Origin of the sequence: Sphingomonas yabuuchiae (assembly GCF_001477495.1) — a bacterium.
GTDB classification, from domain to species: Bacteria; Pseudomonadota; Alphaproteobacteria; order Sphingomonadales; family Sphingomonadaceae; genus Sphingomonas; species Sphingomonas yabuuchiae_A.
In genome coordinates this window covers 1-56930 of record NZ_LDTF01000029.1, presented here as the reverse complement: position 1 = coordinate 56930, position 56930 = coordinate 1, and the positions used below count along the sequence as shown (strand labels likewise).

General features: G+C 65.7%; 57 protein-coding genes and 2 tRNA genes. 43 read left to right on the top strand and 16 right to left on the bottom strand.

Features of this window, described 5'->3' with window-relative positions:
- Window positions 1-52 precede the first annotated feature (52 nt).
- The 4 genes from NS355_RS07375 (at window position 53) to NS355_RS07360 (ending at window position 4411) form a co-directional block, all read left to right on the top strand.
- Entirely contained in the window at window positions 53-1141 is a 1089-nt protein-coding gene (locus tag NS355_RS07375; protein WP_084787663.1) for a DUF475 domain-containing protein, read from the top strand.
- 78 nt (window positions 1142-1219) lie between these two features.
- Window positions 1220-2011, top strand: coding sequence for a Crp/Fnr family transcriptional regulator (locus NS355_RS07370; protein WP_084787661.1), 792 nt, complete (start codon window positions 1220-1222; stop codon window positions 2009-2011).
- Entirely contained in the window at window positions 2008-2208 is a 201-nt protein-coding gene (locus NS355_RS07365) for a hypothetical protein (protein ID WP_058745103.1), read from the top strand. Before NS355_RS07370 ends, NS355_RS07365 begins: the two co-directional genes overlap by 4 nt.
- A 139-nt stretch (window positions 2209-2347) precedes the next feature.
- Window positions 2348-4411, top strand: coding sequence for a M3 family metallopeptidase (locus NS355_RS07360; RefSeq protein WP_244489588.1), 2064 nt, complete (start codon window positions 2348-2350; stop codon window positions 4409-4411).
- A gap of 147 nt (window positions 4412-4558) precedes the next feature.
- Here NS355_RS07360 and NS355_RS07355 read toward each other — a convergent pair whose 3' ends face one another.
- From NS355_RS07355 to NS355_RS07335, 5 genes are read right to left on the bottom strand one after another with little or no spacing between them, the layout of a single operon-like run.
- The gene (locus NS355_RS07355; protein WP_058745101.1) at window positions 4559-6637 is read right to left on the bottom strand and encodes a glycoside hydrolase family 97 protein; all 2079 of its coding nucleotides are present in this window, start codon (window positions 6635-6637) and stop codon (window positions 4559-4561) included.
- Window positions 6634-8247 carry an alpha-glucosidase gene (locus NS355_RS07350; protein ID WP_058745100.1) on the bottom strand — a complete coding sequence of 538 codons (1614 nt, stop codon included), beginning with the start codon at window positions 8245-8247 and terminating at the stop codon, window positions 6634-6636. Before NS355_RS07350 ends, NS355_RS07355 begins: the two co-directional genes overlap by 4 nt.
- Window positions 8247-10040 carry an alpha-amylase family glycosyl hydrolase gene (locus NS355_RS07345; protein ID WP_058745099.1) on the bottom strand — a complete coding sequence of 598 codons (1794 nt, stop codon included), beginning with the start codon at window positions 10038-10040 and terminating at the stop codon, window positions 8247-8249. Before NS355_RS07345 ends, NS355_RS07350 begins: the two co-directional genes overlap by 1 nt.
- Entirely contained in the window at window positions 10037-11563 is a 1527-nt protein-coding gene (locus NS355_RS07340) for a tryptophan halogenase family protein (RefSeq protein ID WP_058745098.1), read from the bottom strand. The genes NS355_RS07345 and NS355_RS07340 overlap by 4 nt, the downstream gene beginning before the upstream one ends.
- Before the next feature lie 54 nt (window positions 11564-11617).
- A complete protein-coding gene (locus tag NS355_RS07335; RefSeq protein ID WP_058745097.1) occupies window positions 11618-14365 on the bottom strand; it encodes a TonB-dependent receptor in 2748 nt (915 codons plus the stop codon).
- A 205-nt stretch (window positions 14366-14570) separates the two neighbouring features.
- Between NS355_RS07335 and NS355_RS07330 the strand changes: the two genes are divergently transcribed.
- Complete coding sequence (locus NS355_RS07330) at window positions 14571-15602, top strand: LacI family DNA-binding transcriptional regulator (RefSeq protein ID WP_153008104.1); 1032 nt, start codon at window positions 14571-14573, stop codon at window positions 15600-15602.
- Window positions 15603-15634: 32 nt separating this feature from the next.
- Complete coding sequence (locus NS355_RS07325) at window positions 15635-17116, top strand: MFS transporter (protein ID WP_058745096.1); 1482 nt, start codon at window positions 15635-15637, stop codon at window positions 17114-17116.
- A gap of 20 nt (window positions 17117-17136) precedes the next feature.
- Here NS355_RS07325 and NS355_RS07320 read toward each other — a convergent pair whose 3' ends face one another.
- The 5 genes from NS355_RS07320 to NS355_RS07300 all read right to left on the bottom strand — a co-directional run bounded on the left by NS355_RS07320 (window position 17137) and on the right by NS355_RS07300 (window position 22245).
- A complete protein-coding gene (locus tag NS355_RS07320) occupies window positions 17137-18432 on the bottom strand; it encodes a sensor histidine kinase (protein WP_084787669.1) in 1296 nt (431 codons plus the stop codon).
- Window positions 18433-18482: 50 nt separating this feature from the next.
- The gene (locus tag NS355_RS07315) at window positions 18483-19202 is read right to left on the bottom strand and encodes a response regulator (RefSeq protein ID WP_056438153.1); all 720 of its coding nucleotides are present in this window, start codon (window positions 19200-19202) and stop codon (window positions 18483-18485) included.
- 95 nt (window positions 19203-19297) lie between these two features.
- Window positions 19298-19828 carry a hypothetical protein gene (locus tag NS355_RS07310; RefSeq protein WP_058745095.1) on the bottom strand — a complete coding sequence of 177 codons (531 nt, stop codon included), beginning with the start codon at window positions 19826-19828 and terminating at the stop codon, window positions 19298-19300.
- A gap of 118 nt (window positions 19829-19946) precedes the next feature.
- Complete coding sequence (locus NS355_RS07305) at window positions 19947-21188, bottom strand: TetR/AcrR family transcriptional regulator (protein ID WP_058745132.1); 1242 nt, start codon at window positions 21186-21188, stop codon at window positions 19947-19949.
- A gap of 148 nt (window positions 21189-21336) precedes the next feature.
- On the bottom strand, window positions 21337-22245 hold the full coding sequence (locus tag NS355_RS07300; protein WP_058745094.1) for an acyl-CoA thioesterase: 909 nt from the start codon (window positions 22243-22245) through the stop codon (window positions 21337-21339).
- 129 nt (window positions 22246-22374) lie between these two features.
- Between NS355_RS07300 and NS355_RS18960 the strand changes: the two genes are divergently transcribed.
- The 4 genes from NS355_RS18960 (at window position 22375) to NS355_RS07285 (ending at window position 24154) form a co-directional block, all read left to right on the top strand.
- Window positions 22375-22551, top strand: a complete 177-nt coding sequence (locus NS355_RS18960) for a hypothetical protein (RefSeq protein ID WP_167334663.1) — start codon at window positions 22375-22377, stop codon at window positions 22549-22551.
- 164 nt (window positions 22552-22715) lie between these two features.
- On the top strand, window positions 22716-23861 hold the full coding sequence (locus tag NS355_RS07295) for an AI-2E family transporter (protein WP_244489592.1): 1146 nt from the start codon (window positions 22716-22718) through the stop codon (window positions 23859-23861).
- Between the two features lie 57 nt (window positions 23862-23918).
- Window positions 23919-23995: transfer RNA gene (locus NS355_RS07290), tRNA-Asp, on the top strand.
- Window positions 23996-24077: 82 nt separating this feature from the next.
- Window positions 24078-24154, top strand: a tRNA-Asp gene (locus NS355_RS07285).
- 24 nt (window positions 24155-24178) lie between these two features.
- Here NS355_RS07285 and NS355_RS19400 read toward each other — a convergent pair.
- The 5 genes from NS355_RS19400 to NS355_RS07265 form a co-directional block, all read right to left on the bottom strand.
- Entirely contained in the window at window positions 24179-24313 is a 135-nt protein-coding gene (locus NS355_RS19400) for a hypothetical protein (RefSeq protein ID WP_275934715.1), read from the bottom strand.
- 8 nt (window positions 24314-24321) lie between these two features.
- Complete coding sequence (locus NS355_RS07280) at window positions 24322-24525, bottom strand: DUF2842 domain-containing protein (RefSeq protein WP_058745092.1); 204 nt, start codon at window positions 24523-24525, stop codon at window positions 24322-24324.
- Window positions 24522-25055, bottom strand: a complete 534-nt coding sequence (locus NS355_RS07275) for a 5-formyltetrahydrofolate cyclo-ligase (RefSeq protein WP_058745091.1) — start codon at window positions 25053-25055, stop codon at window positions 24522-24524. The genes NS355_RS07280 and NS355_RS07275 overlap by 4 nt, the downstream gene beginning before the upstream one ends.
- A gap of 205 nt (window positions 25056-25260) precedes the next feature.
- The gene (locus NS355_RS07270; protein ID WP_056438138.1) at window positions 25261-25566 is read right to left on the bottom strand and encodes a cell division protein ZapA; all 306 of its coding nucleotides are present in this window, start codon (window positions 25564-25566) and stop codon (window positions 25261-25263) included.
- Entirely contained in the window at window positions 25566-25763 is a 198-nt protein-coding gene (locus NS355_RS07265) for a hypothetical protein (protein WP_058745090.1), read from the bottom strand. The genes NS355_RS07270 and NS355_RS07265 overlap by 1 nt, the downstream gene beginning before the upstream one ends.
- Window positions 25764-25954: 191 nt before the next feature.
- On the opposite strand from NS355_RS07265, the gene gap reads away from it, so the two are divergent.
- The 31 genes from gap (at window position 25955) to NS355_RS07115 (ending at window position 53015) form a co-directional block, all read left to right on the top strand.
- Window positions 25955-26965, top strand: a complete 1011-nt coding sequence (gene gap / locus NS355_RS07260; protein ID WP_058745089.1) for a type I glyceraldehyde-3-phosphate dehydrogenase — start codon at window positions 25955-25957, stop codon at window positions 26963-26965.
- Window positions 26965-27441 (top strand): MOSC domain-containing protein, encoded by a 477-nt coding sequence (locus NS355_RS07255; protein WP_209445034.1) that lies wholly within the window; start codon window positions 26965-26967, stop codon window positions 27439-27441. Before gap ends, NS355_RS07255 begins: the two co-directional genes overlap by 1 nt.
- Window positions 27438-28637 carry a phosphoglycerate kinase gene (locus NS355_RS07250; protein WP_058745088.1) on the top strand — a complete coding sequence of 400 codons (1200 nt, stop codon included), beginning with the start codon at window positions 27438-27440 and terminating at the stop codon, window positions 28635-28637. Before NS355_RS07255 ends, NS355_RS07250 begins: the two co-directional genes overlap by 4 nt.
- A 145-nt stretch (window positions 28638-28782) precedes the next feature.
- Window positions 28783-29013 (top strand): type II toxin-antitoxin system RelB family antitoxin, encoded by a 231-nt coding sequence (relB, locus tag NS355_RS07245; protein WP_058733351.1) that lies wholly within the window; start codon window positions 28783-28785, stop codon window positions 29011-29013.
- Window positions 29010-29336, top strand: a complete 327-nt coding sequence (locus NS355_RS07240) for a type II toxin-antitoxin system PemK/MazF family toxin (protein ID WP_058716345.1) — start codon at window positions 29010-29012, stop codon at window positions 29334-29336. The genes relB and NS355_RS07240 overlap by 4 nt, the downstream gene beginning before the upstream one ends.
- Before the next feature lie 36 nt (window positions 29337-29372).
- Window positions 29373-30281, top strand: coding sequence for a class I fructose-bisphosphate aldolase (locus NS355_RS07235; protein WP_056438469.1), 909 nt, complete (start codon window positions 29373-29375; stop codon window positions 30279-30281).
- Between the two features lie 102 nt (window positions 30282-30383).
- Window positions 30384-31067: a thiamine phosphate synthase gene (thiE, locus tag NS355_RS07230; protein WP_058745087.1), complete on the top strand. Its 684-nt coding sequence runs from the start codon at window positions 30384-30386 to the stop codon at window positions 31065-31067.
- A gap of 90 nt (window positions 31068-31157) precedes the next feature.
- Window positions 31158-31298, top strand: a complete 141-nt coding sequence (locus tag NS355_RS18955; protein ID WP_167345422.1) for a hypothetical protein — start codon at window positions 31158-31160, stop codon at window positions 31296-31298.
- A gap of 44 nt (window positions 31299-31342) precedes the next feature.
- Window positions 31343-31906: a M23 family metallopeptidase gene (locus NS355_RS07225; protein ID WP_244489587.1), complete on the top strand. Its 564-nt coding sequence runs from the start codon at window positions 31343-31345 to the stop codon at window positions 31904-31906.
- A gap of 74 nt (window positions 31907-31980) precedes the next feature.
- Window positions 31981-32544, top strand: a complete 564-nt coding sequence (gene efp, locus NS355_RS07220) for an elongation factor P (protein WP_058716349.1) — start codon at window positions 31981-31983, stop codon at window positions 32542-32544.
- A 129-nt stretch (window positions 32545-32673) separates the two neighbouring features.
- Window positions 32674-33486, top strand: a complete 813-nt coding sequence (locus tag NS355_RS07215) for an inositol monophosphatase family protein (protein WP_007404243.1) — start codon at window positions 32674-32676, stop codon at window positions 33484-33486.
- Window positions 33487-33680: 194 nt separating this feature from the next.
- The gene (gene ndhC, locus NS355_RS07210; RefSeq protein ID WP_056438114.1) at window positions 33681-34055 is read left to right on the top strand and encodes an NADH-quinone oxidoreductase subunit A; all 375 of its coding nucleotides are present in this window, start codon (window positions 33681-33683) and stop codon (window positions 34053-34055) included.
- Window positions 34046-34630 carry a NuoB/complex I 20 kDa subunit family protein gene (locus NS355_RS07205; RefSeq protein ID WP_206378809.1) on the top strand — a complete coding sequence of 195 codons (585 nt, stop codon included), beginning with the start codon at window positions 34046-34048 and terminating at the stop codon, window positions 34628-34630. The genes ndhC and NS355_RS07205 overlap by 10 nt, the downstream gene beginning before the upstream one ends.
- Window positions 34627-35463, top strand: coding sequence for an NADH-quinone oxidoreductase subunit C (locus NS355_RS07200; protein WP_058745086.1), 837 nt, complete (start codon window positions 34627-34629; stop codon window positions 35461-35463). The genes NS355_RS07205 and NS355_RS07200 overlap by 4 nt, the downstream gene beginning before the upstream one ends.
- Entirely contained in the window at window positions 35460-36695 is a 1236-nt protein-coding gene (locus NS355_RS07195; RefSeq protein WP_058745085.1) for an NADH-quinone oxidoreductase subunit D, read from the top strand. Before NS355_RS07200 ends, NS355_RS07195 begins: the two co-directional genes overlap by 4 nt.
- Window positions 36695-37369 (top strand): complex I 24 kDa subunit family protein, encoded by a 675-nt coding sequence (locus NS355_RS07190; RefSeq protein ID WP_056438103.1) that lies wholly within the window; start codon window positions 36695-36697, stop codon window positions 37367-37369. Before NS355_RS07195 ends, NS355_RS07190 begins: the two co-directional genes overlap by 1 nt.
- Window positions 37369-38679: an NADH-quinone oxidoreductase subunit NuoF gene (nuoF, locus tag NS355_RS07185; protein ID WP_058745084.1), complete on the top strand. Its 1311-nt coding sequence runs from the start codon at window positions 37369-37371 to the stop codon at window positions 38677-38679. The genes NS355_RS07190 and nuoF overlap by 1 nt, the downstream gene beginning before the upstream one ends.
- Complete coding sequence (gene nuoG, locus NS355_RS07180) at window positions 38679-40697, top strand: NADH-quinone oxidoreductase subunit NuoG (RefSeq protein ID WP_058745083.1); 2019 nt, start codon at window positions 38679-38681, stop codon at window positions 40695-40697. Before nuoF ends, nuoG begins: the two co-directional genes overlap by 1 nt.
- Window positions 40694-41749 carry an NADH-quinone oxidoreductase subunit NuoH gene (gene nuoH / locus NS355_RS07175; RefSeq protein ID WP_056438094.1) on the top strand — a complete coding sequence of 352 codons (1056 nt, stop codon included), beginning with the start codon at window positions 40694-40696 and terminating at the stop codon, window positions 41747-41749. Before nuoG ends, nuoH begins: the two co-directional genes overlap by 4 nt.
- On the top strand, window positions 41746-42231 hold the full coding sequence (gene nuoI, locus NS355_RS07170; RefSeq protein WP_042483186.1) for an NADH-quinone oxidoreductase subunit NuoI: 486 nt from the start codon (window positions 41746-41748) through the stop codon (window positions 42229-42231). The genes nuoH and nuoI overlap by 4 nt, the downstream gene beginning before the upstream one ends.
- A 49-nt stretch (window positions 42232-42280) precedes the next feature.
- Entirely contained in the window at window positions 42281-42892 is a 612-nt protein-coding gene (locus NS355_RS07165; protein WP_007404217.1) for an NADH-quinone oxidoreductase subunit J, read from the top strand.
- Window positions 42889-43197, top strand: a complete 309-nt coding sequence (gene nuoK / locus NS355_RS07160) for an NADH-quinone oxidoreductase subunit NuoK (protein ID WP_007404079.1) — start codon at window positions 42889-42891, stop codon at window positions 43195-43197. Before NS355_RS07165 ends, nuoK begins: the two co-directional genes overlap by 4 nt.
- On the top strand, window positions 43197-45311 hold the full coding sequence (gene nuoL / locus NS355_RS07155; protein ID WP_153008102.1) for an NADH-quinone oxidoreductase subunit L: 2115 nt from the start codon (window positions 43197-43199) through the stop codon (window positions 45309-45311). Before nuoK ends, nuoL begins: the two co-directional genes overlap by 1 nt.
- Window positions 45312-45318: 7 nt before the next feature.
- Window positions 45319-46869, top strand: a complete 1551-nt coding sequence (locus tag NS355_RS07150; RefSeq protein ID WP_058745081.1) for an NADH-quinone oxidoreductase subunit M — start codon at window positions 45319-45321, stop codon at window positions 46867-46869.
- Window positions 46869-48332 carry an NADH-quinone oxidoreductase subunit NuoN gene (gene nuoN / locus NS355_RS07145; RefSeq protein ID WP_058745080.1) on the top strand — a complete coding sequence of 488 codons (1464 nt, stop codon included), beginning with the start codon at window positions 46869-46871 and terminating at the stop codon, window positions 48330-48332. The genes NS355_RS07150 and nuoN overlap by 1 nt, the downstream gene beginning before the upstream one ends.
- A 5-nt stretch (window positions 48333-48337) precedes the next feature.
- Window positions 48338-49042 carry a biotin--[acetyl-CoA-carboxylase] ligase gene (locus NS355_RS07140; protein WP_058745079.1) on the top strand — a complete coding sequence of 235 codons (705 nt, stop codon included), beginning with the start codon at window positions 48338-48340 and terminating at the stop codon, window positions 49040-49042.
- 9 nt (window positions 49043-49051) lie between these two features.
- A complete protein-coding gene (locus NS355_RS07135; protein WP_058745078.1) occupies window positions 49052-49834 on the top strand; it encodes a type III pantothenate kinase in 783 nt (260 codons plus the stop codon).
- A 138-nt stretch (window positions 49835-49972) separates the two neighbouring features.
- Window positions 49973-51607 carry a ribonuclease J gene (locus tag NS355_RS07130; RefSeq protein WP_058745077.1) on the top strand — a complete coding sequence of 545 codons (1635 nt, stop codon included), beginning with the start codon at window positions 49973-49975 and terminating at the stop codon, window positions 51605-51607.
- A gap of 4 nt (window positions 51608-51611) precedes the next feature.
- A complete protein-coding gene (locus NS355_RS07125) occupies window positions 51612-51887 on the top strand; it encodes a DUF1467 family protein (protein WP_058745076.1) in 276 nt (91 codons plus the stop codon).
- A 1-nt stretch (window position 51888) separates the two neighbouring features.
- Window positions 51889-52614, top strand: a complete 726-nt coding sequence (locus tag NS355_RS07120; protein ID WP_058745075.1) for a helix-turn-helix transcriptional regulator — start codon at window positions 51889-51891, stop codon at window positions 52612-52614.
- Window positions 52615-52646: 32 nt separating this feature from the next.
- The gene (locus NS355_RS07115; RefSeq protein ID WP_058745074.1) at window positions 52647-53015 is read left to right on the top strand and encodes a VOC family protein; all 369 of its coding nucleotides are present in this window, start codon (window positions 52647-52649) and stop codon (window positions 53013-53015) included.
- Window positions 53016-53124: 109 nt separating this feature from the next.
- Here the strand turns inward: NS355_RS07115 and NS355_RS07110 are convergent, their stop codons facing one another.
- Window positions 53125-55461, bottom strand: a complete 2337-nt coding sequence (locus tag NS355_RS07110) for a hypothetical protein (RefSeq protein ID WP_244489586.1) — start codon at window positions 55459-55461, stop codon at window positions 53125-53127.
- 102 nt (window positions 55462-55563) lie between these two features.
- Between NS355_RS07110 and NS355_RS07105 the strand changes: the two genes are divergently transcribed.
- Complete coding sequence (locus NS355_RS07105; RefSeq protein WP_058745073.1) at window positions 55564-55857, top strand: hypothetical protein; 294 nt, start codon at window positions 55564-55566, stop codon at window positions 55855-55857.
- Between the two features lie 54 nt (window positions 55858-55911).
- On the top strand, window positions 55912-56904 hold the full coding sequence (locus tag NS355_RS07100) for a hypothetical protein (RefSeq protein WP_209445033.1): 993 nt from the start codon (window positions 55912-55914) through the stop codon (window positions 56902-56904).
- The last annotated feature ends 26 nt before the right edge of the window (window positions 56905-56930 follow it).

Sequence of the window (56930 nt, the reverse complement as noted above, 5' to 3'; positions counted from 1 at the left end):
CCGATCGTCGGAGCGCCATGCGTCAAATCGGACAGGGACGGGGGACCAGCAGTTGTTTTTGAAATACTATAAGGGATCGCTTCTGTTCACATTGCTCTGCCTGGCCATCGCCGCCTGGCTGGGCTTTCAGAGCACGGGGACGGTCCCCGGCACGCTGGGCGTCCTGTGGATCGTGCTGGTCCTCGGCGTGCTGGAAGTGTCGCTGTCCTTCGACAATGCCGTCGTCAATGCGACCGTGCTGCGCGACATGGACGACAAATGGCGCCACCGTTTCCTCACCTGGGGCATCATCATCGCCGTGTTCGGGATGCGTATCGTCTTCCCGCTCGCCATCGTCGCCATCGCCGCGCATCTGGGACCGATCGAGGCGGTGAAACTCGCGGCGGGCGATCCGGTGCGTTATGAGCAGATCATCACCTCCGCCCATGTCGGTATTTCCGGTTTCGGCGGCAGCTTCCTGGCCATGGTCGGCCTGAACTTCTTCCTCGACGACGAGAAGGAGGAGCATTGGCTGCCCGTGATCGAACGCCCATTGGCCGCGCTCCGGGACATTTCGGGGCTGGCGACCGGCATTGTCCTGCTGGCGCTATACGCCATTTCGCGGTTCATCCCGGCCGATGACGCAATGACCTTCATCACCTCGGGCATTTTCGGCCTGCTGACCTATATCGCGGTCCACGCCATCGGCGTGCTGTTGGGCAGCGACGGCGATGCGGCGACGGGGGCGGCGGCACGGTCGGGCTTCGCCGCATTCCTGTATCTGGAAGTGCTGGACGCCAGCTTCTCGTTCGACGGGGTGATCGGTGCGTTCGCGCTGTCGAACAACCTGTTCATCATCGCGCTGGGGCTGGGCATCGGGGCGATGTTTGTCCGTTCGATGACGATCATGCTGGTCGATCACGGCACGCTCGCGCAATATCGCTATCTGGAGCATGGTGCCTTCTACGCCATCGTGGCGCTGGCGACGATCATGCTGCTGTCGGTGCGATTCCACATCCCGGAGACGATCACCGGCCTGATCGGCGCGACGCTGATCGGTCTGGCTTTCTGGGCGTCGGTCCGCAGCAACCGCAAGGCGCCGCAGGATCTGTCGCATGGCGGTGATCCGGTGCAGGCGGCGGGTAAGCCGATCGGCGATTGACGCCGCGATCATGTCGCTTGCGGAACACTTTGCCCATGCGGGGGATTTCCTCTCCAAACGCTGGGCGAGGGACAGGTCATGTCGGTTTCCGCAATCGATACGCGACGGGAGCAAAGGCGGGCCGATGACGGGCCGCCGCTGACGGAGTTGTTCCTCAAGGGGCGGGGCCGCGACACCATGACGGCGGAGGATGTCGCGATGCTGGAGGACAGCATCGACGAGGTTCGTACCATTCCCGCCCGCACCATCGTCATCCGCCGGGACGAACGGGTGCGGTACAGCAGTTTGCTGCTGGAAGGCGTGATGTGTCGATATATGGACGACCGACAGGGAAACCGCCAGATCGTCGCCTTTCATGTCCCCGGCGATTTCGTCGATCTGCACGGCTTTGCCATGCGCCACCTGGATCACGACGTCGCCACGCTGACCCCTGTACGGGTCGCGCTGGCGGGGCACGATCGGCTGGAACGGATCGTCGCGGGCTATCCCCGGCTGACCCGGTTGTTATGGTTCTCGACGCTGCTCGACGCGGCGATGCACCGGGAATGGGTGTTCCGGCTGGGTCGGCTGGAGGCCGATGGCCGCGTCGCGCATCTGTTCTGCGAGCTGCACGCGCGCCTCGCCATGGTCGATCTGGTTCGCGACGGCGTGTTCCGCTTCCCGGTGACCCAGATTGATCTGGCCGAGGCAGCGGGGATCACCCCGGTGCACCTCAACCGCGTGCTTCGTTCGCTGCGCGAGCGGGGCCTCATGACCTTCCGCAGTGGGGAGGCGCATATCCTCGACCTCGACATGCTGGCGGCGCTCGCCGATTTCGATCCCGGCTATCTCTATGGTGGCGGCCCGACCCTGGACAAGCCGGGCGCATGACCCCGCTCGACGATCCGGGCAGCCCCTATCATGGCGTCCATCACGATGCGGGCGTGGCGACCGCCGAGTGCGGGATCGTCATGCTCGACGGGCCCAATGGCGTGGCGGTGGCGATGACGCCCGCCGCGGCGCGTGCCACCGGGGAGGGGCTGATGGCGGCGGCCCGGTTGGCGGAGACGCAGGGCGGCACGGAGTAGGGCGGCACGGAGTAGGTCACAAGGCTTTACCCATTGAATCGCGGGCTTATGGTGATGACGCGCGTTTCATGACCGGGAGTTCACATTGCGTCATCTATCCCTCGCCGCCGCTTTGGCGGCTTTGTTGAGCACGTCCGCCATGGCGTCTCCGCCCCAAGCCGTACAGGCGCCCGCCGCGAATCCCCTGATCGCGCCGTGGACCGGCCCCTATGGCGGGGTACCGCCTTGGGACAAGGTGAAGCCCGAACTGTTCCCGGCGGCCTTCGAGGCCGCGCTCGCCGAGCGCAAGCGCGACTATGACCGGATCGCCAACGACCCGGCTAAGCCGACCTTCGCCAACACCTTCGTGCCGATGCAGAATGCCGGGCAGACGCTGAACCGCGTGATGACGCTGTTCGGGGTGATGACGGGCAATATGAACACCCCCGCCTATCAGGCGCTCGACCGCGAATGGTCGCCCAAACTGTCCAAGGCGTCGGACGAGATCACCTTCAACCCCAAGCTGTTCGCCCGGATCGAGACGATCTACAAGGCGCGCGACACGTCCGGTCTGGACGCGCAGCAGAAGCGTCTGGTCACGCGCACCTATGACAGCTTCGTGCGGCAGGGGGCGAAACTGACCCCGGCGCAGAAGGAGGAACTGTCCGCCTTCAACCAGAATCTCGCGATCAACTTCAGCGAGTTTTCGCAACGGCTGCTGGCCGATGAAGGCACCGCGATAATCGTCACCGACGAAGCACGGCTGGCGGGCCTGCCCGACAGCGTGAAGGCGGTGGCGAAAGCGGCCGCCGCCGAACGCGGGCAGCAGGGCTGGGCGATCGTCAACACCCGCTCGGCGGTCGATCCGGTGTTGACCTTCGGCACCGACCGGGCGCTGCGCGAGCAGGTCTGGCGCGCCTTCACCAAGCGCGGCGACAATGGCGACATCAACGACACCAAGGCGACCATCGCCCGCATCGTCCGCCTGCGGGCCAACCGCGCGCATCTGCTGGGCTTCAAGACCCATGCCGATTGGCGGATGCAGGACACGATGGCCAAGACCCCGGCCGCCGCGATGGACCTGATGATGCGCGTCTGGCCCGCCGCCAAGGCGCGCGTCGCCGAGGAGGTCCGCGACATGCAGGCCATCGCCGACAAGGAAGGCGCGAAGATCACGATCGAGCCCTGGGACTATCGCTACTATCAGGAGAAAGTGCGCAAGAGCCGCTACGACCTCGATCAGGCCGAGCTGAAGCCCTATTTCGAGCTGAACAACATCATCCAGGGTTCGCTCTATGCGGCGAACCGGCTTTACGGGCTGGAGTTCAAGGAAATCACCGGCACGGTCCCGGTGTTCGAGCCGAACATGCGCGTCTGGCATGTGACCCGCAACGGCAAGGAAGTCGGCCTGTTCTACCGCGACGATTTCGCGCGGACCGGCAAGCGTTCGGGTGCCTGGGCCAATACCTATCGCGGCCAGCGCAACCTGCCGCCGGTGCAGAATGTCCTGTCGTCGAACAACAACAACTTCGCCAAGGGCGCGAAGGGCGAGCCGGTCCTCATCAGCCTGGACGATGCCGAGACGCTGTTCCACGAATTCGGCCACGCGATCCACGCGATGCTCCAGAACGTTACCTATCCGGGACTGGCGGGCACACCGCGCGACTTCGTGGAATATCCCAGCCAGGTGAACGAGCATTGGCTGCTGACCCGCGACGTGCTGGACAAATATGCCCACCACTACAAGACCGGCCAGCCCATGCCCCAAGCGCTGCTCGACAAGATCAAGGCGTCGGAGACCTTCAACCAGGGTTTCGCGACGACCGAGTATCTGTCCTCGGCGATCGTCGACATGAAGCTGCACACCATCCCCGACGGGATCGTTGATCCGGCGGCGTTCGAGGCGGCGACGCTGAAGGAGATCGGCATGCCGAAGGAACTGGTGATGCGGCACCGCCTGCCGCAGTTCAATCACCTCTTCTCGTCGGACAGCTATTCGGCGGGCTATTACAGCTATCTCTGGTCGGAGACGATGGACGCCGACACCTTCGCGGCGTTCGAGGAAGCGGGGAGCCCGTGGGACAAGGCGACGGCGGATCGCTTCGCGCGCATCCTGTTGTCGACGGGGAACGAGACCGACCGCGCCGAGGCGTATCGTGCGTTCCGCGGTCGCGACCCGGATGTGAACGCGCTGCTCAAGCAACGCGGTTTCCCGACGAAGTAAAATTCCTCCCCTGCAAGGGGAGGTGGCAGGGCGAAGCCCTGACGGAGGGGTGTCCCGATCGGCGAGGGCAAACCAACCTCGCCACCGGCGATACCCCTCCACCATGCTACGCATGGTCCCCCTCCCCCTATGGGGGAGGAATAAGTTTTAACGCGCCTTCAACCGGATCGCCTGGCCCCCACCCGGGGCGAGCGACAGGGTGAGCGTATCACCCTTCTTCACCCGCTTGGTCTCGAACGCGATCGAATGCCGCGCCTCTGTGGCATAGGTCGCGCCGGGGCCGTCCTTGTAGACCTGTGCCTCATAGGTCTTGCCCGGATCGAGGAAATCGAGCGGCACGGTCAACTCGCGCGCATTCTCGTCGGTGATCGAGCCGATATACCAGTCGCGAGACTTGCGATCCCGCCGCGCGAAGGTGACGTAATCGCCGACCTCGCCGTTCAGGACGCGGCTGTCTTCCCAATCCACCGGCACGTCCGCGATGAAGCGGAAGGCTTGCGGGTATTTCGCATAATTTTCCGGCGTATCGGCTGCCATCTGCACCGGCGAATAGAGCACCACGTACAGTGCCAACTGCTTGGCGATGGTCGACTGGATCGGGCTGTTGTCGCTGCCGGTCAGGCTGAGCACGCCCGGCGTGAAGTCCATCGGGCCTTCGAGCATCCGGGTGAAGGCCAAGTTGACCTCATGCTCGGGCGGGTTCTTGCCCGGCCAGGCGTTGTATTCCATCCCGCGCGAGCCCTCGCGCGCCAGCCAGTTGGGATAGGTCCGGCGCAGGCCGGTGTCCTTCACCGGCTCATGGCTGTCGATCGACACCTTGTACTTGGCGGCGGCCTCCAGCACCCGCAGATGGTGGTTCACCATCCACTGGCCCTCATGCCACTCGCGGGCGACCGAGCCGTCCGCATTGACCCGCTCGATCTGCCCGGCATCGGCGACGTAACCCGTCTTGACCACATGCTCGCAGTGATCGGCGGCGAATTTGAAGGCGGGGTCGAACTGGCTCTCATAATGGCTGACCGCGCCGCCGGTCTCGTGATGGCCGATCAGCGAGACGCCCTTGGCCTTGGCGTACTTCGCCAGCGCGTCGGCGTCGAAATCCTCCGCCGGAGTCGCGAACTGCATCGCCGAGCCATTGCCCGCCCAGTCGCCATCCCAGCCGATATTCCACCCCTCGACCAGCACGCCGGGGATGCCGTACTTCGCGGCGAAGTCGATATAGGTCTTTACGTTCGCGGTGGTCGCACCGTGGCGCGGCCCGCGCGCCCAGCTCCATTCGCCCTTGATCATCTTCCACCAGACGCCGACGAACTTGCCCGGCTTCACCCAGGATACGTCACCCAGTTTGTTGGGCTCGTTCAGGTTGAGCATCAGGTGGCTCATATAGAGCCCGCCCGCATCGGGGGCGATCAGGAAGGTGCGCCATGGCGTCGTCCACGCGCCCGTCTTCACGACCTTGGGCGCGCCCGAGCCGGGGGTGAGGGCCGCCTTGAACCCATTCCCCTCGGTCTTCATCAGCCCCATGCTGGCATAGTCGACCAAAGCCGCCTCATGAATGGCGATATGGGTGCCGTCGTCCAGCTTCATGGTGATCGGCGTCGCCGCCGTACCGACCGCGCCGATGGCCGTGCGGTTGTAGAGATATTCCTCGCGGTTCCAGAGGAAGGCCGGCTTCCACCACGCGGTCCCGTTTTGCGCGATGTTGAACTCGGTCAGTTCCTCGGCGATGTTCGCATGGGGAAGCGCCTGCTGCTCGGGAAATTCGTAGCGAAAGCCGACGCCGTCGTCCTGCACCCGGAACACCACGTCATAGCGGCGATGAAGCGCGCTCGATTCCATCAGGCGGACGCGCATCTCGCGGTGATTGTCGCGGATGGTGCGCCACTCGCCCCAGGGCTGGGTCCAGCTGGTGTCGGACTTGGCGTGCGACACGGACTCGATCTTCATCCCGCGCTCGATCTTGGGCGCGTCGGTGAACATCATGCCCAGGCGCGATGGTGCGACGATCGCCTTGCCGTTCCGCGCGATCATATAGACGGCGCGGCCGTCATTGTCGGTCGAGACCTGCACGGTGATCTTGCCGTCGGGCGAGCTTTCCACCGCGTCGGGTTGCCCTGCGGGCCTGGCGAATTTGAACGTCTCGTTGACCGCCGGATCGGCGGGGCCGTTCTGGGCCGAGGCGGCGCTGGCGATCAGGCCGAGCCCGATGGCAATGGTCGTCTTCATGCAGTCATCTCCCGGATCGCCGCCCCGAACGCGCCCAGGCGTTCGTCGGTGGCGCTATTGATCTGGACCAGCACCCGCTGCCCACGCGGCAGGGCAGGGGGCAGGGTCACGGGCGTGTCGCCCAGATTGAACAGGCAGAGTAGGCGCTGGTCGCCCTCGCACCGCTCGAAGGCGAGCAGCTGGTCGTCGGCATGGAGCAGCGTCAGGTCGCCGACCGCCAGTGCCGGCGTCTCGGCGCGCAGGCGGATCAGGCGGCGTGTCAGGTTGAGCAGCGAGTCGGGGTCGCCGTCCTGGCGATTGACCGCCAGCGCGGCATGATCCGGCCCGGTCGGCAACCACGGCTCGGCATCCGAGAAGCCGCCGTTGATGGCATTGCTGCTCCACGGCATCGGCGTGCGCACCCCGTCGCGCGACAGGGTCAGCGGCCAGTTGGCAATGGCCTCGGGGTCGACCAGCCGCTCGAAGGGGACATCGACCTGGGTCAGGCCCAGTTCCTCGCCCTGATAGAGAAAGGCGTTGCCGCGCAAGCTGAGCAGCAACAGCATCTTCATCCGCGCGAAAGGCTCGCGATGCTCCGGCGTTGCCCAGCGCGAGACGGCACGCGGCGCGTCGTGGTTCTCGAACGCCCAGCTTGGCCAGCCCATGCCCGGCTCGGCAGGCCATTTCGCCACCGCCTCGGCGACGATGCGCGGGGTCAGCCGGTGGGCATAGAGAAAGTCGAAGCCGTAAGCGGTGTTCAGCCGGTGGTCACCAGCGGTGAACAGCTTCATCTCGCGATCCGCCTCGTCGCCACCGACCTCGGCCACAGTGAAGCGGTCGCCATACTCGTCCAGCGTGGCGCGGATCCGCTCCAGAAAGGGGACGATATCGGCATGGCTCTGGTTGTAGAGCTTCAACTGGAAGTCGAACGGCCGGGTGCGCGTCTTGCCCGTATCCGGTGCGGGCGGGTTATCGCGCATCGTCGGCTCGTGCATCATGAAGTTGATCGCATCCAGCCGGAAGCCGTCGACGCCCCGGTCCAGCCAGAAGCGCGCGGTCGCCAGCAATTCGGCCTGCACGTCGGGGTGATGGACGTGAAGCTGCGGCTGTTCCTTCAGGAAATTGTGCAGATAATATTGTCCACGTCGCGCGTCCCAGGTCCAGGCGGGCCCGCCGAACACCGACTGCCAGTTGGACGGCGGCGAGCCGTCGGGCTTGGCATCGGCCCAGACATACCAGTCGGCGCGTGCATTGGTGCGGCTGGAGCGGCTTTCGGTGAACCAGGGATGCTCGTCCGAGGTATGGCTGTACACTTGGTCGATGACGACCTTCAGCCCCAGTTCGTGCGCACGGGCGACCAGCGCGTCGAAATCCTTCAGCGTCCCGAAGATCGGGTCGACGTCGCGATAATCCGCCACGTCATAGCCGAAATCCTTCATCGGCGAGGTGAAGAAGGGCGAGAGCCAGATCGCATCGACGCCCAGGCTGGCGACATGGTCCAGCCGCGCGGTGATGCCGGGCAGGTCTCCGATGCCGTCGCCATTGCTGTCGGCGAAGCTGCGCGGGTAGATTTGATAGATTACCGCACCCTTCCACCAGGGGCGCAGGGGATTGGAGTAAGTCTCGGTCATCAACGGCTCTCCGCCGCGCAGACGGCATAACCGAAGGCGGGCAATTCCAACATCAGGCTCCCCGGTGCGGCGGCGCTCGGGGCACAGGTGCCGGCCATGGTCGCGAAACGTTGCGACGCCGTTTCAACCTGCACAGCCTGGACGATAGGCCGGGCCGAGGTGTTGAACGCGATCACATATTCGCGGCCCGTGGTCGGATCGAAGCGGGACACCGCGAACAGGCCCGGCGCTTCGCCGCGTGCGCGGATCACCTGCCGTCCCCGTGTCAGCGCCGGATTGGCGGTGCGCAGCCGGGCGAGCGTCGCGATCTCGCGATAGAGCGGGTGGCGGGGCACGAAGCTGTCGGTCGCGGTCGTCTTCGTCGTGCCGACCAGCCTGTTGTCATTGTAGCTGGCGACCTGGCTGGCGAACATGTCCTCGCGCGCGTCCTGGTCGTTGCCGTCGCCTGCGAACCCCTGTTCGTCACCCGAATAGATGGTCGGTACGCCGCGCAGCGTCAGCAGCATCGCATGGCCGAGTTCGACCCGCTTCAGGATTTCCTCGTCCGAGGCATTGGGGTTGGCGGCCCGGACATCACGCGCGAAGCGGCCGTGATCGTGATTGCCGAGGAAGGTCGGCAAGATGTCCGCCGTCGCCTCGCCCTTCGCATAGAGCACATCGCCCTCGAACAGGTTGGAGAGAACACGCGTCGGCTTGTTCTCGGCGACCGTCTGGATCACCGCGTTCATGAACGCAAAGTCGAGGACCGCCGGATAGTCGGCGATCTTGGTCCAGCGTGCGAGATAGCCCGGGTCCATCCCCGCCGTCACCTCGCCGAAGATATGAAAGTTCGGAATGCCCTTGGCTTTCGCGCGGTCCAGCATGGCGGGGACGAAGCGGCGCCAGAACTCCGGGTTCACATGCTTGGCGGTGTCGATGCGGAAGCCGTCGATCCCGAACCGGTCGATCCAGCTGCCGTAGATGTCGATCATGCCCGCAATGACTCGCGGATTCTCGGTGTAGAGGTCGTCCAGACCGGAGAAATCGCCGGTGGTCGAGCTTTCGTCCTCGAAGCTCGTATTGCCGCGATTGTGGTAGTAGATCGGGTCATTGAGCCAGGCCGGGGTCTTGGCGTTCTTCTCGGCTGCGGGCACATACGGAGTATAGGCGTAGTTCGGGTCGGTCAGCTTCGCGAAATTGGCCGCTGTCTGTACATCGTCGCCCAGAAAGCCCGGATTGATGGCCTTGCCCTTCACGCCACCGCGCCGCTGATAGGGGTAGGTCGCGCGGTCGCGATACGGGCAGGGCGAGCCTTCGGCGCATTCGCGATACTGGATCACGTCCGCCGTATGGTTGACGATGATGTCCATATAGACCTTCATCCCCCGGCCATGCGCCGCCGCGATGAAGGCGCGCAGATCGGCCTCGCTGCCCAGATGCGGATCGACCGTCGTGAAGTCGGTGATCCAGTATCCGTGATAGCCCGCGCTCTCCCGCCCCTTGGCGCCCTGCACGGCCTTGTTCTTGAAGATCGGCCCCAGCCAGATCGCGGTCGCGCCCAGCCCCTGGATATAGTCGAGCCGTTTGGTCAGGCCCTTCAGGTCACCGCCATGATAGAAGCCTTTATGCGTCGGGTCGAAGCCGGTGGTCAGCGGGCCGCCCTTCAGGCCTCCGCGATCATTGGCGGTGTCGCCATTGTCGAACCGGTCGGGCAGGACGAAATAGATCACCTCGTCCTGCGGCAGGCGCTGGCGGTAATCCTGTGCGGCGAGCGGCGTGGCGGTCGCGAGGAGCGCGAGCAGCAGCTTTTTCATGCGAAAACCTTTGGGGCAGGGGCGGCGCAATGCGCGGCGAGGAAGGCGTCGTGCGTCGGCAGCCGGGCGGCCACCTGCGCGGCGTGACGCCGGGTGAGGCTGAGGAAATCGTCAAGCTCGTCCGCCGACAGCGTGTCGGCAAGCGCATGGTGCCCGGCCGGGACGATGCCCTGTCCGATCATCACCTGTACCCAGGCGGGCTCGGCGAACAGCTCCTCGTCCTCACGACGGAACCGGCCGTTCGCACGGAACAGCGCGATCCGGGCGGCGAGGCTGTCGGGCAGGGGCACTGCGCGGCGTTCGGCCCAGAAGGGCTCGGGCCGCGCATTGGCATGGTAATGCAGGATCAGGAAATCGCGGATCGCCAGCCATTCGGCCGCCGTCTCGCGGTTATAGGCGTCCACCTCGATCGGCTGGGGCGTCTGGCCGGGCCAATAGTCGAGCAGTCGCGCGATGCCCGACTGGATCAGATGGATGCTGGTCGACTCCAGTGGTTCCAGAAATCCGGCCGCAAGTCCCAGCGCGACGCAATTGCCGACCCAGGCGCGGCCACGCCGTCCGGTGGTGAAGCGCAACTGGCGCGGCTCGCACATCGCCTCTCCGTTCAGCGCGGACAGCAGGCGATCGGTGGCCTCGTCGTCCGAGAGATGGCGGTTGTCATAGACCAGGCCATTGCCGGTGCGGTGCTGGAGCGGAATGCGCCAGCGCCACCCGGCACCATGCGCAATCGCACGGGTATAGGGGGGCAAGGGGGCGGCGCGCTCGCCCGCCACTGCCAGAGCGCGGTCGCAGGGGAGCAGCTCGGACCAGTCGTCGAAAGGCTCGGCCAGCGTTTCGCCGATCAGCAGCGCGCGAAAACCCGTGCAGTCGATGAACAGGTCGCCCGCATGGACCTCGCCGCCATCGAGCACGACGTGATCGATCCGCCCGCCCGCGTCGCGCGCTACCGAGGCGATGCACCCCTCTACCCGCACCACGCCCGCCGTCTCGGCATGGCGGCGGAGCAGCGTAGCATAGAGGCTGGCATCGAAATGATAGGCCCAGGCCAGACCGCTCGGCAGGTCGGGGCGGCCGGGATCGGGGGCGAAGCGGCCCGCCATCGCGGCTTGTGCGCTTGGGCTATGCCCCCAGAGCGAGGCCGGGTTCGCCGCCCCGCCACTGCGCAGCCAGTAATGGTGGAACGGCACCAGCCCTAGGCCGCGCCCGATGCTGCCGAATGCGTGGAGATAGCTGCTGCCTTCGCCGGACCAACCCTCGAACCGGATGCCCAGCTTGAAGGACCCGTTCGTTGAGCGCAGAAACTCGGCCTCGTCCAACCCCAGCATCTGGTTGAACAGGCGGATACCGGGAATGGTCGCCTCACCCACGCCGACCGTTCCGATCGCGTCGGATTCGATCAGGGTGATGCGGGTGGAAGCGGGTGCGAACCGGGCGAGGGCCGCTGCCGCCATCCAACCGGCCGTGCCGCCGCCGACGATCACGATCCGTTGAGCGATATGGTCTGCGGAAGGGGCGGCGTCCATGCGGCGTCTCACGAAACCCGCGCCGATGGTCAGATCGGCGCGGGGGTAGGGGCATCAGAAGCGATAGGTAAACCCAGCCAGGAACCGGCGGCCATAGCTCTGATAGTCGATCACCTCGTCGCGGCGACCGGCATTGGTGGTGACGAACGGGGTATCGGTCAGGTTCTGGCCCTGCACGAAGATCGACAGCCCCTTGAACGTGCCCTCCTGGAAGTCATAGCCGATCTGGCCGTCGACGATGGTCTCGTCGATCGCGCGGCGCCGGACACGGTTTGCGCCGAAGCCCGACAGCTCTCCCACGAAGGTCGAACGGTAACGGACCGAGCCGCGAATGTTCAGGCCCCACTTCTCGAAGAAGGCGGTGCCGTTGGCCACCCAGCGGGAATAGCCGGGGATATCCTCGGGCTCGCCACCGGGCGTCGGGGTGATCTCGGTCTTGGTGTAGGACCCACCGCCCGTCAGGCCGAAGCCGTCGAGGAAGCCGACCAGCTGACCCAACGGCAGCGTACCCGCCAGCTCGACGCCGTAAATCTTGCCGCCGGTGCCGTTGATCGGCCGGGTTATGCGCCCCTGTGTCGGGATACCGGCGGGCAGCGAGGCGGGCAAAGGCAGCCCGGTATAATCGTAGGGCTGCTCAAGATTGTAAACGAAGCTTTTGAGATCCTTGTAGAAGCCCTGCGCCGCCAGATAGCCGCGCGTGCCGAAATACTTCTCGACGGTGACGTCGAACGAGTTCGACCGGATCGGGCGCAGATAGGGGTTGCCGCCATTGCCGGAGATCAGGCCCTGCTGCGCATCAAAGCCATAGGACAGGGCGACGCGCATGTCGTCGAAGCGCGGCCGCATCATCTGGCGCGCGGCGGCGACGCGGAACACCCAGTCGCTGGGCAGGCGCAGCGACAGGTTCGCACTGGGCAGGATGTCCCAGTAATCCGCTCCTTGCGCGATGTTGGTATAGCCGGTGCCGTTATAGATCAGCCCGCGCGACTTCTGTTCGGTGCCGACCGCCTGCACGCCGACATTGCCGGTCAACTCAGCCGCGCCCAGCTGCGCCTTCAAATCCGCCTGCAGATAGGCGGTCATCAGATGCTCGGTGGTGGTGTACGCCTTGGCGGGCACGTCGGGGCTGGTGTTCGGCGTCAGCACGATGACCCCGCCCGCCAGCAGCGCGCGCGGATCGTAGCTGAGCATCGGCCCCAGACCCAGATAGGTCAGGTCGGTCGGCGTCTGGCGATATTGCTGCGGCAACGGTGCGATGAATGCGCCGTTCGGCAGGGTGACGAAGGATTCGTTGGGCGCCAGCGACTTGGCGTGATCGGTATAGTTCAGGCCGAAGCGCAGCGCGCTGACGATCGGCGTCTCGACCTGGCGCTCGATCTCGACCCGGTATTGCTTGATCTCGTCGCGGATCTTGCGATCGTTGAAATAGCCCGCCTGCCGCGTCGAGCCGCCCCAGCCCAGCGGATCCGTCAGCTGGATCAGGTTGGGGTCGGAATAGTTGAGCGTGGGCTGGAAGACCGTGCCGGTACGGCCGGTGGTGAAGCCGATCGTGTCGGTCGCGCCATTGCCCTGGCCATAGCCGGTGCCGCTATAGGTCTCCAGCGTCACCTCGTCGCGATCGGTCTTCGAATAGCTGAGGTCGATGAAGGCGCTCCAGCCGTCGTCGCCCTTGTACTTGCCGTTGTAGCCGAACGAATAGAGCTTGGCCTTGCGCTGGAACGAGTCGTTGCGCACGACGCCTTCGACCCGGTTGAACGTGCCCGAGGTTACGAGGCCGTTATTGACCACCACGTTGGTCAGCGAAGTGCCCGACCCCCATTGCAGAGGCAGCTCGATCCCGCGCTTGATCTGGTCGTCGTTGAAGTCGGAATAGAAGCCGTCGAGCGTGCTGGTGAAGGTGTCGCTCATCCGCCACTGCACCGTGCCCGACAGGCCCAGCCGCTTCAGCGTGGTCGAGGTGACATAGGATTTCGAGCCGCCGATGACGTCGACCGGCTGGCCGCCCACCGTCGTCTGCGCATAGCCCCAGGCATTGCCTTCCTGAATCTGGTACGGTTCGTTCAGATAGCTGGCCGACAGGGCGACGCCGATCGTATCGTCGGCGAACTGGTCGACATAGGTCGCGCTGGCGCGGTAGCCGAAGTCCTTCGACCCCGCATTCAGCTTGCCGATATCGGCATAGGTGCCGCGTGCGCCGACCGAGATCACGCGCTTGCCGTAATCGAGCGGCCGGATCGTCTTCAGGTCGACCGTGCCCGACAGGCCCTGGCCGATCAGCCCGGCATTGGCGGTCTTGTAGATCAGGACCTGGTTGACGACTTCGGCCGGATACTGGTCATATTCGACGGCGCGGTTGTCGCCGGTCGAGGTCTGCTCGCGGCCGTTGAGCAATGTGGTCGAGAAGTCGGGGGCGAAGCCGCGGATCGAGATGGCGTTGGAGCGGCCATTGACGCGCTGCGACGTGACGCCGGGCAGGCGGGCGATGGACTCGGCGATCGAGGCGTCGGGCAGCTTGCCGATATCCTCGGCCGACACGGACTCGACGACGAGGTCGCGGTTCTTCTTTTCGGCGACGGCATTTTCCAGCGCGGCGCGGAAGCCGGTGACGACGATATCGCCCGGTTCGGAGTCCGCCTGTGCCTGCTGGGCGGCGGTATCGGTCTGGGCATTGGTGGCGGGCGCGGGCACGATCGCGACGCTCTGCGCAAAGACAGGTGCGGCCACGATCATGGCCAGCGTGCTGACCCCGAGCTTCAGGAACGAGCGCGCGGCATCGGCCGGCGCCACAGGGCGAACCGTCATGAAATCCCCTCCAGGAAACCCCGTCTTCATTCAAGGGACGGGTATGGTTGTTGGCCCTCCTGTGAAATCGTTCGCGCCGAAAAGGAATATTGCCGCATACGTATTCAATGCGGCCGGTTCGGCCTGTTGCATTATTACGACAGCACTTCGGCTTAACCCGCGTCATGAAAGCCGGTAAGCGAAGGGGAGAGGAGGAAGCATTGATTTGACCGGTCCGCGTAAGCCCACGTCGTTCGACATCGCGCAAATGGCGGGCGTTTCGCAGCCGACGGTCAGTCGTGCGCTCCGGGGAAGCCCATCGGTCAGCGCGGCCACGCGTGCCCGGATCGAAGCGATCGCGAAGACCCTGAACTATACGGTCGACCGCGCCGCATCGAACCTGCGCAGCGGGCAGACGCGGACGCTGGCGCTCCTCCTGTTCCGCGATCCCTCGCCGGGTCGAACGCTGATCAATCCCTTCTTTCTCGGCATGTTGGGCTCGATCATGGAGAGCTGTGCCGAGGTCGGGTACGATCTGCTCGTCTCGTTCCAGAACCCGACCAGCAACTGGCAGGCCGATTATGAGGATAGCCACCGCGCCGATGGGCTGATCCTGCTGGGCTATGGCGACTATGCCGCCTATCGCGAACAGTTGGAGACGCTGGTCGCGCGCGGCACCCATTTCGTGCGCTGGGGTTCGGTCGCGCCGGGGCAGCCGGGACTGACCATCGGATGCGACAATCATGCGGGCGCGCTGGCGGCGACGCGACACCTGATCGCGCAGGGGCGCAAGCGCATCGCGTTTCTGGGCGATGCGACCGACCATTATCCCGAATTTCACGATCGCTATCGCGGCTATTGCGACGCCCTGTCCGAAGCGGGGCTGGCGTGCGACGCCGCGTTCCAGGTCGGTGCCATTTCCAGCGAAGAGGAAGGCGAGCGCGCCGCGCGCGAGTTGCTGGCGCGGGGCAAGCCCTTTGACGGCATCATGGCGGCGAGCGATTTGATCGCGCTGGCCGCCATGCGCGTGCTGGCCGAGGCGGGTTTGCGCGTGCCCGCCGACGTCTCGCTGGTCGGGTTCGACGATATTCCGGCGGCGAGCTTCGCGCATCCGCCGCTGACGACCGTGGTCCAGGACGCGGCGGCCGCGGGCCGGTTGCTGGTCCGCGCGCTTCTCGCCGAGATTGCCGGTACGGCGCCGCCGCCCAGCCTGCTCCCGGCTAGCCTGGTCGTACGTGGGTCCAGTATTCGGCCATAAATCATAATGATAACAGAATTTTGGGAGAGGTTATGGAGAAGCCGCGTCAGGGCTTTTGGGGGTTGTGGAACACCTCGTTCGGCTTTTTCGGCATCCAGATCGGCTTCGCCCTGCAAAATGCGAATGTCAGCCGCATCTTCCAGTCGCTGGGGACGGCGGAAAAGGACTTGGCGTTCCTGTGGATCGCGGCACCCCTGACCGGACTGCTCGTCCAGCCGGTGATCGGCCATTATAGCGATCGGACCTGGGGCCGGTTCGGGCGGCGGCGACCCTATTTCCTGGCCGGCGCCGTGCTGGCGACGCTGGCGCTGGTGGGCATGCCCAATGCAGGCGGGCTGCTGGCGGCCGCGATGCTGTTGTGGCTGCTCGACGCTTCGCTCAACATCTCGATGGAGCCGTTTCGCGCCTTTGTCGGCGATATGTTACCCAGCCGCCAGCGGACGGCGGGCTATGCGTTCCAGACCGGGTTCATCGGCGCTGGCGCGGTGCTGGGGTCGCTGGCGCCGATGCTGCTGACCGATGTGTTCCATGTTGCGAATGTGGCGGGGCCGGGCGAGGTGCCGCCGTCGGTGCGCTACGGCTTTTACATCGGCGCAGTGGCGCTGTTCGTCGCGGTGCTGTGGACGGTCCTGACCACGCGCGAATATTCGCCGCAGCAACTGGCCGCCTTTGCCGAAAGCGACGAAGGACAGGCGGCGCAAAGCGATGCGGCCCCGAGCGACCGGATCGACGCGGCACCGTTCTGGATCGTCGCGGGTGCGCTGGTCGTGGCGGGCGTCGGCTGGCTGGGGCTGGACAAGCCGGTCTATCTGCTGGGCGGCGGGCTGATCGCCTTCGGCCTTGCCAAGATCGCCAGCGCCGCACTGGTGCGGGGCGGGCGTTGCGGCAATGCGCTCAGCCAGATCCTCGCCGATCTGGCGGCGATGCCGGAAACCATGAAGCGGTTGGCGCTCGTGCAGTTCTTCACCTGGTCGGCGCTGTTCATCATGTGGATCTACACGACGCCCATCGTGGCTGAGCGGGTGTTCCACAGCAGCGATGCGAACAGTGCCGCGTTCAACGAGGGGGCGAACTGGGTCGGCGTGCTGTTCGCGGTCTATAGCGGGGTGGCGACACTCTGGGCCTTTGCGCTGCCGTCGCTCGCCAAGGCGATCGGACGGCGCAACACGCATATCCTGGGGCTGCTCTGCGGCGCGGCCGGCTTTGCTTCGTTTCTGGTGATCCGCGATGCGTGGTGGTTGATGGCATCGATGGTGCTGGTCGGTATCGCCTGGGCGTCGATCCTGACCATGCCCTATGCCATCCTGTCGGCGGCGCTGCCTGCCGAAAAGCTTGGCATTTACATGGGCTTGTTCAACATCTTTATCGTGCTGCCACAGTTGATCGTGTCGTCGATCATGGGCGCGGTGGTCGGGCATTTCTTCCCGGGCAATCTCGTCTGGGCGATGGCGGTCGCCGCCGGGGTGATGACGCTGGCCGCGATGGCGATGCTGCGGGTGGCGCGGGACGCTTGATCCTCCCCGTAAGGGGGAGATCAGCGGGGCAGGGTGATCGTCGCGGCCAATCCTCCTTCGGGCCGGTTGGCGAGGCGAATGTCGCCCCCCGCCTCGCGCACGATCGAGCGGGCGAGCGCCAGACCCAGGCCGACACCGCCGGTTTCGCGATTGCGTGAAGTTTCCAGCCGGGTGAAGGGATCGAACACCGTTTCCAGTTGATCCTCGGCGATGCCGGGCCCCCGGTCGGCGACGGTGATCGCGATATGCTGGGCCTGCGCGTCGATGCGGACATCGGCGGCATGACCATATTTGATCGCATTCTCGATCAGGTTGCGCACCGCGCGCCGCATCAGCGACGGTCGCAGTTTCAGCCGCAGTCGCCCGCCTTCCTCGAAGCTGACATCCTGCCCCAGGTCGTGGAAGTCGGCGACCACCGCATCGACCAGCGCATTCAGGTCGACATCGGTCTCCGCCTCGCTGGGGCGTCCCATGCGGGCGAGCGACAGGATATCCTCCAGCGTCTTGTTCATCTCGGCGATGGTGTCGGCCATGCGCAGCCGGTCCTGTTCGTCCTCGACCGACTCGATGCGCACGCGCAGCGCGGCGAGCGGCGTGCGCAGGTCATGCCCGATCGCGCCGAGCATCCGATCCTTTTCCTCCAGCATCGCCCCGATCCGCAGGCGCAGCGCATTGAAGGCGGCGATCAGGCTGGACACGTCGAGCGGCCCCTGTTCGGGAATGGTTTCGCCCGGCGCACGCGGGTCGAATCCCTCGGCCGCCCGGGTCAGGTCGCGCAGGGGGCGTGAAATCCGCCGCCCGATCCACAACACCGGCAGCAGGATGATGCCGTACAGGATCAGCGTCTGCGCGATCAGGCGCCAGACCAGGGTCATCTCGTCGCTCGGCCAGAAAGACCGCGTGACCAGCCAGCCGCCGCCCGTCCGCTCGACCGCGATCAGCAACTCCATCGCCGGATGGCGGCGTCGGTCGAAACGACGGCGCGGCCAGTCGAAATCCTCGGGCTGGAACGGACGGACGCCGGTCACGACCCGCGCGACCGGATGCCCGAGTTCGGCCAGTCCCTCGCGGATGAGCGCCTCCACTTCGGGCACGCGGGGCAGGTTCGGTCGGATCGGGTTGACGGTCGAGGGGCGGACCCGCCCGCGATCGGGGGGAAGCGGCTTGCCGCTCGCGGCGCGCTCGATCGCATCGTTCAGCCGGGCGATGGCGGGGCCCGACGTCTGTTCCAGGATCAGGCTGCGGCGTTCGTGCAGGAGCAGGGTGAAATTGATCGCCTGTGCCACGAACAGCGCGATGGCGAGCAGGACGGCCATCTGCGCCGCCAGCCGACGCGGCCAGAAGCGCAGCGTCACGGCGCCGGGCTTCACAGGCGGGTGACTTCGGCGGCGAGCGTATAGCCGCCACCCCAGACGGTCTTGATGATCTCGGGCGACTTGGGGTCCGCCTCGATCTTGCGGCGCAGACGGCTGACCTGATTGTCGATCGCCCGGTCGAAGGCCGCCGCCTCGCGCCCCTGGGTCAGGTCGAGCAGCTGGTCGCGGGTCAGCACCTGGCGCGGGCGGCTGACGAGCGCCAGCAGCAGGTTGTATTCGCCGGTCGACAGCATCACCGACACCCCCTCGCGGTCGACCAGCGAGCGCTCGCCCGATTTCAGCACCCAGCCCGCAAAGGCATAGGAGCCGCTGTCGGGCGCATGATGACGCGCGCCGCCCGCCTGGGTCCGGCGCAGCACGACCTTGGCGCGGGTCGCCAGTTCGCGCGGTGAAAAGGGCTTCACGACATAATCGTCCGCGCCCATCTCCAGCCCGACGATCCGATCGGTTTCCTCGGCGCGGGCGGTGAGCAGGATGACCGGTACCTCGCTGGTCGCCGCGATATGTCGACAAAGCGACAGGCCGTCCTCGCCGGGCATCATGATGTCCAGGATGACAAGGTCGATCGCATAGGCGGCCAGCCGCGTGCGCGCCGAGGCGGCATCGCCCGCCTGGGTCACGCGGAAACCCTGTTTGGTCAGATAGACGGCCAGCGGCTCGCGGATCGAACGCTCGTCATCGACGAGCAGCAAATGCGGCGTTTCGGACATGGGTTCGGGGTCTAGCATGGTGGGCGCGGGCCGCAAAAGGGACGGGCCATGAAGGAAATTTGGGGGAGAATGGCCCGTCCCTTCCGCTTTGCCGCTCAGTCGGCGTCGGATTGCGACGGCTGAGCCTGGCTGGAGCCCTGCATCCCGCCGCCATGACGTCCACCCCAGCGCGGCGCGGCAGCGCGTTCGGCGGCATCGACCTTGCCGTCATGATTGGTGTCCAGCCGGTCGAACATGGCGGCGGCGCGGGCGCGAAAGGCGTCGGCGGTGATAGGCTGGGGCGCGGGGCGGCCGGGACGGTCGGCACCGGGGCGGCGTGCGGCGTGTTCGGCGCGGCGTTGCTCGCGATAGGCGCGCATCTCGTCGGGGGTGACGGTGCCGTCGTGATTGGCATCCATCGCGGCGAAGCGCTGGTCGGCGGCGGCCAGCGCGGCCGGGCGGGTGATATTGCCGCTGGCGTCGGGCTGCACGCCCATCAGACCGCCGCGCATGCCCCAGCGCATGCCCCAGCGCATGCCTCCGCCGGGCGGGGGCGGGGCATCGCTCTGCGCCTGAACGGCGGTCGCGGTCAGCAGCGTGGCGCCCAGCAGCAGGGCGGGGGAAAGGCCGAACATGGTCTTTCGCATGGGGTGGGCATCCTCTTCGCGGCGAGGGGCAAGTCCCTGCCGAACGATGACCCTTTTGCATCCCGGCTGTCCCCCGATCATGTCGGGTTCGCTCAGCTTTTGTCGCAAATTGTCCGCGTCAGTCCAGGAAACGGTCGTCGAACATGCCGTACAGGATGGTCGAGGCATAGAGCGCGATGGCGTGCGGACGCTCCATCGTCCCGGCCCATTTGCGCATGTCGAAGGCGGCGTTCTGGATCGCCATCAGCGCCTGCGCGGCGATCAATGCATCGACGGCGCGGATCGACCCTTCGCCGACCCCGTCCATGATGGTGCCTGCATAGCGCCGCGCGATCCGGTTGGATCGGTCGACCATCTGGGCACGCACCTCGCCGGACAGGCTGGACAGCGCGCTCGTGCGCAGGAGCGGCCCGCGCTCGGCGAACTGAATGTCGAGCAGGGTCGCGATCGCGCTCGACAGCCGGTGCCACTGGCTGCCCCCGGCGGCGTCGGCCAACTGCTGTGCAGCGGTGATCGTGTCGAAGCTGCGGCGATAGCAGGCCGCGACCAGATCGTCCTTGGCGTCGAGATGGTGGTAGAAGCTGCCCTTGGTGACGTTCAATTCGGAGGCGATACGCTGCACGCTGGCGCCGCGATAGCCGAGCTGGTTGATGAGCCGCGTCGCCGCCAGCAGGAAAGCCTCGCGCCCCGGCTCGCCATCGCGCGCACCTGGCGCATCCATGTCGAGCATGGTGGGGTTCCAGGTCGATCCGGGAGCGGCGATACCATGGGTCAGCACGTCGAGCAGCCGTTCCTCGACCCGGCCAAATTGATCGGGTTCGTACCGGTCGAGCCACATGGGCAGCCAGAAGGTATTCTCCAGCAGCACATGGGCACGCGCGCCGTACAGGTCGGTATGCGCACGGCTGGGCGCGGGACCCCATAGGCTGCGGGTGGCGCGGAAGACCTTCTGCCATCCGGCCATCAACTGGCCGCGTAGCGGTTCTTCCATGGCGCGCAGGTCGGAGAGCACGGCGAAGGGCGTTTCCTCACCGCGTTCGATCCGCGCCAGCCGCGCCATGTTGATCGACAGATAGCGGGCGACGCGGGCTTGCGGCGTCGGCTCCTCTGCGGCCTCGGCCAGCATCTCCAGCAGCCGTTCCAGCGTATGCTCGAACGCCGCCGCTGCCAGGTCTTCCTTGCGACGGAAATAATAGGTGACGCTAGTGGTGTTCAGCCCGACCCGCCGCGCGACATCGGCGAAGGTCATGCCCTTGGCCGATTGCTCGTTGATGACCTGTGCCGCTGCCGCCAGGATGGCGTCCCGCTTTTGCAGATAGCGTTCGGTATTGCGCGCTTCACCGACGGACGTCGCCGCCATGCCTTCCATCCCCTCCGTGCACATCGGTCGCCGCGCGATCGATGTGCCGTGTTTAGAAGCGAAAGTCTTAACCGTCACTGTCATTTCACCGCTTTCCCGTTGGAAGTTGGTGAAATGGGCGGGGCTCTCCAAAAAGCGGTATGTCCGGTCAGGCCTCAAGGCGAGAGGCGTTGCGCAGCCGGATCAGGCCCTCTTGCGCGACGCTGGCGACCAGACGGCCATCCGCGGCGAAGATACGGCCCCGGTTGAACCCGCGCGCATGGCCCGCCCAGGGGCTGTCGGTCGTGTAGAGCAGCCATTCGTCCGCCCGGAACGGCTCATGCAGCCATAGCGCATGGTCGAGGCTGGCGGTCTGCATGTCGTGGATCAGCCAGTTGATCCCGTGCGGCAGCGTCGAGGTGCCGAGCAGCGCGAAATCGCTGGCATAGGCCAGGATCGCCCGGTGCAACGCCGGATCGTCCCCGATCGGCGCGACCAGCCGGAACCAGATCGCCTGGGCGGGCTCACGCGGTTCGGGCGCGAGCAGCTGACGGGGATCGACCGTCCGCAGTTCGATGGGGCGCGGCCGTTCAAGGAAAGCGCGGATGGGGGCGGGCACCTGTTCGCCCAGACTGTCCAGCAATTCCCGTTCGGAGGGCAGGGTTTCCGGCGCGGGGACCTCGGGCATCGCATCCTGATGGTGCATCCCCTCCTCGGGCGTCTGGAACGAGCAGGCGAGGTTCAGGATCGGCTTGCCCTTCTGCATCGCGATCACGCGGCGCGTCGCGAAGCTGCGCCCCTCGAAATCGCGTTCCACGCGGTAGGTGATCGGGAACCGCTCATCGCCCGGCCGCATGAAATAGGCGTGCAGCGAGTGTGCCACCTTGGGGGCCTCGGTCGATCGCTGCGCCGCCTGCAACGCCTGGGCGATGACCTGTCCGCCGAAGACGCGCCCCTCGCCGCCGGGACGTCGTGCGCCGCGATACAGGTCGGTGTCGATCTCCTCGACATCCAGCAAAGCGACGAGACCCTGGGCCAGCTGTTCGGCGGTGAAACGGGGGCGGGGGGTGTGATCCATGCCCGGCGTGATGCTGCACGTTGACGTAAACGTCAACAATCGCCTGTCCCGTGGCCTCACCGGAAAAGGCTTTTACGCCATAGGGGTGCTCGCTACACAGAGTAATAACGATCTGGCTGGGAGAAGGCGATGGACGGTTTGAACGAAGACGGCACCTCGGAGCGTGCCGAGCTGCACTTTCTGGCGGCGCTGACCGAGGAACTGATGCGTCACCTGATGGAAGCCGGAGTGCTCAGCCGCACCCAGCTCCAGTCGATCGAAAATGCGGTGGCCGAGCGGACCGGCGGTATCCCCCGCGCCTGGTAAGGCGGTATCTTTTCCGACATGACATAAACGTCATGCAAACGCGGCGTTAGCGGCTTTCCTGCGTCCGGAAAGCCGCTAACGTGGCTGTCATGAGTGACGCGCAAGACGAACTGGTCGACAAGGCCTTTCCCGCCGGTGATTCGATCCTGGGAACGCCATTGGGCATGGGGCCGCGCGATGCGGTGCGGATCGCGATGCGCCGCGACCGGCTGCTCGCCGGGCTGACCCTGACGGCGGGGGCGGGGTTCATTCTCGCCTTGCCCTTCGCGCTGCGCGAGGGGGCGGAATTCTTCCTTCCCCTGACGACCGCGCTGGTCATCGCGATCGCGTTGGTCCCGATCCTCGAATGGCTGGAACGGCGACGCGTGCCCTCGGCCCTGGCGGCGCTGATGTGCGTTCTCCTGTTCCTGATCGTCGCGAATATCGCGCTGGCCGCGATCATCGTGCCCGCGACCGATTTCTTCCGCCTGCTGCCCAGCCGGATCGGGCGGATCCAGGACAATCTGGCGCCGCTGCTCGATCTCTACTCCAGCCTCGAGCGCTATGTGAACAAGGCGCTGCGCCAGGTCGCCTCCACCCCGATCCGCCAGCCGCAGACCGCCGCCGTCTCGCCCCCCAGCTCGATCCTGGAACTGGCGGCGACCTCGGCACCGGGGTTGATCGTCCAGTTCCTGTTCGGCGTGCTCGTCGTCTTCTTCGTGCTGTCGGGCTGGACCCGGATGCGCCGTGAGACGATTCGCGGGCGGACCAGTTTCGACGGCGCGATGGCGACCGCGCGGGTGATCCAGGAGGTCGTGGACGACGTTTCGGCCTATCTGGGCACCATCACCATCATCAACCTGGCGCTGGGGGGCGCGGTGGCGGGGGCGCTGTCGCTGTTCGGCATGCCCTATCCGCTGATGTGGGGCGGCATCGTCGCGCTGCTCAACTACATCCCCTATTTCGGGCCGGTGATCGGCGCGATGCTGCTGGCGGTCGGCGGCCTCATGACGTTCAGCGACATCTGGGTCGCGCTGGCCCCGCCCGCCATCATGTACGGGATGCACCTGATCGAGGCGAACCTGATCACCCCGCTGATCGTCGGGCATCGCCTGACCATCAGTCCGGTGCTCATCCTGGTCTCGCTGAGCTTCTGGGGATGGGTCTGGGGCACCACGGGCGCGCTGTTGGCCGTGCCGCTGCTGATCATCCTGCAGACGGTCCTGAAAGCCGCCGGAAAGCCCGACATCGCAGGCTTCCTGTTCGAGCATGGAACCCTCACCCATCTCGACCGCGACACCGACCCGGAGGACGTTCCGCAAGAAAAATGAAATGATGCGTTGACAGGTCCGGAACGCTCGCCTAGTTGGCGCGCCTCGACGCTTTCAGCGGGTGTAGCTCAGTTGGTTAGAGCGCCGGCCTGTCACGCCGGAGGTCGCGGGTTCGAGCCCCGTCACTCGCGCCATCCTCTTAGGAGAATGGCTGAAAATATCGAAATCCCCACATGGGGCCGATGCCGATCCTGGTTGGCATTACATGGCTTTCAAGCGGGTGTAGCTCAGTTGGTTAGAGCGCCGGCCTGTCACGCCGGAGGTCGCGGGTTCGAGCCCCGTCACTCGCGCCATCCTTCGGGATGGCGCTTTTGTTTTCAGACATTTTCATGTTCGGCGAGCGTTGCGGCGTGGCCTTCGACTTCGCTCCGGCTGAACGGAGTGAGGGCTTTTCCCTTGTCGTTGGCCAAACGCCCCGGCAGCCGTTCAGCCTGAGCGATGTCGAAGGCCAAGCGAAATCCTAACCCCGTCCCCCCTCCATCCAGCGTAGCAGCGGCTTCATCGGCGTGATCCACACGATCCCCGCCAGGACATAGAATGCCAGTTGCAGCACCCAGTGCCATTGCCCGACCACGCCGGACAGGCTGGCGACCAGCAAAGCCCAGACAATGATGATCGCGACGATCAGCAGCATACCGGCGGGTTTGCGCCAACTGGGGGTCATGGGGTGATCCATTCCGATTCGGTGGCGATGGCGTGGAGCGGCACGTCCCAGCTGTCGGGCACCAGTTCCTCGACCTCCTGCACACCCCAGGCGAGGCCGACGCGCCACGCGTCAGGGTTGGCCGCAAACGCGCGGTCATAATGCCCTGCGCCCTGTCCCAGCCGATTTCCGCGCCGGTCGAAGCCGACCAGGGGCGTCAGGATGATATCGGGGCGGCATTCGGGCGCATCGGGCGCTGGCTGATGCAGTCCGAAGGCGCCGACGCTCAGGTCCTCGCCTTCGGCCCATGTCAGGAAGCGGATCGGGCTGGCGCGGTCGGTGACATGGGGCAGGGCGATCGTCGCCCCGGCGTGCAGCGCCGCCTCGACCCACAGGGCCGGGTCCGCTTCCGCCCCCAGGGGGCGATAGGCCGCGATGACCTGATGGGGGAGCAGGCGGTCCAGAAAGGGCCGCGCCACCGGCAGCAGGCCGGGGCCATGCGCATCGCGCACCGCCCGCATCCGGGCGCGTAGGGCGCGCTTGTCGATCATGTTAGAAGGGAGCGGGTGGCGGGACCGCCATGGCCGTTTGCCGTAATATCCACTGACGCCCAATACGTCAGGTGGGGACCATGTACGTCGGACCAGGGTCCGGGCAGGGACAGCCCCCTTGGATGAAGAATAGCCTCAGGGATTATCGTGGCTCGTACCGGGCAGAGCCCGCCGCCGACCCATGTAGGCGAGGGCTCCGCTTTACTCAAGGCCGGCTTTCCTCATCGAGGGCGTCGGCCAGGCCTTCCAGCCGCTCGGCGATGCGGGCGAGCGCGGCCTCGCTGACCGCCGCGCCGGCGGGCGGGCGTCGTTCCGCCTCTTCCAGCGCGTCGGCCAGCATCAGCGAAACGAACAACAGCGCCCGTTCGCCGTTATGGCCACCCGAGGCGCGCAGCGCCGCAGACCAGCGCTGGTCGAGCATCTGGCCCAGCATGCGGACGCGTGCCTCGCCGCCATCCTGGCAGTAGACGGTGTGCGGGCGGTCGCCGACCTGGATCGTCACTTCGGCCATCAGGCGACGCTCCCCCGGCTGATGACATCGTCGAGCGCGGTCACCGCCTCGGCCATGCGCGCCTTCAGCGCGGCGTGACGGCGGGCAAGCGCGTCTTCCTTGGCGGCGCGGTTTCGGATCGCCCCTTCGATGCGGGCGATGGCGCGGTCGATCCGTTCGACGGAGGAAAGGACGTCGTCGGCAATGGGTTCGGGCATGAAAGGGGCTTAGCAGGCTGGTCTCACGCGGCAACCCGGAATTGGACGATCGGGGGCGCTCGGGCGGTTGACAGACACCCGCGCGGCTCCGAAAGGCGTGGCGCGAACGGTGGAATCGTCGAAACGATTTCCATCCAACCGGGGGCGGTGCCGTCCATGGCACGGCCCGCAAAAGACAGGAGCTTGCTGGCATGACGGTCAAGGTTGCAATCAACGGTTTCGGCCGCATCGGTCGCCTGGTGGCGCGCGCGATCCTCGAGCGTGGCGAGGGCGGGCTGGAACTCGTCGCGATCAACGATCTCGCCGACGCCAAGTCGAACGCCTGGCTGTTCAGCCGCGACAGCATCCATGGCCGCTATCCGGGTGAAGTCTCGGCCGAGGGTAACGACATCGTGATCGACGGCAAGCGTATCCGCGTCACCGCCGAGCGCGATCCGGCCAACCTGCCGCACAAGGAACTGGGCGTCGACCTGGTCCTGGAGTGCACCGGCTTCTTCACCGACAAGGCGTCGTGCGAAAAGCACATCGCGGCGGGTGCCAAGAAGGTGCTGATCTCGGCCCCCGGCAAGAATGTCGACCTGACCGTCGTGTACGGCGTCAACCATGACAAGCTGACCGCCGACCACACCATCGTGTCGAACGCCTCGTGCACCACCAACTGCCTGGCGCCGGTCGCCAAGGTGCTGAACGACGCGATCGGGATCGAGCGCGGCCTGATGACCACGGTCCACGCCTATACCAACGACCAGAAGATCCTCGACCAGATCCACCCCGACCTGCGTCGCGCCCGCGCTGCCGCCATGTCGATGATCCCGACCACCACCGGCGCTGCCCGTGCGGTGGGTGAGGTTCTGCCGGAACTGAAGGGCAAGCTGGACGGCTCGGCCATCCGCGTGCCGACCCCGGACGTCAGCCTGGTCGACCTGACCTTCACGCCCGCGCGCGACACGACCAAGGAAGAGGTCAACGCGATCCTGAAGGCGGCATCGGAGAGCGAGGCGCTGAAGGGCGTGCTGGTCTATACCGACGAGCCGCTGGTCTCGATCGACCTGATGCACTCGCCGCAGTCCTCGACCGTCGACAGCCTGGAGACGGCGGTGATCGACGGCAAGCTGGTGCGCGTCGTGTCCTGGTACGACAATGAATGGGGCTTCTCGAACCGCATGGTCGACACCGCGACCGCGATGGCGAAGTTCCTCTGATGAGCGACGGGCGGGCGATGACCGGGCGTCTGGCCGGCATCGCCCGCCATGCCGTGCCGAAGGGGCCGATGGCGGTGATCGACACCGCCATCGTCACCCTGGACGGCGGCGTGGAAGGCGATGTTCGCGGGCGGGTCAAGCCCGGCGGTCGCGGGCGGCGTCAGGTGACGTTGATCGAGCGGGCCGACTGGGACGCGGCGCTGGCCGAGATCGGCCGGGACATCCCCTGGCAGGAGCGCCGTGCGAACCTGCTGGTCGAGGATTTCGACCTTCCCCAAATTCCGGGCACCCGCTTGCGCGTCGGGCCCGTCCTTCTGGAAATCACCATGGAATGCGATCCGTGCCACCGCATGGACGCGATCGCCGACGGATTGCGCGCGGCCCTGACCTCCGACTGGCGCGGCGGCGTATGCACCCGCGTGATCGAGGGCGGCACGATCCGTATCGGCGATAACATCAGGATCGAGGAATCATGACCAAGGCCTTCAAGACGCTCGACGATATGGGCGATGTCCAGGGCAAGCGCGTGCTGGTCCGCGAGGATCTGAACGTGCCGATGGCCGATGGCCGCGTCACCGACGACACCCGCCTGCGCGCGACGATCGCGACGGTGACCGAACTGGCCGACAAGGGCGCGATCGTCCTGATTTTGGCCCATTTCGGCCGTCCGAAGGGGCAGCGTAACCCCGAATTCTCGCTGGCGATGCTGACCCAGCCTTATGGTGACGTGCTGGGCCGTCCGGTGCGTTTCATCGATGACGTGGCGGGCGAGGCGGCGGAAGCAGCGGTCGCGACGCTTAACCCCGGCGATATCGCGATCCTGGAAAACACGCGCTTCCATGCGGGTGAGGAAAAGAACGACGCCGAACTGGCGGCGCAGATCGCCAAGCTGGGCGACCTCTATGTCAACGACGCCTTCTCGGCCGCGCACCGCGCGCACGTTTCGACCGAGGGTCTGGCTCGCATCCTCCCGGCGTTCGCCGGCCGGGCCATGGAGGCCGAACTCGACGCGCTGGAAAAGGCGCTGGGCAACCCCGAGCATCCGGTCGCGGCTGTTGTCGGCGGCGCCAAGGTCTCGACCAAGCTCGCGGTTCTCAAGCATCTGGTCGGAAAGGTCGATCACCTGATCATCGGCGGCGGCATGGCCAACACCTTCCTCGCCGCGCGCGGCGTCGATGTGGGCAAGTCGCTGTGCGAGCATGACCTGACCGGCACCGCCGAGGAAATCCTCGACGCCGCCGACAAGGCGGGCTGCACCGTGCACCTGCCCTATGACGTGGTGGTGGCCAAGGAGTTCAAGCCGAATCCCGAGACGCGCACCGTCAACGTCCACGAAGTGGGCGCCGACGAGATGATCCTCGACCTCGGCCCCAATGCCGTCGAGGCGCTGGGCGACGTATTGAAGAACTGCCGCACCCTGGTCTGGAACGGCCCGCTCGGCGCGTTCGAGACGCCGCCCTTCGACATGGCGACCGTCGCACTGGCGAAGACGGCGGCGGCACTGACCCAGGACGGCAGCCTCGTCTCGGTCGCGGGTGGCGGCGATACCGTCGCCGCGCTCAACCAGGCGGGTGTGGGCACGCAGTTCACCTTCGTCTCGACGGCGGGCGGCGCGTTCCTGGAATGGATGGAAGGGCAGGACCTGCCCGGCGTCGCGGCGCTGACCGCCTGACGGATCGGCCATCCGGCCAAAGAGAATGACCCCGTCGCCGGACAGGCGGCGGGGTTTTTTCTTGGGCGGAGGAATTGGTCAGGCAGCCCCTTGATCCGCCGCATCGGACTTGCTAGGTTAAACGCGTTAAACAAAGGGAGTGGCCATGCTCGGCGTCCGCCTCGATACCGAATTGGAAGAGCGGCTGGCGGCCGTCGCGCGCACGCAGGGGCGCAGCAAGAGCGACATCGCGCGCGAAGCGGTGCGCCGCTATGTCGATCTGCATGACGAGGCGTATCGCCGCGAGGCGCGCCGCCAGTCGACCCGCGCGTCGAAGCGCGACACGCCCGAGGATTTCGCCTTCTGGAACGCGCTGGCCAAGGAGGGTGACGCATGACGATCGCCCATGCCGCCATCGTGCTCGCCACGAACGGGGAGGGGGGCGACCATCGCCCGTTCCTGGTCGTCCAGTCGGACCTGTATAACGAGACGCACAACACCATCACCGTCTGCCCGATGACCTCGGTCGTCGGCGGCGAGGCGCTGTTCCGCGTCGCCTTTTCCCCGCGCGAGCATACCGGCCTGACCGTCGAGTGCGAGGTGCAGGTGGACAAGATCTTGTCCATCCCCCGCAATCATATCGTCAAAGTCATCGGCCATGCTTCCCCCACCCGAATGGAGCAGGTCGATCAGGCGCTGCGCCGCTGGCTGATGCTCTGACCCTTTTACAGCCCGACACCAATCTGGAGAGACATGATGACCCCGACCGTGAAGGCCATTCTCGACAAATATGAAGGCACGCCCGCCGCGGTGAAGGCGAACCTGGCCCGCATCCTGATGCAGGGCAAGCTGGGCGGCACCGGCAAGCTAATCATCCTGCCGGTCGATCAGGGGTTCGAGCACGGCCCGGCGCGCAGCTTCGCGGTCAACCCGCCCGCCTATGACCCGCATTACCATTTCCAGCTGGCGATCGATGCCGGGCTGTCGGCCTATGCCGCGCCGCTGGGCATGCTGGAAGCCGGAGCCGACACCTTTGCGGGCCAGATCCCGACCATCCTGAAGATCAACAGCTCGAACAGCTGGGGCACCTCGATCACCCAGGCCGTGACGGGCAGCGTGCAGGATGCGGTGCGGCTGGGTTGCGCGGCGATCGGCTTTACCATCTATCCGGGCTCGGACGGCATTTTCGACGCGATGGACCAGATCGCGATCCTGTCGGCCGAAGCGCGCGAGGCGGGCCTCGCCACCGTCATCTGGAGCTATCCGCGCGGCGGCAAGCTGACCAAGGACGGCGAGCTGGCGCTCGACGTCGGCGCCTATGCCGCGCACATGGCCGCGCTGCTCGGCGCGCACATCATCAAGGTGAAGCTGCCCAGCGACCATATCGAACAGGCCGAGGCCAAGAAGGTCTATGAGGGCACCGACTGGTCCAACCAGGCCGACCGCGTGCGCCACGTCGTCCAGTCGAGCTTTGCGGGCCGCCGCATCGTCGTCTTCTCGGGCGGTGCCGCCAAGGGCGCCGATGCCGTCTATCAGGACGCGCGCGACATTCGCGACGGTGGCGGCAATGGCTCGATCATCGGCCGCAACACCTTCCAGCGTCCGCGTGACGAGGCGCTGGCGATGCTCGACAAGCTGATCGCGATCTACAAGAACGAAGAATAAGTTCTTGCTAGGGTTGGGCGTTCCGGTTGGGGAACCGGGACGCCCATTCCACCGTCGCGCCAAAGAGGTGACGGAGGCCGCGTCAGGCGCTAGGGGAGGGGCATGACGCTTGAAGACGATCCCCTGGGCCCCCTCGACCCCAATTTCGCGGCGGCCTTCACCCGCGACGTGCGGCGCCCGCCCTGCCAGCTCTATCTGATCTCGCCGCTCGACGTGACCGGCGGTTTCGCCGACCGCCTGGCCCGCACGCTGGATGCCGGGCCGGTCGCGGCCTTCCAGTTTCGCGTCAAGGACATGGACCAGCACGCCGCCGCCAAGCTGGCCGAGCCGCTCCAGCGTATCTGCGCCGACCGCGAGGTCGCCTTCATCGTCAATGACAGCATCAGCCTGGCCAAGCGGCTGGGCGCAGACGGCGTTCATTTGGGCCAGGAAGACGGCGACGCCCGCGAGGCGCGCGACCTGCTCGGACCCACGGTGCAGATCGGCGTGACCTGCCACGACAGCCGCCACCTGGCGATGGAAGCGGGCGAAGCGGGCGCCGACTATGTGGCATTCGGTGCCTTCTACCCGACCACGACCAAGGAAACCAAGCATCGGCCCGAGCCGGTCGTCCTTTCCTGGTGGTCGGCCCTGTTCGAACTGCCCTGCGTCGCGATCGGCGGGATCACGCCCGCCAATGCCGCGCCGCTGGTCAAGGCGGGGGCGGACTTTCTGGCGGTCTCAGGCGCGGTTTGGAACGGCGACGAGGCGGCCGCGATCAAGGCCTTTGCCGAACTGCTGGGCTGAGCCTTTCCCCGGCGCATCCGTTCCGCTTAGGAAACAAGCGTCGGGCCGCCGCGTTTAACCTGTGATCGATCCACGGGTTAAGGAGCGGGCGTGAAGAGACTGGCAATCGCCTTAATCGGCGGCGTGGCCATGGCGCTGGTCGCGGTCGGCACCCATCCGGCATCCGATGGTCTGCACGGCGCCACGTCACGGCAGGCTGTCGTCGGCGCGCCATCGGTACCGACGCAATGAGGCGTGGCGGGGGCAGGGGGCCGCTGTCACGTTTCGGTTGGGTGATGCTGGGCCTGATCGTGATTGCGGTCGGTGGTTTCCTGTCGATGCTGTCCTTTGGCCCCGGCGAAGTCGTGGTGCCGGATGTCGCGGCTCCCGCCAGACAGGCGGCGGCGGGCAGTTCGGCATCGCTGGCCATGCCCATCGCCAATTATCCGGTTTCCTCGATGCGTCACGATTGGGGTGATCCGCGCGAGGGTGGCCAGCGCAAGCATCAGGGGCTCGACCTGATGGCGCCGGGCGGAACGCCGGTTGTCGCCGCCTTGTCCGGTACGGTCGAGAAGCTGTTCGACAGCGATCGCGGCGGCCATACCATTTATATCCGCTCACCCGATCGCCGCTGGATGCTCTATTATGCGCATCTCAAGGGCTATGCGCTGGGCCTGGCCGAAGGGCAGCAGGTCCGCCAGGGTCAGGTCGTCGGTTATGTCGGCGACAGCGGCAATGCGGGAGCGGGCAACACCCATCTGCATTTCGCGGTCAGCTGGATGCGCGCCGGGGACCGTTGGTATCAGGGCGAGCCGGTCGACCCCTATCCGCTGCTTGCCGGAAAGACCGCTTCGCGTTAAAGCGGCCGACACAGGAGGCCGGGTCGCGTGTGTCGCGCCGGTGTCCTTCGCTCTTTCCAGCAGGTTGAAGACCCATGAAGATCAGCGGCGTGGACATTCGTCCCGGCAACATCATCGAGTATGAAGGCGGCATCTGGCGCGCCGTGAAGATTCAGCACACCCAGCCCGGCAAGGGCGGTGCGTATATGCAGGTCGAAATGAAGAACCTCATCGACGGCCGCAAGACCAATGTCCGCTTCCGCTCCGCCGAGACGGTTGAACGCGTCCGCCTGGATACCAAGGACTTCCAGTTCCTGTTCGCGGAAGGCGACGACCTGACCTTCATGGACAAGGAAACCTATGAGCAGATCACGCTGCCGCGCGACCTGCTGGGCGATGCCGCCGCGTTCCTGCAGGACGGCATGGACGTCGTGATGGAATTGCACGAGGAAAAGCCGATCTCGGTCCAGCTTCCCGACCAGATCGAAGCGACCATCGTCGAGGCCGACGCCGTGGTGAAGGGGCAGACCGCCTCGTCCTCATACAAGCCCGCCATCCTCGACAATGGCGTCCGCGTGATGGTGCCGCCGCACATCGCGAGCGGAACGCGCATCGTCGTCGACGTGTACGAACAGACCTACGTCCGCCGCGCGGACTAAGCACGATCGGCGGATGACCGGCGCGACCTGAGCGCGACCCCGTCATCCGCCGTACCGGCCCGTCGTTCGCGGCGGGCCTTTTCAATTGGAGCGCCCTGGGCAAGCAGCGGCGCGATCGAAAGGACGATCATGGCCTCGCACTCCGGGCTTCTCACCATCATGGAACGCGCCGCGCGCAAGGCCGCCCCGCGGCTCCGCCGCGACTTCAACGAGGTTCAGCACCTCCAGGTCAGCCGCAAGGGTCCCGCCGACTTCGTGTCGATGGCCGACAAGCGCGCCGAGGAAACCGTCTTCGAGGAATTGAAGAAGGCGCGTCCCGACTGGAACTTCCTCATGGAGGAGGGCGGCGAGATCAAGGGCGATCCGTCCAAGCCGCGCTTCATCATCGATCCGCTCGACGGCACCTCGAACTTCCTGCACGGCATCCCGCACTTCGCCATCTCGATCGCGGTCGAGGAGCCGCTGGCGAACGGCAAGCGCGAGGTGACGACGGGCCTGATCTATCAGCCGCTGACCGACGAGAGCTTCTGGGCCGAAAAGGGCCGGGGCGCATGGTTGCAGGACGGCCGCCTCCGCGTGTCGTCGCGCCGCGACCTGTCGGAGGCGCTGATCGCCACCGGCATCCCGTTCCTGGGGCATGGCGATTTCGTCCAGTGGAGCCGCATTTTCGGTGCGATCGCGCCGCAGGTTGCCGGTATCCGCCGCTTCGGCTCGGCCGCGCTCGACCTCGCCTGGGTCGCGGCGGGCCGCTATGACGGCTTCTGGGAGTCGGGCCTGAAGCCCTGGGACGCGGCGGCGGGCATGCTGCTGGTGCGCGAAGCGGGCGGTTTCGTCAGCGACTTCCGCGGCAGCGACAAGTCGCTCGACCGCGGCGAGTATCTCGCGGCAAACGAGGGCCTGCATTCCAAGCTGCACAAGCTGCTGGCCAACGCGCTGCGTTAAGAATTTGGCGAGATTTGAACGCAAGGGGTCCTGCCTCTTGCGTTCAAGCTGCTGAATTACCATGTGAAAATACGAGGATGGTGGCTGGTGGCGGCGTTCACTTGCGATTCATTCTCATGCCTTCGCTGGCTTGCTCCGGCCGACCCATCGGCCTAAAGCCATCGCATCCAGTTCCGCATCTGCGAGAGAAAAACTTGGTCGATCTGTCGCAATATCTGCCGATCCTCCTGTTCCTGGGCGTTGCCCTGGTTCTGTCGACGGCCTTCGTGTTTCTGCCGATGCTCGTGGCGCGCCTGACCGGTGCCCATAAGCCCAACGAGCAGAAGCTGTCCGAATATGAGTGCGGCTTCCCCGCGTTCGAAGACCCGCGCAGCCAGTTCGACGTGCGTTTCTACCTCGTCGCCATCCTGTTCATCATCTTCGATCTGGAAGCGGCGTTTCTGTACCCCTGGGCGGTCAGCGTCTTCAGCCTCGGCTGGACCGCCTGGTTTTCGATGATGATCTTCATCGGCGAGCTCGCGCTGGGTCTCGTCTATGCGTGGAAGAAGGGAGCGTTGGATTGGGAGTAAATCTTCACTCCGGTCCGGTTGAGTTCAAGCCGCAGGCCCATGGCGGACTCGCCCATGATGGCCAAGCCGTCATTCAGCCCGATCAGGGCTTTTTCGACGGGCTCAACGGTGAGCTGACCGACAAGGGCTTCCTCGTCACCTCGACCGAGGAGCTGTTCCAATGGGCGCGCACCGGCTCGCTCTGGTGGATGACCTTCGGTCTGGCATGCTGCGCGGTGGAGATGATCCACGTGAACATGCCGCGTTACGATCTGGAGCGCTTCGGTGCCGCGCCGCGTGCGTCGCCGCGCCAGTCGGACGTGATGATCGTCGCGGGCACGCTGTGCAACAAGATGGCCCCGGCGCTGCGTCGTGTGTACGACCAAATGTCGAACCCGAAATACGTCATCTCGATGGGCAGCTGCGCCAATGGCGGCGGCTATTACCATTACAGCTATTCGGTGGTGCGCGGCTGTGACCGGATCGTGCCCGTGGACATCTATGTCCCCGGTTGCCCGCCGACTGCCGAAGCGCTGCTGTATGGCGTGATGCAGTTGCAGCGGAAGATCCGCCGCGCCGGGAGCATCGAACGGTGAGGGCGCCTGCTCCCCGTTATGCCGCCAATGACGGCGTGATCGATGCGGCTCGCGCTGTGCTCGGCCCGTGGTTGCTCGACGCGCGCGAGCATGTCGGTGAGGTTGCGCTGGTCGTCGAACGGGCGAACCTGGTCCCGGCGATGATCGCGCTGCGCGATACCAAGGGGCTGGAATATCAGCAGCTGATGGAGATTGCGGGCGTTGATTACCCCGAGCGCGACGAGCGTTTCGAGGTGGTCTATTGCCTGCTCTCGCTGACCCGCAACCACCGCCTGCACGTCCATGTCTCGACCGACGAGGACAAGCCGGTTCCGTCGGTGACGGGGCTGTGGCCGGTCGCCGGTTGGCTGGAGCGTGAGGTCTATGACCTGTACGGCGTGCTGTTCTCGGGCAATAGCGACCTGCGTCGCATCCTGACCGACTATGGCTTCCGCGGCCATCCGCTGCGCAAGGACTTCCCGCTGACCGGTTATACCGAGTTGCGGTACTCGGAAGAGGAAAAGCGCGTCGTCTATGAGCCGGTGAAGCTGGCGCAGGACTTCCGCAACTTCGACTTCCAGAGCCCGTGGGAAGGCGCTGAATATGTCCTTCCGGGCGACGAGAAGGGATCACAGCCGCAGGGCAAGGGCGCACAGACCCCAGCCAGTGCGGATGCGGTGAAGAAGGCCGACGCCGCGCCGGACAAGGTTGCGCCGTCGCAGACGGCCGAGACCAAGACCACCGAAAGCCCCAAGCAGACGGGCGCAGGCGAACCGCATCCGGGCAACAAGGCCGAAGGTAAGCCCCAGGACCCGGACGTCGTGCCGGGCAAGGGCGGAGGACAGAATCAGTGAGCGACTACGTCGACGAACTGCTCCACAAGACGGACGCCGTTGACCCGACCACGGGCGACGTGTCGATCCAGAACTATACGATCAACTTCGGCCCGCAGCATCCGGCGGCCCACGGCGTGCTTCGCCTTGTCATGGAGCTGGACGGCGAGATCGTCGAGCGCGTCGATCCGCATGTCGGCCTGCTGCATCGCGGCACCGAAAAGCTGATCGAATACAAGACCTATTCGCAGGCGCTGCCTTATTTCGATCGCCTCGATTATTGTTCGCCGATGTGCATGGAGCACAGCTTCGTGCTGGCGGTCGAGAAGCTGCTCGACCTGGAAGTGCCGCTGCGGGCGCAGTATCTGCGGACGTTCTTCGCCGAGCTGACGCGCATTTCGAACCACATGCTCAACATCGGCAGCCACGTCATGGACGTCGGCGCGATGACGCCAAACCTGTGGCTGTTCGAGATTCGCGAAGACTGCATGAACTTCTATGAGCGGGCCTCGGGCGCGCGCATGCATGCGAATTATTTCCGTGTAGGCGGCGTCCACCAAGACGTGCCGCTCAAGCTGCTGACCGATATCGCCGACTGGCTCGACACGCGCCTGCCGCAGCTGTTCGAGGATGCGATCGGCCTCGTCGCCAACAACCGCATCTTCAAGCAGCGCAATGTCGACATCGCGGTGGTGAATCGCGAGGACGCGATCAAGTGGGGCTTCTCGGGCCCGATGATCCGCGGCTCGGGCATTCCGTGGGACCTGCGCAAGTCGCAGCCCTATGACGCCTATGACAAAGTGGATTTCGACGTGCCGGTGGGCACCAGCGGCGACTGCTATGACCGGTTCATGGTGCGCGTCGAGGAAGTGCGCCAGTCGGCCCGGATCATGAAGCAGTGCCTGGCGCAGATGCCCGAAGGTCCGGTGCTCGCCACCGACCGCAAGGTCACGCCGCCCAAGCGCGCCGAGATGAAGCGCTCGATGGAAGCGCTGATCCACCACTTCAAGCTCTATACCGAGGGGTATCACGTCCCCGCCGGTGAGGTGTATGTCGCGACCGAAAGCCCCAAGGGGGAATTCGGCGTGTATCTCGTCTCCGACGGATCGAACAAACCCTATCGCTGCAAGATCCGCCCGACGGCGTTCAGCCACCTCCAGGCCATGGAATTCATGTCCAAGGGGCATATGCTGGCCGACACGACCGCGATCCTGGGCGCGATGGACATCGTTTTTGGTGAATGTGACCGCTAATGGCTGACGCACCCAACATCCCCGACGAGGCGGAAGTCCGCGCCCGCTGGGGCAATTTCGCCTGGACCGACGAGAACCAGAAGAAGGCGAACGAGATCCTCGCGCGCTATCCGAAGGGCCGCGAACAGTCCTGCTCGATCCCGTTCCTCGATCTGGCCCAGCGCCAGGTGGGTGCCGAGACGCAGACGCAAGGCTGGCTGCCGGTTCCGGTGATCGAGTTCGTCGCGCGTCAGCTGGGTGTCGCGTACATGCGCATCTACGAGGTCGCGACCTTCTACACGATGTTCAACCTCGCGCCGGTCGGTCGCTATCACGTCCAGGTGTGCGGCACGACGCCGTGCATGCTGCGCGGGTCGGACGATGTGCTGGCGGCGTGCAAGAACAAGGGTCTGATCAAGGGCAAGACCACGCCCGATGGCATGTTCACGCTGACCGAAGTCGAGTGCATGGGCAATTGTGCGTCGGCACCGATGGTCCAGATCAACGACGACAATTACGAGGATCTGGATTACGACCGCACGGTCACGATCCTGGAAGCGCTGGCGCGGGGCGAGAGCCCCAAGACCGGCACGCAGGAGCCGGGTCGCCACACGGTCGAGCCGATCGGCGGTCCGACCACGCTGACCGCCATGGTCGGCGACAATCACGACTATCGCGGGGAGTGGGGCGCATAATGCTCGCTGACAAGGACCGCATTTTCACCAATCTCTACGGCTATCAGCCGTGGAACGTCGACGCGGCGATGAAGCGCGGCGATTGGGACAATACCAAGGCGCTGCTCGAGCTGGGCCAGGACAAGATCATCGACGTCATCAAGGCGTCGGGTCTGCGCGGGCGCGGCGGTGCGGGCTTCCCGACCGGCATGAAGTGGAGCTTCATGCCCAAGGAACCGCGCCCCGACCGGCCGAGCTTCCTGGTCATCAACGCCGACGAGTCCGAGCCTGGTTCGTGCAAGGACCGCGAGATCATCCGCCACGATCCGCACAAGCTGATCGAGGGTGCGCTGGTCGCGGGCTTCGCGATGCGCGCGCGCGCGGCCTATATCTATATCCGCGGCGAATATATCCGCGAGGCCGAAACGCTGTTCGCGGCGGTCGCCGAGGCCTATGACCGGGGCTTCCTGGGCAAGAATGCCTGCGGCTCGGGCTATGACTTCGACGTCTTCGTCCATCGTGGTGCGGGCGCCTATATCTGCGGCGAAGAGACCGCGATGATCGAAAGCTTGGAGGGCAAGAAGGGCCAGCCGCGCCTGAAGCCGCCTTTCCCGGCGGGTGCGGGCCTTTATGGCTGCCCGACGACGGTCAACAACGTCGAGTCGATCGCGGTCGCGCCGACGATCCTGCGTCGCGGCGCCGAGTGGTTCTCGTCCTTCGGGCGCGAGAACAACAAGGGCACCAAGCTCTTCCAGATCTCCGGCCATGTCGATCGCCCCTGCGTGGTCGAGGAAAGCATGTCGATCAGCTTCCGTGAGCTGATCGAGAAGCATTGCGGCGGTATCCGTGGCGGCTGGGACAATCTGCTCGCGGTGATCCCGGGCGGTTCGTCGGTGCCTTTGGTGCCCGCCGCCGAGATCATGGACGCGCCGATGGATTTCGACGGCCTGAAGGCGGTCGGATCGGGCCTCGGCACGGCGGCCGTCATCGTCATGGACAAGTCGACCGACATCGTCCGCGCGATCAGCCGCCTGTCCTATTTCTACAAGCATGAGAGCTGCGGCCAGTGCACGCCGTGCCGTGAAGGCACCGGCTGGATGTGGCGCGTGATGGAGCGGATGCGCACCGGCGATGCCGATGTGGCCGAGATCGACACGCTGTTCCAGGTGACGAAGCAGGTCGAAGGCCACACCATCTGCGCGCTGGGCGACGCGGCGGCCTGGCCGATCCAGGGCCTGATCCGCCACTTCCGCCCGGAGATGGAACGCCGCATTCGCGAACGCAAAGGCGAGACGGGCGGCAACGCCCCGATGATGGAAGCTGCCGAATAATGCCTAAGGTCAAAGTCGACGGCGTCGAGATCGAGGTGCCGCAGGGCGCTACTGTGCTCCAGGCCTGTGAGCTGGCGGGCAAGGAAATCCCGCGCTTCTGCTATCATGAGCGGCTGTCCATCGCGGGCAATTGCCGCATGTGCCTGGTCGAGGTGAAGCCTGGCCCCCCCAAGCCGCAGGCGTCTTGCGCGCTTCCGGCGGCGGACAATCAGGAAATCTTTACCACCACCCCGATGGTGAAGGCCGCGCGCGAAGGCGTGATGGAATTCCTGCTCATCAACCACCCGCTGGACTGCCCGATCTGCGATCAGGGCGGCGAGTGCGATCTGCAGGATCAGTCCATGGCCTATGGCAAGGGCCATAGCCGCTATGACGAGAACAAGCGGGCCGTCACCGAGAAATATATGGGTCCGATCGTCAAGACGGTCATGACCCGCTGCATCCAGTGCACCCGCTGCGTCCGTTTCGCCGAAGAGGTCGCGGGCGTGGAGGAAATCGGCGCGATCTATCGCGGCGAGAATATGCAGATCACATCGTATCTCGAACAGGCCGTGTCGAGCGAGCTGTCGGGCAATGTCGTCGACCTGTGCCCGGTGGGCGCGCTGACGTCCAAGCCCTATGCGTTCGAGGCCCGTCCGTGGGAGCTGAAGAAGACGCTCGCCATCGACGTGATGGACGCGGTCGGCACCAATATCCGCCTCGACAGCCGGGGTCGCCAGGTGCTGCGCTGCGTGCCGCGCATCAACGACGAGGTGAACGAGGAGTGGGCGAGCGACAAGACGCGTCACGCGATCGACGGTCTGGTCCGTCGTCGCCTCGACCGTCCGTTCATCCGCCGCGACGGCAAGCTGGTGCCCGCCACCTGGGACGAGGCTTTCGCCGCGATCCGTGACGTGAACGCGGGTTCGAGCGTGGCCGCGATCGCCGGCGATCTGGTCGATTGCGAGACGATGTTCGCCGCCAAGGCGCTGCTGGTCAAGATGGGTTCGACCCTGCTCGAAGGTCGTCAGACCGGCATGGACTATGACACGTCGAGCCTGGCCGCCGTCAACTTCAACACGACCATCGCGGGCGTCGAGCAGGCCGATGCGATCCTGCTGATCGGCACCAATCTGCGCTGGGAAGCGCCGCTGGTGAACACCCGCATCCGCAAGGCGATCAAGAAGGGCGCCAAGGTCTTCGCGATCGGCCCCGAAACCGATCTGACCTACAAGGTCGAGTGGCTGGGCGCCGACCTGTCGGCACTGGGCAACCTGCCCGAGGCGGTAACCGAGCTGTTCGGCAATGCTGCGCGTCCGATGGTGATCGTCGGTGGCGGGGCGCTGAAGGGCGCGCACGGCGCGAGCCTGAAGCTGGTCGACCAGTTCAATCTGGTCCGCACGCTGGAGGACGGTTCGGCCTGGAACGGTTATAATGTCGTTCACATGGCGGCGGCGCGCATGGGCGGTCTGATGCTCGGTTACGCGCAAAAGGGCGGCATCGCGGACGTGGTCGCGGCCGCACCGAAGCTCGCCTTCTTCCTGGGCGCCGACGAGGTCGACTTCGCCAAGTTCGGCAACAGCTTCAAGGTGTTCGTCGGCCATCACGGCGACAAGGGTGCGCATCACGCCGATGTCATCCTGCCGGGCGCGACCTTTGCCGAGAAGTCGGGCACCTGGGTCAATCTGGAAGGCCGGGTGCAGCGCGGCGACCGTGCGGTGTTCGCACCGGGCGACGCGCGCGACGACTGGACGATCTTCCGCGCGCTGTCCGAAGTGCTCGGCCAGACCCTGCCGTTCGATACGCTGGAAGAGCTGCGCGCCGCGATGGCGGCCGAGGTTCCGGCGCTGGGCCAGGTCGGCCTTGTGACCTTCGACTGGGCCGCGCCGTCGCTGAACGCGACCGCGTCCGGCACAATGGATGGTTATCCGATCAAGGACTTCTACCTCACCAACGCGATCTGCCGCGCCAGCCCGACGATGCAGCGCTGCTCGGCCGAACTGGTCCATGGTGAGAGCTATGCGGAGGCAGCGGAGTGACCGCGTTTTTCAACACGACGCTCGGCCTTCCTTATGGCTGGGCCTGGACGATCGCGACGTTGGTCGGGATCCTGGCGATCGCGCTGCCGCTGATGCTGGCCGTCGCAATGGTCATCTATGTCGACCGCAAGATCTGGGCGGCGATGGCGCTGCGCCGGGGTCCGAACGTGGTCGGCCCCTTCGGTCTGCTCCAGTCCTTTGCCGACGGCCTGAAGGTCTTCCTTCAGGAAACCATCGTTCCCTCGGCCGCCAATCGCGGGCTGTTCCTGTTGGCGCCGATCATCACCTTCACGGTCGCGCTGATCGTCTGGGCGGTGGTGCCGTTCCAGCCGGGCGTGGTCGTCGCCAACATCAATGTCGGCCTGCTCTATGTGCTCGCGGCCTCGTCGCTGGGTGTGTACGGCGTGATCCTGTCGGGCTGGGCGTCGAACTCGAAATATCCCTTCTACTCGGCGCTTCGTGCGGCCGCGCAGATGGTGTCCTATGAAGTCGCGATCGGCTTCATCCTGATCTCGGTCGTGATGTGGTCGGGCAGCTTCAACCTGACCGACATCGTCGAGGCGCAGAAGAGCGTGCTGGGGATTCCGGTCAACGGCTTCTTCCTCAACCCGCTGCTCTTCCCGATGGCGGTGATGTTCTTCATCTCGGCGCTGGCCGAGACGCAGCGCGCGCCGTTCGACCTGACCGAAGCGGAGTCGGAGCTCGTCGCGGGTTACCAGACCGAATACAGCTCGATGTCGTTCGCGCTGTTCTGGCTGGGCGAATATGCCAACGTCATCCTAATGTGCGCGCTGAACGCGATCCTGTTCTGGGGTGGCTATCTGCCGCCGTTCGACTGGGCGCCGCTCTATGTCGTGCCGGGCATCGTCTGGCTGCTGCTGAAGATGTGCTTCTTCTTCTTCGTCTTTTCCTGGGTGAAGGCGACCGTACCGCGTTACCGGTACGACCAGCTGATGCGGCTGGGCTGGAAGGTGTTCCTGCCGGTGTCGCTGTTCTGGGTATTCTTGGTGTCTGGCGTGCTGATGTATGCGCGCGTGGGAGTTCCGGCATGAGCGTCGCTCAGTACGTCAAGGCTTTTACGCTGTGGGAGTTCGTGAAGGGCCATGCGCTGACCCTTCGCTACTTCTTCAAGCCGAAGGCGACGATCAACTATCCGTTCGAGAAGAACCCCATCTCTCCGCGCTTCCGGGGTGAGCACGCGCTGCGTCGCTATCCCAATGGCGAGGAGCGGTGCATCGCGTGCAAGCTGTGCGAGGCGATCTGCCCCGCCCAGGCGATCACGATCGAGGCGGAACCCCGCGACGACGGCAGCCGCCGCACGACGCGCTACGACATCGACATGACCAAGTGCATCTATTGCGGGCTGTGCCAGGAGGCTTGCCCGGTCGATGCCATCGTCGAGGGTCCGAACTTCGAATTTTCGACCGAGACCCGCGAAGAGCTGATCTACGACAAGTCGAAGTTGCTCGATAACGGTGACCGCTGGGAAAGCGCGATCGCGGCGAACCTTGCCGCCGATGCGCCGTACCGTTAAAGCCCGCGACCAACGGTTCGGGGCGGACAGAAAAGGGGCCTGACAGGCAGTGATACAGGCTATCGCCTTCTATATTTTCGCGACCGTGGTGATCGTGTCCGCAGGGCTCACGATCGCGTCGCGCAATCCGGTGCACTCGGTCATGTGGCTGATCCTGGCGTTCTTTAACGCCGCGGGCCTCATGGTGCTGTGCGGGGCCGAGTTCATCGCGATGCTGCTCGTCATCGTCTATGTGGGCGCGGTCGCGGTCTTGTTCCTCTTCGTCGTCATGATGCTCGATATCGAGGTCGCGGCGATGCGGGCGGGCTTTGCGCGCTATCTGCCGCTGGGCCTGGCACTCGCCGTCGCCCTGCTGGCCGAGGTCATCATCGCCTTCCAGGCCTGGAGCGTCGGTGGCGTGCAGTTGGCGGCCCGTGCGGCCCCGATCGCGCCGGAGGTGTCCAACATCCAGGCGATCGGCAACCTGCTGTACACGCGCTATCTGTTCATCTTCGAAGGCGCGGGCCTTGTCCTGCTCGTCGCGATGATCGGCGCGATCGTGCTCACCCATCGCAAGCGGGGCGGCGTCCGTCCGCAGAACATCGCCAAGCAGAATGCGCGTCAGCCGCATGAGGCGATCCGCAACATCAATCAGCCCATCGGGCAGGGGGTGGAACTGTGACGATCGGTCTCGTCCATTATCTGGTCGTTGCAGCGATCCTGTTCACCATGGGGGTGCTGGGTATCTTCCTCAACCGGAAGAACCTGATCGTCATCCTCATGGCGATCGAGCTCATCCTGCTCGCCGTGAACCTGAACCTCGTCGCCTTCTCGGCCGCGCTTCAGGATCTGGTGGGGCAGGTCTTCGCCATGTTCGTGCTGACCGTGGCCGCCGGTGAATCGGCGATCGGTCTGGCGATCCTGGTCATCTATTTCCGTGGCCGCGGCACCATCGCGGTCGACGACGTCAACCGGATGAAGGGGTAATCGGGTTGATCCTCGCTATCGTCTTCCTGCCGTTGCTGGCCGCCGCCATTGCGGGGTTCGGCAACAAGGCCATCGGGAACGTGCCCGCCAAGGTCGTCACGACCGGCGCGCTGTTCATTTCCTGTGCCCTCTCATGGCCGATCTTCATCGGCTATTTGTCGGGTGCCAATGTCGCCACCGTCACGCCGGTGCTCCACTGGATCACCAGTGGCACCATGTCGGTCGACTGGGCGTTGCGCGTCGACTCGCTGACCGCGATCATGCTGGTGGTCATCACCAGCGTCTCGGCGCTCGTTCACCTCTATAGCTGGGGCTATATGAGCGAGGAGCCGGATCAGCCGCGCTTCTTCGCCTATCTCTGCCTCTTCACCTTCGCGATGCTGATGCTCGTGACGGCGGACAATCTGGTCCAGATGTTCTTCGGCTGGGAAGGCGTGGGTCTCGCGTCCTACCTGCTGATCGGCTTCTGGTTCCGTAAGCCCTCGGCCAATGCGGCCGCGATCAAGGCGTTCGTCGTCAACCGCGTTGGCGACCTCGGTTTCATGCTGGGCATCTTCGGCACCTTCCTGGTGTTCGGGACCGTCTCGATCCCGGCGATCCTGGCGGCGGCCCCCGGCATGGCGGGCTCGACCATTGGCTTCCTGGGCTATCGGTTCGACACAATGACCGTGCTTTGCCTGCTGCTGTTCGTCGGCGCGATGGGCAAGTCGGCGCAGCTTGGCCTCCACACCTGGTTGCCGGACGCGATGGAAGGCCCGACCCCGGTGTCGGCGCTGATCCACGCGGCGACGATGGTCACCGCGGGCGTGTTCATGGTGTGCCGCCTGTCGCCGATGTTCGAAACCTCGCCGACCGCGCTCGGTGTCATCACCGTGATCGGGGCCTGCACCTGCTTCTTTGCCGCGACCGTCGGCACGGTGCAGACCGACATCAAGCGCGTCATCGCCTATTCGACCTGTTCGCAGCTCGGCTACATGTTCTTCGCCGCCGGCGTCGGCGCCTATGGTGCGGCGATGTTCCACCTGTTCACGCACGCCTTCTTCAAAGCGCTGCTGTTCCTGGGTGCGGGCTCGGTCATCCATGCGATGCACCATGAGCAGGACATGCGCTATTATGGCGGTCTGCGTCGCCACATCCCGCTCACCTTCTGGGCGATGATGATGGGTACGCTGGCGATCACCGGCGTCGGTATCCCGGCTCTGTTCGGCAATCCGATGGCGTTCGGCTTCGCGGGCTTCCACTCGAAGGACGCGATCATCGAGGTCGCCTATGCGGGTGGTTCGGGCTTCGCCTTCTGGGCTGGCGTGATCGCCGCGCTGCTGACCAGCTTCTATTCGTGGCGTCTGATGTTCCTGACCTTCTGGGGCAAGCCGCGCTGGACCGGGTCGGAGCATATCCAGCACGCGATCCATGACGCGCACGGCCACGGCCATGACGATCACGCGCACGGCCACGCTCACGATGCGCATCATAACGACGCGCATTCGGAAGATGCCGGTCGCGAGCCCCATACGCATGGCGCTGGTCACACCGACGTGCCGGAAGGCACCGGTGGCTATCATCCGCATGAGAGCCCGCTGGTCATGCTTATCCCGCTGATCGTCCTGTCGATCGGTGCGATCGCGGCGGGCTTCGTCTTCCATGGCTGGTTCATCGAGCCGGAAGCGGGCGAGAGCTATTGGAAGGGGGCGATCGCCTTCAACGAGCACCTGATGCACTCGATGCATGGCGTGCCGGTGTGGGTGAAGCTGTCGGCGACGGTGGTGATGCTGCTCGGTCTGCTGACCGCGTATCTGACCTATATCCGCGCCCCGGAGTTCCCGGCCAAGTTCGCGGACCAGTTCCGCATCCTGTACCGCTTCCTCCTCAACAAATGGTATTTCGACGAGATCTACCATTTCCTCTTCGTGCGCCCCGCCTTCGCGATCGGCCGGTTGCTGTGGCACCGTGGCGACGAGAAGACGATCGACCGCTTCGGCCCCAATGGTGTCGCCTGGCTCGTCCAGCTCGGCAGCAAGGGTGCGGCGCGCTTCCAGACGGGATACCTCTACAGCTATGCCTTCGTCATGTTGATCGGCCTGACCGCGGCCGTCACCTGGGCCATTTTGGGTTGATCGCGTGATGCAGGGCTTCCCAATCCTCTCCGTCATGCTGGCGGTCCCGGCTGTTGCCGCGATCGCCTGCCTTTTCCTCTCCGCGCAGGGGGCACGCCTGCTGGCGCTCGCCGCCACGCTGATCGACTTCGCCCTGGGCATCGTGCTTTGGACGCAGTTCGATGTGGGCGGCGCCCAGTGGCAGTTCGTCGAACATGCCCCCGGCATCTTCGGCCCGTTCGGCTGGTCGCTCGGCATCGACGGTTTCGCGCTGCTGCTGATCATGCTCAGCGTGTTCCTGATGCCGATCTGCATCGGCGCCAGCTGGCGCGCGATCGACAAGCGGGTCCCGGAATATATGGGCCTGTTCCTGTTCACCGAAGTGCTGATGATCGGCACCTTCGCGGCGCAAGACCTGTTCCTCTTCTACGTCTTCTTCGAGGCTGGCCTCATCCCGATGTATCTGATCATCGGTATCTGGGGCGGGGCGAACCGCATCTACGCGTCGTACAAGTTCTTCCTGTACACGCTGCTCGGCTCGCTGCTTATGTTCGTCGCGATGCTCTATATGGCGCGCACGGCGGGTACGACCTCGATCCCGGCGCTTCTCGCCTATGACTTCCCGGCCTCGGTCCAGACCTGGTTGTGGATCGCCTTCTTCGCCTCGTTCGCGGTCAAGATGCCGATGTGGCCGGTCCACACCTGGCTTCCCGACGCGCACGTGCAGGCACCGACGGCGGGTTCGGTCATCCTGGCGGGCGTGCTGCTGAAGCTTGGCGGCTATGGCTTCCTGCGCTTCCTGCTGCCGATGTTCCCGGAGGCGAGCGGGCAGCTGACTTGGCTGATCTTCGCGCTCTCGGCGGTGGCGGTGATCTATGCCTCGTTGGTCGCGCTGGTGCAGTCCGACATGAAGAAGCTGATTGCCTATTCGTCGGTCGCACACATGGCGATCGTGACCATCGGCCTTTATGCCTTCAACCAGCAGGGCATCGAAGGCGCAATGATCATGATGCTCAGCCACGGTCTGGTGTCGGGCGCGCTCTTCCTGTGCGTCGGCGTCATCTACGACCGGCTGCATACCCGCGAGATCGCGCGTTACGGCGGCCTGTCGATCAACATGCCGAAATATGCCGTGCTGTTCCTGTTCTTCACCATGGCGTCGATCGGTCTGCCGGGTACCAGCGGCTTCGTCGCCGAGTTCCTGTCGCTGATGGGCACCTATCAGGTGTCGACCTGGACGGCGCTGCTCTGCACCACCGGCATCATCCTGGGTGCGGCCTATATGCTCTATCTCTACCGGCGTGTCGCTTATGGCGAGATCAAGTCGGACGAGGTGGCGGCGATGCCCGACCTGTCGAGCCGTGAGCTGTGGCTGCTCGCTCCGATCGCGGCGGTGACGCTGTGGATGGGTGTCTATCCGGAAAGCTTCCTGGCGCCGATGCGCAAGGATGTGCAGGTTCTGCTGCAACGGATCGACCGGGCGAATCCCGGTTCGGACAGCCGTCCGACCGCCGGTAACCCCGCGCTCGCCACCACCCATGCCCCTGAGCACCAAGCTGCGCACGGGGAGGCGCACTGATGAGCTATTCGTTGAACCTTTTGATGGTCCTGCCCGAGCTGGTGCTGACCCTCGGCGCGATCGCGCTGATGCTCGTCGCCGCCTGGGGTGGGACGAACGCCACGCGCGGCATTTCGATCGCGGCGGTGTTCGTGCTGGCGGGGGCGATGGTCGCTCTGGCCGGTCCGTCGACCACGGGCGGGCTCGCCTTTGGCGGTCTGTACCGCGCCGACGCCTTTGCCGGTTTCGCCAAGGTGCTGATCTATCTGGCGACCGCGGTGGCGATCATCATGGCGCCGCGCTTCTTCGCCCGCTCGCCGGGTGAGGATCTGCGTCCCGAATATCCCATCCTGATGCTGCTGTCGTCGGTCGGCATGGGCATGATGGTGTCGGCGGGTGACCTGCTGACGCTGTATGTCGGTCTCGAACTGCAGAGCCTTTCGGCCTATGTGCTGGCGAGCTTCATGCGTCGCGACGGTCGATCGGCCGAAGCGGGCCTGAAGTATTTCGTCCTCGGCGCGCTCGCCTCGGGCATTCTGCTTTACGGCATCTCGCTGGTTTACGGCTTCTCGGGATCGACCGACTTCGCCCAGATCGCTCTGGCCTATGGTCGTGATGCCGCCGCTGGCACGCGCTCGCTGGGCCTGACGTTCGGCCTGGTGTTCGTCTTCGCCGGGCTGGCGTTCAAGATGTCGGCGGTGCCGTTCCACATGTGGACCCCGGACGTCTATGAAGGGGCGCCGACCCCGGTGACGGCCTTCTTCGCCTCGGCCCCCAAGGTCGCGGCGATGGCGCTGGCGGTTCGTGTCGCCGTCGAGGCGATGGGCTCGGCCGCACAGCAGTGGCAGCAGATCGTCACCTTCGCCGCGCTGGCGTCGATCATCCTGGGCGCCGTGGCCGCGATCGGGCAGACCAACATCAAGCGTCTGCTGGCTTACTCGTCGATCAACAATGTCGGCTTCGCGCTGATCGGTCTGGCGGCGGGTACGGCGCAGGGTGTCGCGGCGGTGCTGACCTATCTGACCATCTACGTCATCATGACGCTGGGTGCGTTCCTGATCGTCATCCGCATGCGGGACGAGAACGGCAATCCGTTGGAGTCGATCGCCAGCCTGTCGGGTCTGTCGCGCACGCGTCCGGCGCTGGCCTGGGCGATGGCGTTCTTCATGTTCTCGGTGGCGGGCATTCCGCCGCTGCTCGGCTTCTATGCCAAGTTCGCGGTGTTCAATGCGGCGGTCGCGGCGGGCCTGTTCCCACTGGCGGTGATCGGTGTCGTCGCCTCGGTGATCGGTGCCTATTACTACCTGCGCATCATCAAGACGATGTTCTTCGATGAGCCCGCCGGTGCCTGGGCCAATGCCGAGATCGAGCCGGTCGAGAGCGGCCTAATCGCCCTGTCGGCGCTGTTCGTCTCGCCGGTCGGCTATCTGGCAATCCCGCTGCTGGGCGCCTGGTCGCTGGCGGCTGCTCGGGCGCTGTTCTGAGCCGATTGCTACACGTCCCGGAGACGGGATCGACCAATGCCGATCTTCGCCAGCTTGCCGAGGCGGGTGGCGAAGACGGCCTTTGGCTCCGCGCCGACCGCCAGACGGCGGGGCGCGGACGCCAGGGGCGGGACTGGTCCTCGCCTTCGGGCAATTTCTATGGTTCGACGCTGGTGCGATTGCGGCCCGGCGATCCCATGGCCGCCACCCTGGCGCTGGTTGCCGCCGTGGCGATCGAGGACGCGCTGCGGACCTGCCTTCCCGATATCGGCGCGCGACTGGCGCTGAAATGGCCCAACGATCTGTTGATCGACGGGGCCAAGCTGTCGGGCATTCTACTGGAGCGTACGGGCGATGCGATCGTCATCGGCATGGGGATCAACCTGGCGTCGGCCCCGGACCTTTCCGATCGCGCCACGACCGCGCTCGGCGATCATGGCGTCGCTGTCACGCCCGAGGCGATGCAGGCGCTGCTCGCCGATGCCATGACGCGCTGGGTTGCGATCTGGCGCGAACAAGGCCTGCCCGCGATCATCGCGCGCTGGGAGGCGAGGGCGCATCCACACGGTACGTCGCTCACCGCCAGGCTGCCCGATGGGCAGGTGCTGACCGGCACGTTTCACGGGCTGGCGAGCGACGGCGCATTGCGGCTCGGCTTGGCGGATGGCTCGGCGCATGTCATCCATGCCGCCGATATCTTCCTGGTCTGAGGGACTTTCATGCTGCTTGCGATCGATGCCGGGAACACGAACGTGGTCTTCGCGCTGCTCGAAGGGCGGACGATCAAAGGGCGCTGGCGCATTGCGACCGATCCCCGCCGGACGGGCGACGAATATGCAGTGTGGCTCAGCCAATTGCTCGCGCTCGAAGGCTATGCGCGCGAGGATGTGACCGGCGTCATCATCGCCACGGTCGTGCCGCGCGCGCTGCACAATCTTCAGGTGCTGGCGCAGAAATATTTCAAGGTCGAGCCGCTGATCGCGGGCCGTGCGCCGGTGGAGTGGGGCATCGCCATCGATGTCGACGAACCCGCCTCGCTGGGCGCGGACCGCGCGGTCAACACGATCGCCGCCCACGAACTTCATCCCGGCGACCTGATCACCATCGATTTCGGCACGGCGACGACCTTCGACATCAGCGACTATCAGGGCGCGTACAAGGGCGGGATCATCGCGCCCGGCATCAACCTGTCGCTCGACGCGCTGGTGACGGCGGCCGCCAAGCTGCCGCGTATCGCCATCGAGGCGCCGGAAAGCCGCAGCGTGATCGGCCGCAATACGGTCGACCAGATGCATATCGGCATCTTCTGGGGCTATGTGGCGATGATTGAGGGACTCGTCGCGCGGCTGAAGGCCGAGGTCGGGCGGCCGGTAAAGGTGCTCGCGACCGGCGGACTGGCGGCGCTTCTGAGCCCACATACGGATGTTTTCGATCATATCGAGCCCGACTTGACCATTCAGGGGCTGGCGATCCTGTGGGAACGCGCCCATATTGCGGCTTGAAGTTTCGGATCGGACAGCCCGCGAAGACCCGCTGGGCGCCCGTATCCGCAAGAGAATGACCGCGCCCTGACCGGCGCAAAACCTAATGCCCCTGGACCTCGCTTGCAGCGGGGCGGGGGTTCCATCGTCAGGACGTGAATGACTCCCAAGAAAGAATTGCTGTTCTGCGCGCTCGGTGGCTCGGGCGAAATCGGCATGAACGTGAACCTGTACGGCACCGAAGGTAAGTGGGTGATGGTCGATTGCGGCATCACCTTTGCCGATCCGGCCTATCCGGGCATCGATGTGATCCTGCCCGACCTGAGCTTTATTGAGGACCGGCTGGACGACCTGGTCGGCATCGTGCTGACCCATGGTCACGAGGACCATATCGGCGCGCTGCCCTATTTGGCCGAGGACCTCGGCGTGCCCATCTATGCCACGGCGTTCACCGCCGGGCTGGTGCGCGGCAAGCTGGAGGAAGAGGGTAGCGCCAACCGCGTCAAGCTGCGCGTCATGGAGACGGGCAAGACCTTCGAGGTCGGCCCGTTCGACTTCACCTTCGTGCCGCTGTCGCACTCGATCCCGGAAGCCAATGCGCTGCTGATCGAGACGGCGGTGGGTCGTGTGTTCCACACCGGCGACTGGAAGCTCGACCAGACCCCCGTCATCGGCAAGCCCGCCAGCCCGGCGCAACTGTCGTCGATCGGCGACATGGGCGTCGACGTGCTGGTCTGCGATTCCACCAACGCCTTCAACACCGAAGCCTCGGGCTCGGAAGCCAGCGTCCGCCCCGGTATCGCCGAGACGGTCGCCAAGGCGAAGGGGCGCGTCGTCGTCACCACCTTCGCCTCCAACGCCGCGCGTCTGGTGACGCTGGGCGAGGTCGCCAAAGAGACGGGCCGCAAGCTGTGCGTCACCGGCCGCTCCCTCGACCGGATTTTGAAGGTCGGCAAGGCCTGTGGATACTTCAAGGGCTTTCCGGAGACGGTCGATCCCGAAACCGCGATGCGCCTGCCAAAGGACCGCGTGCTGATCGTCGCGACCGGCGGCCAGGGCGAGCCGCGCGCGGCGCTGTCGCGCATCGCCGAGGGTAGCCACACGATCCGGCTCGACACCGGCGATACCGTCATCTTCTCCGCGCGCCAGATTCCCGGCAACGAGACGGCGGTCGGCCGTATCCAGAACATCCTGGCGGGGAAGGGCGTCCGCATGGTCACCGAGCGTCAGGCGCATGTCCATGTCTCGGGCCATCCCGGCCAGCCCGAACTGGCGCAGATGTACAAGTGGCTGCGCCCCCGCACGCTGATGCCGGTGCACGGCGAGATGCGGCACATGATGGAGCATGCCCGCTTCGCCACGACGCAGGGCGTGCCCGCGACCATCGTCCAGTCGGACGGCGACATGGTCCGCCTGCTGCCGGGCAACGCCACCAAGATCGGAAATGTGCCGGTCGGTCGCCTAGTGCTGGACGGCGACGTCATTCTGCCGTCGGACGGCTCGACGATGAACGAGCGGCGCAAGCTGGCGATCAACGGCCAGATTTCGGTCGGCGTCGCGGTCGCCAAGGGGCGGCTGGTTGGCAGCCCGCAGATCCGCGTCCAGGGCGTGCCCGTCGAGGACGAGCGTGACGCCTTCATCGCCGAAGCGGTGGCGGCTGCGGCAAAGGCGGTCGATGGCCCGCGCCGCAATACCGACAAGTTGCGCGAGGATATCCGCCTGTCGGTGCGCAAGGTTGCGACGCGCTGGACCGGCAAGAAGCCGATCGTCGATGTCCTGCTGATCGAGGGATAAGGCCATGCACTGGACGTCGGCCCTCGCGATCTACGTCCTGTTCTGGTTCCTCGCCGTGTTCCTGGTCCTGCCCTTCGGGGTCAGGACCACGCATGAGGCGGGGGGCGAGCATGTTCCCGGCACCGCCGAGAGCGCACCGCATGTCTTTCTAATCGGCCGCTTCTTTCTGCGCACGACGATCGTGGCGACGGTGATGTTCGTGCTGTTCTATCTAAATTACGTCTATGGCTGGATCACGGCCGACATGCTCGACTGGAGCGGGGTAAGCCGGGGCGTCTGACATGGCGCGTGCGTCCCGCCTGTTCGACCTGCTCCATCTGCTCCACCGCCAGAGCGGCGTCGTATCCGGGCGGCATCTGGCCGAGCAACTCGGCATTTCGCTTCGCACGCTGTACCGCGATATCGCGACGCTTCAGGCGATGGGCGCGGATGTCGAGGGCGGGGCGGGGGTGGGCTATCGCCTGAAGCCCGGTTTCATGCTGCCGCCGATGAGTTTCCCCGTCGAGGAGGTCGAGGCGCTGGTTCTGGGAGCGCGCATGGTTGCCGAGCGCGCGGACCCGGCAATGGGCCAGGCGGCGCGCAGTGCCGCCGCGCGGATCATGCGCGCGATGACCCCCGAACAGGCCGAGGCGATGCGTGACACGGCGCTGTTCATAGGTCTGCGGTCGGAAGCCTATGAGGGAGAGGTCGATCCGGCACCTCTACGGGCGGCGATCCGGAGCGAGCGGCGTCTGTCGCTGGTCTACCGCGACGCACAGGGTGAAGCGTCGGAGCGGACCATCTGGCCCTTCGCGATCGCGCTGTTCGACCGGGCCGATGTGCTGCTCGGCTGGTGCGAGTTGCGCGGCGATTATCGTACCTTCCGTATCGACCGCATCGTCACTGCGCGCGCCATGCCGGAGCGTTATCCGCGTCGCCGCGCCGTTTTGCTGCGCGAATGGCGCGAAGCGGCGGGCATTCCGCAGGAGCGCTTCCTGCTGACGGAAACTGACGCAGCCGTCGGATAGGCGGACCTCCTCTCGAACGAAGGAGCTTTGCCATGACCTGCCCGACGACGACCATCCTGCTGCATATCGCCGATATGCGTGTCAGCACCGACTTTTATCGCGGGGTGTTGCAACGCGACCCCGTCGACGCCGGTGAGGCCTTTACCCTGTTCGCCCTCGACTCCGGGACGACGCTGGGCCTTTGGCGTCGTGACGTGATCGATCCGCCAGCCCAAGGTGCGTCGGGTGTCATCGAACTGGGGTTTCGTCGCGACCATGACGGCGTGGACGCATGTCATGCGGATTGGCTCGCCAAGGGGGTGACGATGCTGATGCCGCCCACGGACCGCCCGTTCGGGCGGAGCTTCGTGGGGCTGGACCCCGATGGGCACCGGTTGCGGGTCTATGCCCTGAACGGATGAGGGGCGTGGCGTTCGACTTCGCTCAGGCGGAACGAAGGTTGGAGCAAGGATCGATCGCGACCTCCGCCCCTCCATTCGCACTGAGCGAGGTGCGCCAGATGGCCGGCGATTATCGCAGCCGCTCGATGGCCTGGGCCAGCGCGACATAGAGCTTGCCCATATCCGACGACAGCAGCGTGACGCCCAGCGGCGATCCGTCACGCTGCGCCAGCACGCCACGCAGCATCGCCTCGAAGTCATGGATATAGCGGTTCACGTGATCGCGGAACTTGGGATCCTCGTCATACAAATCGGCGATGCCGCGCGCCTGATGGGAGTCGAGGATGCGCACCGCACGCCGGGTGAAGACACCACGATCGCCCTTCAGATAGGCGGCCCAGGCGCTGTCGGTGACTTCGGGGGCATAGATTTTGGCGATGTCGATCGACGCCGAGTTGAGCGATTCGACCAGCAGCGAAGCGCGGCGGGCGAAATTGTCGCGATCGGCTTCCTCGCGTTCGGTCCGGGCCTCTTCGATCCGCGATTCGACGATCGCCGTCTTCTCGACGATCATGTCCGCCTGCCGTGCCAGCCGCTCGGTCGCGCGCGTGGCGGCCTCGACCGCATTCTGGGTGGCATCGACGATGGCGTGAACCTGCCGCTCGACGGTGTCGCCAGTCGCGCGCCGCATCGCCTCCGCACTGGCGATTTCCAGCGCGCTGGCGGCTTGGGGAATGACGTCGGCCAGCGTCTCGCGCGCCTTTTCGGCGGCCGTGGCGGCGGTTTCGCGGACCCGGAGCAGCGCATCGACCAGCTTGGGTGCGGCCTCGTCGGCGAACTGGTGCGAGCGTTCGATCGTTTCCTCGACCATCATGCCCAGGGCATCCGCCTTGGCCCGCCCGGTCGACAGGGTCTCGATCAGCGAGCCCGACAGCGTCTCCAGCGTCTGGCGCTGCTCGGCAATGACGTCGGCAATCGCCTCGATCGCCTCATGCGTGCTCTCGGCCGCAGCGACCAAAGCGAGCAGTTCGGGCTTGGTCTCGACGACGACCTCATGGCTGGCATGCATTCGCTGGTCGAGCCGCCCGAGCGCCTCGGGCAGCGTCTCGTCGATCTCGCGCGCGGCGGCATCGAGCGCGATCAGCAGCGTCTCGGTCGTGCCGATGACGCGGTTCGCCATGGTCTCACCCGCCTCCAGCGCGTCGGTCATCGCATCGGCCGAGCCCCCCAGGGCACTGATCGAGGCGGCCAGCATCTGCGACTTTTCGGTGCCTTGGGCGTGGAGTACCGCGATGCGTGTCTCGACCCGCTCCAATTCGGTGTCGAGCGTGTCGATCATGGTCTCGCCCGCCATCCGCTGGGCCTCGAGCTCGGCGGTCAGGCGGGCGATGGCGCCGTCCACCGTGGTCAGGCGTTCGGCCAGCGCATCGGCACTGTCCCGCGCAGCCCGGTCGAGCGCCGCCTGGTTCGACGCGACCATTGCCAGCATCTCCTCGCCCTGCGCGGTGATGCCCAGGCGGGACTGGTCGATGGCCTGGGCCGTCCGGTCGAGCAGCGCGTCGATCGTATTGGCCAGGTTGCCGGTGACGGTTTCCAGATGCACCCCGGCGACGCGGCTGGTTTCCTCCATCTGTTCGATGTGCGTGGCCAGGCGAAGCGCCGCGCCGCTGGCGATGGTGTCCGCATCCTGCCCGCGCCGACCGAGCGCGACGAATTGGGCGTCCAGCTCCACCGCATGGATGTGCGCCGAGCGCGCCGCCTCCGCCATCCGGTCGGATGCCTGGCCGATCTCCTCTGCCGCGCGGGGCAGGGCTTCGAGCAGCTGGGTCATGCTCGACTGGCTGGTCACGGCGATATCGGCCAGCGTGCGGCCATGCGCCTCGACCATCTGGATATCGTCGGTCAAATCACGGGCGATCGTCCTGAAGCGCGTCTCGGCCGCCTGCGCCATTTCGGACAGGGCGATCGCCTGGGCCGACAATTCGAAGCGATTGGCGGACAGCGCCTGACCGATCGCGCCGACCGCGCGCTCCAACGCCGCCGCTTCCTCGCGCATGTCCCGCGCGGTCAGCGCGAAGCGGCGTTGCTCGGCGCGGCTGCTGCGCTGGCCGACCAGCCACAGGACCGCGATCAGCATCGGACCGGCCAGCGCGAGCGTACCCAGCGGGGCCAGTGTCGCGGGGGACAATATCGGGCTGGCCGAGATACCCCAGGACAGGATGGCCGTCGCCCACAGGACCGAGACCAGGATCGCCACGATCAACGGCCAACGCGCGGGTGAGGGCTCGTGCCGCTCGACCGGGGCGGTGTCTTCGTCCAGCCAGACGCCGAAGGGCGAGGACTCGGCGGCCGGCGGGACGGACGAGACTTTTCCGGCCGGGGGCTGGACGTTATGGTCTTGCATATCCGCCTCTGCGTTCGGCATGTCCGACCTGTCCTGACGCTCTGCGCGCATATCGACGATCATCTGGGCCCCCGTGTCACAATGGGCCGGTTTATCACGTTTGCCGATGGCAGAAAGCGAATTGCGCTATTCCGTGCGAGCCGCGTTCGGGTTTAAGTGAGGGCAATGACTTACGAGCACGGAACGATCGATTCTACTTTGGCGGCGGTGGCAGGTGACGAACCGGCCGTGATCCAGGAATTGCGCCGCGCCTTTGTCGAGGGCGTGACCCGTGCGATGGAGGCCATGCACATGGCCGAGGACGCCGCGGAATGGCGCGAGGCGGCGTTGCGGCTCAAAGGGCTGGCGGCCAGCGTCAACGCCCTGCCGCTGATGACCCTGGCGGCGCAGGCGGCGGACCTGGAAAGCCCGGACCCGCAGTTGCTCGACCGGATCGGGGATCAGGTCGCGCGCCTTTGACCCTTGACCGGGTCGGGGCTGGCATGGCGCGTCTCTAGCGCCTAACAGCACGCGATGCTTTCCGGTCTTCTCTTTGCGATTGACGATGCCGACGACCGCCCCGGGCGGTTGACGGCGACCCTGCCGTTTGCGGGTGTCACCCTGATCGAATATCAGGCGCGCCTGCTGATCGCGGCGGGGGCCGCGCAGATCATCATCGTCGTCGCGCGCCTGACCCCCGAACTGCTCGGCGCGATCGCCCGCATCGCCCAGCGGGGCGTGGTGGTCGATACGGTGCGCAGCGCGGTGGAGGCGTCGGAGAAACTTCATCCCCTGTCGCGGCTGCTCGTGCTGGCCGATGGCCTGATCACCACCGAGGATACGATCGCGCTGGTCCTGCGTGACGCCGGGCATGACGCGCTGATCGTGCTGCCCGAGGCGGAGGCCGAAGCCGGGCTGGAGCGGGTGGGCGGACAGATGGCCTGGGCGGGCGTCGCGCGGCTCGATCCGCGCCGGGTGGCCGAAGTGGCGGCCCTGCCTCGCGACTATGACCCGCAATCGACGTTGTTGCGTCTCGCGGCGCAAGCGCGGGCGACGCATATCCTGCTGCCCGCCGATGCGGAAAAGGCGGGTCATGGCATCGTCCACCGTGCTGAGGCGCTGGACGCGCGAGGGCGGGCGGTCGTCGCGCGGCTGGTGTCGGGACGGCGGAGCTGGTTCGATCGCTACATCCTGGCCCCCATTGCGCGCCTCGCGCTGCCGCGCCTGGTCGAGCGGTCGGTGCCCGCCCATGTCGCTGGCGGGGTAGGGGCCGGGCTGGGGCTGCTTGGACTGGTAGTGATCCTGTCCGGCTTTCCGGCTTTCGGCCTGCTGATCGCCATTGCCGGAGCGCTGGGGCTGGGGCTGGGCGAGACGCTGGCGGGGTTGCGCGACGAACAGGGGGCGGCGCGCGGCGGGTCGGCCGCCATCGCGGCACTGTCCGGGCTGGCCGTGGCGGCGCTCGGGGGGCAGGACTTCCAGGATGTCTCGTATACACAGCTGACGCGGCCGACGAAGAGGCTAGTGTAGGATGTGAGTGTGATCGGTGCATGACA

Coding starts and splice junctions, on each gene's coding strand:
- NS355_RS07350 (WP_058745100.1), bottom strand. CDS start 8,247: ATGACCGAGACTTACTCCAATCCCCTGCGCCCCTGGTGGAAGGGTGCG.
- gap (WP_058745089.1), top strand. CDS start 25,955: ATGACGGTCAAGGTTGCAATCAACGGTTTCGGCCGCATCGGTCGCCTG.
- NS355_RS07325 (WP_058745096.1), top strand. CDS start 15,635: ATGGAGAAGCCGCGTCAGGGCTTTTGGGGGTTGTGGAACACCTCGTTC.
- NS355_RS07310 (WP_058745095.1), bottom strand. CDS start 19,828: ATGCGAAAGACCATGTTCGGCCTTTCCCCCGCCCTGCTGCTGGGCGCC.
- NS355_RS07150 (WP_058745081.1), top strand. CDS start 45,319: ATGCAGGGCTTCCCAATCCTCTCCGTCATGCTGGCGGTCCCGGCTGTT.
- NS355_RS07270 (WP_056438138.1), bottom strand. CDS start 25,566: ATGGCCGAAGTGACGATCCAGGTCGGCGACCGCCCGCACACCGTCTAC.
- NS355_RS07190 (WP_056438103.1), top strand. CDS start 36,695: ATGGCTGACGCACCCAACATCCCCGACGAGGCGGAAGTCCGCGCCCGC.
- NS355_RS07125 (WP_058745076.1), top strand. CDS start 51,612: ATGCACTGGACGTCGGCCCTCGCGATCTACGTCCTGTTCTGGTTCCTC.
- NS355_RS07280 (WP_058745092.1), bottom strand. CDS start 24,525: ATGACCCCCAGTTGGCGCAAACCCGCCGGTATGCTGCTGATCGTCGCG.
- NS355_RS07360 (WP_244489588.1), top strand. CDS start 2,348: ATGGCGTCTCCGCCCCAAGCCGTACAGGCGCCCGCCGCGAATCCCCTG.
- NS355_RS07235 (WP_056438469.1), top strand. CDS start 29,373: ATGACCCCGACCGTGAAGGCCATTCTCGACAAATATGAAGGCACGCCC.
- NS355_RS07315 (WP_056438153.1), bottom strand. CDS start 19,202: ATGTCCGAAACGCCGCATTTGCTGCTCGTCGATGACGAGCGTTCGATC.
- nuoI (WP_042483186.1), top strand. CDS start 41,746: ATGAGCGTCGCTCAGTACGTCAAGGCTTTTACGCTGTGGGAGTTCGTG.
- NS355_RS07320 (WP_084787669.1), bottom strand. CDS start 18,432: ATGGCCGTCCTGCTCGCCATCGCGCTGTTCGTGGCACAGGCGATCAAT.
- NS355_RS07110 (WP_244489586.1), bottom strand. CDS start 55,461: ATGATCGTCGATATGCGCGCAGAGCGTCAGGACAGGTCGGACATGCCG.
- NS355_RS07275 (WP_058745091.1), bottom strand. CDS start 25,055: ATGATCGACAAGCGCGCCCTACGCGCCCGGATGCGGGCGGTGCGCGAT.
- NS355_RS07115 (WP_058745074.1), top strand. CDS start 52,647: ATGACCTGCCCGACGACGACCATCCTGCTGCATATCGCCGATATGCGT.
- NS355_RS07250 (WP_058745088.1), top strand. CDS start 27,438: ATGACCAAGGCCTTCAAGACGCTCGACGATATGGGCGATGTCCAGGGC.
- efp (WP_058716349.1), top strand. CDS start 31,981: ATGAAGATCAGCGGCGTGGACATTCGTCCCGGCAACATCATCGAGTAT.
- relB (WP_058733351.1), top strand. CDS start 28,783: ATGCTCGGCGTCCGCCTCGATACCGAATTGGAAGAGCGGCTGGCGGCC.
- NS355_RS07120 (WP_058745075.1), top strand. CDS start 51,889: ATGGCGCGTGCGTCCCGCCTGTTCGACCTGCTCCATCTGCTCCACCGC.
- NS355_RS07335 (WP_058745097.1), bottom strand. CDS start 14,365: ATGACGGTTCGCCCTGTGGCGCCGGCCGATGCCGCGCGCTCGTTCCTG.
- NS355_RS07265 (WP_058745090.1), bottom strand. CDS start 25,763: ATGCCCGAACCCATTGCCGACGACGTCCTTTCCTCCGTCGAACGGATC.
- NS355_RS07215 (WP_007404243.1), top strand. CDS start 32,674: ATGGCCTCGCACTCCGGGCTTCTCACCATCATGGAACGCGCCGCGCGC.
- NS355_RS07345 (WP_058745099.1), bottom strand. CDS start 10,040: ATGAAAAAGCTGCTGCTCGCGCTCCTCGCGACCGCCACGCCGCTCGCC.
- nuoN (WP_058745080.1), top strand. CDS start 46,869: ATGAGCTATTCGTTGAACCTTTTGATGGTCCTGCCCGAGCTGGTGCTG.
- NS355_RS07135 (WP_058745078.1), top strand. CDS start 49,052: ATGCTGCTTGCGATCGATGCCGGGAACACGAACGTGGTCTTCGCGCTG.
- nuoG (WP_058745083.1), top strand. CDS start 38,679: ATGCCTAAGGTCAAAGTCGACGGCGTCGAGATCGAGGTGCCGCAGGGC.
- NS355_RS07295 (WP_244489592.1), top strand. CDS start 22,716: ATGGGGCCGCGCGATGCGGTGCGGATCGCGATGCGCCGCGACCGGCTG.
- NS355_RS07105 (WP_058745073.1), top strand. CDS start 55,564: ATGACTTACGAGCACGGAACGATCGATTCTACTTTGGCGGCGGTGGCA.
- nuoF (WP_058745084.1), top strand. CDS start 37,369: ATGCTCGCTGACAAGGACCGCATTTTCACCAATCTCTACGGCTATCAG.
- NS355_RS07300 (WP_058745094.1), bottom strand. CDS start 22,245: ATGGATCACACCCCCCGCCCCCGTTTCACCGCCGAACAGCTGGCCCAG.
- NS355_RS07255 (WP_209445034.1), top strand. CDS start 26,965: ATGAGCGACGGGCGGGCGATGACCGGGCGTCTGGCCGGCATCGCCCGC.
- NS355_RS07305 (WP_058745132.1), bottom strand. CDS start 21,188: ATGGCGGCGACGTCCGTCGGTGAAGCGCGCAATACCGAACGCTATCTG.
- NS355_RS18960 (WP_167334663.1), top strand. CDS start 22,375: ATGGACGGTTTGAACGAAGACGGCACCTCGGAGCGTGCCGAGCTGCAC.
- NS355_RS07355 (WP_058745101.1), bottom strand. CDS start 6,637: ATGAAGACGACCATTGCCATCGGGCTCGGCCTGATCGCCAGCGCCGCC.
- NS355_RS07365 (WP_058745103.1), top strand. CDS start 2,008: ATGACCCCGCTCGACGATCCGGGCAGCCCCTATCATGGCGTCCATCAC.
- NS355_RS07130 (WP_058745077.1), top strand. CDS start 49,973: ATGACTCCCAAGAAAGAATTGCTGTTCTGCGCGCTCGGTGGCTCGGGC.
- NS355_RS07240 (WP_058716345.1), top strand. CDS start 29,010: ATGACGATCGCCCATGCCGCCATCGTGCTCGCCACGAACGGGGAGGGG.
- NS355_RS07225 (WP_244489587.1), top strand. CDS start 31,343: ATGCTGGGCCTGATCGTGATTGCGGTCGGTGGTTTCCTGTCGATGCTG.
- NS355_RS07100 (WP_209445033.1), top strand. CDS start 55,912: ATGCTTTCCGGTCTTCTCTTTGCGATTGACGATGCCGACGACCGCCCC.
- NS355_RS07370 (WP_084787661.1), top strand. CDS start 1,220: ATGTCGGTTTCCGCAATCGATACGCGACGGGAGCAAAGGCGGGCCGAT.
- thiE (WP_058745087.1), top strand. CDS start 30,384: ATGACGCTTGAAGACGATCCCCTGGGCCCCCTCGACCCCAATTTCGCG.
- NS355_RS07340 (WP_058745098.1), bottom strand. CDS start 11,563: ATGGACGCCGCCCCTTCCGCAGACCATATCGCTCAACGGATCGTGATC.